This window comes from Methylobacterium ajmalii (assembly GCF_016613415.1).
Taxonomy (GTDB): Bacteria; Pseudomonadota; Alphaproteobacteria; order Rhizobiales; family Beijerinckiaceae; genus Methylobacterium; species Methylobacterium ajmalii.
This window is the reverse complement of sequence record NZ_JACWCT010000186.1, coordinates 1-56680: the sequence shown is the minus strand read 5'-3', so window position 1 is coordinate 56680 and position 56680 is coordinate 1. Positions and strand designations below refer to the sequence as shown.

Annotated in this window: 51 protein-coding genes, 9 pseudogenes and 2 riboswitches (1 of these 62 cut by a window edge); of the genes and pseudogenes, 36 read left to right on the top strand and 24 right to left on the bottom strand. The window is 65.7% G+C overall.

The features are described from left to right. Both HPY23_RS32095 and HPY23_RS32090 read right to left on the bottom strand, forming a co-directional pair. On the bottom strand, positions 1-457 hold the 5' portion of the coding sequence (locus tag HPY23_RS32095; RefSeq protein WP_099954471.1) for a hypothetical protein. Its footprint begins 17 nt before the window's first position; only the first 457 of its 474 coding nucleotides appear in the window; its start codon is at positions 455-457; its stop codon lies beyond the left edge, outside the window. A 204-nt stretch (positions 458-661) separates the two neighbouring features. Further along, positions 662-1573 carry an AraC family transcriptional regulator gene (locus HPY23_RS32090; RefSeq protein WP_099954470.1) on the bottom strand — a complete coding sequence of 304 codons (912 nt, stop codon included), beginning with the start codon at positions 1571-1573 and terminating at the stop codon, positions 662-664. Positions 1574-1668: 95 nt separating this feature from the next. On the opposite strand from HPY23_RS32090, the pseudogene HPY23_RS32085 reads away from it, so the two are divergent. Beyond that, a pseudogene (locus HPY23_RS32085) lies at positions 1669-2420 on the top strand (SDR family oxidoreductase). A gap of 24 nt (positions 2421-2444) precedes the next feature. On the opposite strand, the pseudogene HPY23_RS32080 reads toward HPY23_RS32085, so the two are convergent. Both HPY23_RS32080 and HPY23_RS32075 read right to left on the bottom strand, forming a co-directional pair. Continuing rightward, positions 2445-3100, bottom strand: a pseudogene (locus HPY23_RS32080) (NAD(P)-dependent oxidoreductase). Positions 3101-3329: 229 nt separating this feature from the next. Next, positions 3330-4220 (bottom strand): LysR family transcriptional regulator, encoded by an 891-nt coding sequence (locus HPY23_RS32075; protein ID WP_099954469.1) that lies wholly within the window; start codon positions 4218-4220, stop codon positions 3330-3332. A gap of 102 nt (positions 4221-4322) precedes the next feature. Here HPY23_RS32075 and HPY23_RS32070 point away from each other — a divergent pair, with 102 nt between their 5' ends. Together HPY23_RS32070 and HPY23_RS32065 are read left to right on the top strand one after the other, a co-directional pair. Next, positions 4323-5192 (top strand): SDR family oxidoreductase, encoded by an 870-nt coding sequence (locus HPY23_RS32070; protein WP_099954468.1) that lies wholly within the window; start codon positions 4323-4325, stop codon positions 5190-5192. 39 nt (positions 5193-5231) lie between these two features. Then, positions 5232-5693: an SRPBCC family protein gene (locus HPY23_RS32065; protein WP_099954467.1), complete on the top strand. Its 462-nt coding sequence runs from the start codon at positions 5232-5234 to the stop codon at positions 5691-5693. 123 nt (positions 5694-5816) lie between these two features. On the opposite strand, the gene HPY23_RS32060 is transcribed toward HPY23_RS32065, so the two are convergent. Next, the gene (locus tag HPY23_RS32060; RefSeq protein ID WP_099956666.1) at positions 5817-6707 is read right to left on the bottom strand and encodes an NAD-dependent epimerase/dehydratase family protein; all 891 of its coding nucleotides are present in this window, start codon (positions 6705-6707) and stop codon (positions 5817-5819) included. A gap of 101 nt (positions 6708-6808) precedes the next feature. Next, positions 6809-7717, bottom strand: a complete 909-nt coding sequence (locus HPY23_RS32055; protein WP_099954466.1) for a LysR family transcriptional regulator — start codon at positions 7715-7717, stop codon at positions 6809-6811. Between the two features lie 907 nt (positions 7718-8624). On the opposite strand from HPY23_RS32055, the gene HPY23_RS32050 reads away from it, so the two are divergent. The 12 genes and pseudogenes from HPY23_RS32050 to HPY23_RS32000 all read left to right on the top strand — a co-directional run bounded on the left by HPY23_RS32050 (position 8625) and on the right by HPY23_RS32000 (position 18130). Next, on the top strand, positions 8625-10301 hold the full coding sequence (locus HPY23_RS32050) for an AAA family ATPase (protein ID WP_099954465.1): 1677 nt from the start codon (positions 8625-8627) through the stop codon (positions 10299-10301). Between the two features lie 11 nt (positions 10302-10312). Then, entirely contained in the window at positions 10313-10543 is a 231-nt protein-coding gene (locus HPY23_RS32045) for a hypothetical protein (protein ID WP_099954464.1), read from the top strand. Beyond that, positions 10530-11117, top strand: coding sequence for a hypothetical protein (locus tag HPY23_RS32040; RefSeq protein ID WP_164712392.1), 588 nt, complete (start codon positions 10530-10532; stop codon positions 11115-11117). Before HPY23_RS32045 ends, HPY23_RS32040 begins: the two co-directional genes overlap by 14 nt. Then, positions 11095-11511, top strand: coding sequence for a hypothetical protein (locus HPY23_RS34255; RefSeq protein WP_459564363.1), 417 nt, complete (start codon positions 11095-11097; stop codon positions 11509-11511). Before HPY23_RS32040 ends, HPY23_RS34255 begins: the two co-directional genes overlap by 23 nt. Continuing rightward, complete coding sequence (locus tag HPY23_RS32035) at positions 11438-12259, top strand: metallophosphoesterase family protein (protein ID WP_164712390.1); 822 nt, start codon at positions 11438-11440, stop codon at positions 12257-12259. Before HPY23_RS34255 ends, HPY23_RS32035 begins: the two co-directional genes overlap by 74 nt. A gap of 2 nt (positions 12260-12261) precedes the next feature. Then, a complete protein-coding gene (locus HPY23_RS32030; protein WP_099954461.1) occupies positions 12262-12627 on the top strand; it encodes a hypothetical protein in 366 nt (121 codons plus the stop codon). Between the two features lie 512 nt (positions 12628-13139). Next, the gene (locus HPY23_RS33740) at positions 13140-13262 is read left to right on the top strand and encodes a hypothetical protein (protein ID WP_268926701.1); all 123 of its coding nucleotides are present in this window, start codon (positions 13140-13142) and stop codon (positions 13260-13262) included. 73 nt (positions 13263-13335) lie between these two features. After that, complete coding sequence (locus HPY23_RS32025; protein WP_099954460.1) at positions 13336-13716, top strand: hypothetical protein; 381 nt, start codon at positions 13336-13338, stop codon at positions 13714-13716. Positions 13717-14207: 491 nt separating this feature from the next. Next, positions 14208-15167, top strand: a complete 960-nt coding sequence (locus HPY23_RS32020; protein ID WP_123834348.1) for a hypothetical protein — start codon at positions 14208-14210, stop codon at positions 15165-15167. A gap of 44 nt (positions 15168-15211) precedes the next feature. After that, positions 15212-15867: pseudogene (locus HPY23_RS33455) on the top strand (IS66 family transposase); the annotation flags it as partial. A 65-nt stretch (positions 15868-15932) separates the two neighbouring features. Continuing rightward, the gene (locus HPY23_RS32005) at positions 15933-16949 is read left to right on the top strand and encodes a TonB-dependent siderophore receptor (RefSeq protein WP_244936189.1); all 1017 of its coding nucleotides are present in this window, start codon (positions 15933-15935) and stop codon (positions 16947-16949) included. Next, positions 16949-18130 carry an acetyltransferase domain-containing protein gene (locus tag HPY23_RS32000; protein ID WP_099954457.1) on the top strand — a complete coding sequence of 394 codons (1182 nt, stop codon included), beginning with the start codon at positions 16949-16951 and terminating at the stop codon, positions 18128-18130. Before HPY23_RS32005 ends, HPY23_RS32000 begins: the two co-directional genes overlap by 1 nt. Positions 18131-18252: 122 nt before the next feature. Here the strand turns inward: HPY23_RS32000 and HPY23_RS31995 are convergent, their stop codons facing one another. Then, a complete protein-coding gene (locus HPY23_RS31995) occupies positions 18253-19485 on the bottom strand; it encodes a TadE/TadG family type IV pilus assembly protein (RefSeq protein WP_099954456.1) in 1233 nt (410 codons plus the stop codon). Positions 19486-19924: 439 nt separating this feature from the next. Continuing rightward, positions 19925-20124: riboswitch (cobalamin riboswitch) on the top strand. Positions 20125-20327: 203 nt separating this feature from the next. Here HPY23_RS31995 and HPY23_RS31990 point away from each other — a divergent pair. The 3 genes and pseudogenes from HPY23_RS31990 to HPY23_RS31980 all read left to right on the top strand — a co-directional run. Then, a complete protein-coding gene (locus HPY23_RS31990) occupies positions 20328-22361 on the top strand; it encodes a TonB-dependent receptor (protein ID WP_413231128.1) in 2034 nt (677 codons plus the stop codon). 45 nt (positions 22362-22406) lie between these two features. Beyond that, positions 22407-23453: a HoxN/HupN/NixA family nickel/cobalt transporter gene (locus HPY23_RS31985; RefSeq protein WP_099954455.1), complete on the top strand. Its 1047-nt coding sequence runs from the start codon at positions 22407-22409 to the stop codon at positions 23451-23453. Positions 23454-23580: 127 nt separating this feature from the next. Next, positions 23581-23778: riboswitch (cobalamin riboswitch) on the top strand. A 123-nt stretch (positions 23779-23901) separates the two neighbouring features. Further along, a pseudogene (locus HPY23_RS31980) lies at positions 23902-24919 on the top strand (TonB-dependent receptor); the annotation flags it as partial. Here the strand turns inward: HPY23_RS31980 and HPY23_RS31975 are convergent. Beyond that, positions 24856-25698: pseudogene (locus tag HPY23_RS31975) on the bottom strand (branched-chain amino acid ABC transporter substrate-binding protein). The pseudogenes HPY23_RS31980 and HPY23_RS31975 sit on opposite strands and share 64 nt — an antisense overlap. 116 nt (positions 25699-25814) lie before the next feature. Further along, positions 25815-26240: a reverse transcriptase N-terminal domain-containing protein gene (locus tag HPY23_RS33735; RefSeq protein ID WP_099954454.1), complete on the bottom strand. Its 426-nt coding sequence runs from the start codon at positions 26238-26240 to the stop codon at positions 25815-25817. Between the two features lie 7 nt (positions 26241-26247). Between HPY23_RS33735 and HPY23_RS33450 the strand changes: the two are divergent. Then, a pseudogene (locus HPY23_RS33450) lies at positions 26248-26747 on the top strand (response regulator); the annotation flags it as partial. A 65-nt stretch (positions 26748-26812) separates the two neighbouring features. Here the strand turns inward: HPY23_RS33450 and HPY23_RS31960 are convergent. Next, positions 26813-27307, bottom strand: coding sequence for a Ros/MucR family transcriptional regulator (locus tag HPY23_RS31960; RefSeq protein ID WP_099954452.1), 495 nt, complete (start codon positions 27305-27307; stop codon positions 26813-26815). Between the two features lie 508 nt (positions 27308-27815). Here HPY23_RS31960 and HPY23_RS31955 point away from each other — a divergent pair. Continuing rightward, positions 27816-28079, top strand: a complete 264-nt coding sequence (locus HPY23_RS31955) for a hypothetical protein (RefSeq protein ID WP_174800100.1) — start codon at positions 27816-27818, stop codon at positions 28077-28079. 641 nt (positions 28080-28720) lie between these two features. Here the strand turns inward: HPY23_RS31955 and HPY23_RS31950 are convergent. Next, a pseudogene (locus tag HPY23_RS31950) lies at positions 28721-29257 on the bottom strand (IS66 family transposase); the annotation flags it as partial. A gap of 32 nt (positions 29258-29289) precedes the next feature. Here HPY23_RS31950 and HPY23_RS31945 point away from each other — a divergent pair. The 5 genes and pseudogenes from HPY23_RS31945 to HPY23_RS31925 form a co-directional block, all read left to right on the top strand. After that, positions 29290-30042: pseudogene (locus tag HPY23_RS31945) on the top strand (IS66 family transposase); the annotation flags it as partial. Between the two features lie 290 nt (positions 30043-30332). Then, entirely contained in the window at positions 30333-30626 is a 294-nt protein-coding gene (locus tag HPY23_RS31940; protein WP_099954450.1) for a hypothetical protein, read from the top strand. 411 nt (positions 30627-31037) lie between these two features. Then, positions 31038-31382, top strand: coding sequence for a hypothetical protein (locus HPY23_RS31935; RefSeq protein WP_123834344.1), 345 nt, complete (start codon positions 31038-31040; stop codon positions 31380-31382). A gap of 349 nt (positions 31383-31731) precedes the next feature. Further along, complete coding sequence (locus tag HPY23_RS31930) at positions 31732-31983, top strand: hypothetical protein (RefSeq protein WP_099954449.1); 252 nt, start codon at positions 31732-31734, stop codon at positions 31981-31983. A 186-nt stretch (positions 31984-32169) separates the two neighbouring features. Further along, positions 32170-32511 (top strand): hypothetical protein, encoded by a 342-nt coding sequence (locus tag HPY23_RS31925; RefSeq protein WP_099954448.1) that lies wholly within the window; start codon positions 32170-32172, stop codon positions 32509-32511. A 200-nt stretch (positions 32512-32711) separates the two neighbouring features. Here HPY23_RS31925 and HPY23_RS31920 read toward each other — a convergent pair whose 3' ends face one another. Together HPY23_RS31920 and HPY23_RS31915 are read right to left on the bottom strand one after the other, a co-directional pair. Further along, a complete protein-coding gene (locus tag HPY23_RS31920; protein WP_099954447.1) occupies positions 32712-32930 on the bottom strand; it encodes a hypothetical protein in 219 nt (72 codons plus the stop codon). A 68-nt stretch (positions 32931-32998) separates the two neighbouring features. Next, positions 32999-33409, bottom strand: a complete 411-nt coding sequence (locus tag HPY23_RS31915) for a VOC family protein (protein ID WP_099954446.1) — start codon at positions 33407-33409, stop codon at positions 32999-33001. 655 nt (positions 33410-34064) lie between these two features. Between HPY23_RS31915 and HPY23_RS31910 the strand changes: the two genes are divergently transcribed. The 5 genes from HPY23_RS31910 (at position 34065) to HPY23_RS31890 (ending at position 40413) form a co-directional block, all read left to right on the top strand. Further along, positions 34065-35759, top strand: a complete 1695-nt coding sequence (locus HPY23_RS31910; protein ID WP_099954445.1) for a methyl-accepting chemotaxis protein — start codon at positions 34065-34067, stop codon at positions 35757-35759. Between the two features lie 1022 nt (positions 35760-36781). After that, positions 36782-38047: an IS21-like element ISMex13 family transposase gene (istA, locus tag HPY23_RS31905; RefSeq protein ID WP_200602002.1), complete on the top strand. Its 1266-nt coding sequence runs from the start codon at positions 36782-36784 to the stop codon at positions 38045-38047. Further along, positions 38044-38910: an IS21-like element ISMex13 family helper ATPase IstB gene (gene istB, locus HPY23_RS31900; RefSeq protein WP_099952836.1), complete on the top strand. Its 867-nt coding sequence runs from the start codon at positions 38044-38046 to the stop codon at positions 38908-38910. The genes istA and istB overlap by 4 nt, the downstream gene beginning before the upstream one ends. A gap of 64 nt (positions 38911-38974) precedes the next feature. Then, positions 38975-39862: a transposase gene (locus HPY23_RS33970; protein WP_200602001.1), complete on the top strand. Its 888-nt coding sequence runs from the start codon at positions 38975-38977 to the stop codon at positions 39860-39862. 20 nt (positions 39863-39882) lie between these two features. Continuing rightward, positions 39883-40413, top strand: coding sequence for a response regulator (locus HPY23_RS31890; RefSeq protein ID WP_099954444.1), 531 nt, complete (start codon positions 39883-39885; stop codon positions 40411-40413). 2 nt (positions 40414-40415) lie between these two features. Here HPY23_RS31890 and HPY23_RS31885 read toward each other — a convergent pair. From HPY23_RS31885 to HPY23_RS31870, 5 genes and pseudogenes are all read right to left on the bottom strand, one after another. After that, positions 40416-40836: pseudogene (locus tag HPY23_RS31885) on the bottom strand (Ros/MucR family transcriptional regulator). Positions 40837-41070: 234 nt separating this feature from the next. Next, complete coding sequence (locus HPY23_RS31880; RefSeq protein WP_099954443.1) at positions 41071-41607, bottom strand: Ros/MucR family transcriptional regulator; 537 nt, start codon at positions 41605-41607, stop codon at positions 41071-41073. A gap of 147 nt (positions 41608-41754) precedes the next feature. Then, entirely contained in the window at positions 41755-42471 is a 717-nt protein-coding gene (locus tag HPY23_RS31875; protein WP_276330915.1) for a DUF1612 domain-containing protein, read from the bottom strand. 151 nt (positions 42472-42622) lie between these two features. After that, positions 42623-43024, bottom strand: a complete 402-nt coding sequence (locus HPY23_RS33440) for a hypothetical protein (RefSeq protein ID WP_236012889.1) — start codon at positions 43022-43024, stop codon at positions 42623-42625. A 111-nt stretch (positions 43025-43135) separates the two neighbouring features. Further along, a complete protein-coding gene (locus HPY23_RS31870) occupies positions 43136-43312 on the bottom strand; it encodes a hypothetical protein (protein ID WP_164712386.1) in 177 nt (58 codons plus the stop codon). An 858-nt stretch (positions 43313-44170) separates the two neighbouring features. Between HPY23_RS31870 and HPY23_RS31865 the strand changes: the two genes are divergently transcribed. The 3 genes from HPY23_RS31865 to HPY23_RS31855 all read left to right on the top strand — a co-directional run bounded on the left by HPY23_RS31865 (position 44171) and on the right by HPY23_RS31855 (position 48447). Further along, the gene (locus tag HPY23_RS31865; RefSeq protein ID WP_099954441.1) at positions 44171-45220 is read left to right on the top strand and encodes a GGDEF domain-containing protein; all 1050 of its coding nucleotides are present in this window, start codon (positions 44171-44173) and stop codon (positions 45218-45220) included. A gap of 660 nt (positions 45221-45880) precedes the next feature. Further along, positions 45881-46903 (top strand): DUF418 domain-containing protein, encoded by a 1023-nt coding sequence (locus HPY23_RS31860; protein WP_236012888.1) that lies wholly within the window; start codon positions 45881-45883, stop codon positions 46901-46903. A 182-nt stretch (positions 46904-47085) separates the two neighbouring features. Continuing rightward, positions 47086-48447, top strand: a complete 1362-nt coding sequence (locus tag HPY23_RS31855) for an MFS transporter (protein WP_413231129.1) — start codon at positions 47086-47088, stop codon at positions 48445-48447. Positions 48448-48841: 394 nt separating this feature from the next. Here the strand turns inward: HPY23_RS31855 and HPY23_RS31850 are convergent, their stop codons facing one another. Further along, complete coding sequence (locus HPY23_RS31850; protein ID WP_099954437.1) at positions 48842-49249, bottom strand: hypothetical protein; 408 nt, start codon at positions 49247-49249, stop codon at positions 48842-48844. 730 nt (positions 49250-49979) lie between these two features. On the opposite strand from HPY23_RS31850, the gene HPY23_RS31845 reads away from it, so the two are divergent. Further along, positions 49980-50741, top strand: a complete 762-nt coding sequence (locus tag HPY23_RS31845) for a Crp/Fnr family transcriptional regulator (RefSeq protein WP_099954436.1) — start codon at positions 49980-49982, stop codon at positions 50739-50741. A gap of 51 nt (positions 50742-50792) precedes the next feature. On the opposite strand, the gene HPY23_RS31840 is transcribed toward HPY23_RS31845, so the two are convergent. From HPY23_RS31840 to HPY23_RS31825, 5 genes are read right to left on the bottom strand one after another with little or no spacing between them, the layout of a single operon-like run. Beyond that, positions 50793-51437, bottom strand: a complete 645-nt coding sequence (locus HPY23_RS31840; protein ID WP_099956664.1) for a class I SAM-dependent DNA methyltransferase — start codon at positions 51435-51437, stop codon at positions 50793-50795. Continuing rightward, the gene (locus tag HPY23_RS31835) at positions 51434-52573 is read right to left on the bottom strand and encodes an acyl-CoA dehydrogenase family protein (RefSeq protein WP_099954435.1); all 1140 of its coding nucleotides are present in this window, start codon (positions 52571-52573) and stop codon (positions 51434-51436) included. Before HPY23_RS31835 ends, HPY23_RS31840 begins: the two co-directional genes overlap by 4 nt. A gap of 14 nt (positions 52574-52587) precedes the next feature. Then, the gene (locus HPY23_RS34205; protein WP_413231126.1) at positions 52588-52746 is read right to left on the bottom strand and encodes a hypothetical protein; all 159 of its coding nucleotides are present in this window, start codon (positions 52744-52746) and stop codon (positions 52588-52590) included. Positions 52747-52776: 30 nt separating this feature from the next. After that, entirely contained in the window at positions 52777-53097 is a 321-nt protein-coding gene (locus HPY23_RS34200) for a DNA polymerase ligase N-terminal domain-containing protein (protein WP_413231127.1), read from the bottom strand. After that, positions 53090-54304 (bottom strand): glycosyltransferase family 2 protein, encoded by a 1215-nt coding sequence (locus HPY23_RS31825; RefSeq protein ID WP_244936186.1) that lies wholly within the window; start codon positions 54302-54304, stop codon positions 53090-53092. Before HPY23_RS31825 ends, HPY23_RS34200 begins: the two co-directional genes overlap by 8 nt. A gap of 121 nt (positions 54305-54425) precedes the next feature. Here HPY23_RS31825 and HPY23_RS31820 point away from each other — a divergent pair, with 121 nt between their 5' ends. Next, positions 54426-55634, top strand: a complete 1209-nt coding sequence (locus tag HPY23_RS31820) for an MFS transporter (protein WP_099954434.1) — start codon at positions 54426-54428, stop codon at positions 55632-55634. A gap of 57 nt (positions 55635-55691) precedes the next feature. Further along, positions 55692-56606 carry an MFS transporter gene (locus tag HPY23_RS31815; protein WP_200601999.1) on the top strand — a complete coding sequence of 305 codons (915 nt, stop codon included), beginning with the start codon at positions 55692-55694 and terminating at the stop codon, positions 56604-56606. Positions 56607-56680: the final 74 nt, after the last annotated feature.

The following is a 56680-nucleotide window of genomic DNA, read 5'->3' as shown; positions in this document are numbered from 1 at the left end:
GCCTTTTCGTCTCCGCCGATGCGACCACCAAAGCGGCGAGGCCGACGGCGACGGCGTCCTCGGCAAGGCCCCGGGCTCGTCCTGTAGATGTCCGCGAGTCCCCGCCCCGGGCGCCTCGCCCGAGGAGCGTGCCCGCGACCGCGCCGGCGACGCCGGCCAGTGCGCCGTACTCGGGCGAGGCACGCCGGCCGGCCAGGACCCAGCCACCGACCGCGCCGATGGCGAGCCGGAGCGCGAACGAAGGCGGGATGCGGCGGTCGGGTGCGAACGGCATCTTGTCGCCGGCCATCTCGGCCGCGGCGGCCGTCGTGGCAAGAGCCCGCGCGCCCGGACCGGCGGGGATGAAGTCGCCGCGCGTCCGGCCCTGCGATGCCGCCCACGTCAGCGCGGCGCAGGCGGACATGCTGCGCATCCCCGCCACGAACCCGATGCCGAACGAGGCCCCGTATTCCCGCATGTTCGCCGCCCCTTGCCCGAGATGCCCCGACCGGATGGCAAAGCGGCTGCGTCGGCCGGTGTTCCGCGCGAGCTACGCCGGGGGTCATCAACGACGGAGGCGGGACGCTCTTCGACCGGGCGCGGTCGCAAGCCTGACCCGCGACCGCCGGCCGACGGCTCGTGGCGGTTGGGCGTGTTCCCGGTCCGGTCGCGGCCCGCCTTGTCATGCGACTTCGCGAACGCCTCGCTCCCGCGCATACGCGGCCGGCGGAAGGCCCACATGGCGGGAGAACGCCACGCTGAACGTGCTCGCGGAGCCGTAGCCTACCCGCGCGGCCACCTCGGCGACGCCGCCGCCCTCGCGACGCAGGAGGTCCTTCGCCAGGACCATCCGCCAGTCGAGGAGGTACTCCATCGGCGCGACCCCGACCGCTCGCCTGAACCGCTCGAAGAACACGGAGCGCGAGAGCCCCGCCTCCTGCGCCATGCGCGCGACGGTCCATGACGCGGTCGGTCGCTCGTGCATCCTGCGCAGGGCCGCGGCCAGGCGCTCGTCGCCGAGCCCCCGCACGAGGCCCGGCGACGTCGCGGGACCGTTCATGGAGCGCAGTGCCTCGATCAGCATGACCTCCAGCAGCCGCGTCAGGATGAGGTCGCGCGCGGGCCTGCGCTGGCGCGCCTCCTCGCCGACGAGGTGCACGAGGGAGGCGAGCCTGGTCTGGCCCCGGACCTCGACGAGGCTCGGCAGGAGCGACACCAGCAGCCCAGCATCGGGCGAGCCGAAGGTGCAGTAGCCGACGAGCAGCCGGACGTCCGCCGGCCCATCCTCATGCCCGATCCGGAACTCGCCGGGCCGCATCTCGACCGGCATCGTCTCGGAGCCTTCGGTCGGGGGCGTGGGGCTCGACATCTCGAACGCGTCCGCGGCCGGGACGAGGACAAAGTCCCCCGGCTCCAGGATCACCCTGTCACGCCCCCGGACCGCCAGGCCGCAGGATCCATCAAGGACGGCGCAGTAAAACGGACGACCGTGCTCCGCCCGGCGAACGCGCCACGGGCCCGAGCCGCTCACGGACTTGGAGAACGCGGCGCTCGGCCGGAGGAGGGTGACGACATCGGCGAGCGGATCGGCCATTTCCGGACTGACGCTAATAAGATCGGGACGTGCGATTGTAGCCCGTCCCGCAGGCCGGATCTATCCAACGACGGTCACAACTTGTTGGAGCCGACATGCAAACCGTCCTGATCACCGGCTGCTCGTCCGGGTTCGGTTTGAGACCGCCCGCCTCTTCCTAGACCGGGGGTGGAACGTGGTGGCCACCATGCGCACGCCGCGCGAGGTGAACCTGCCCGCCACCGATCGCCTGCGCGTGCTCGCCCTCGACGTCACCGACGCGGCGAGCATCCGCCAAGCCGTCGAGGCCGCCGGGCCCATCGACGTCCTGGTCAACAACGCCGGCATCGGCTGGCTGAACGCACTTGAAGGCACGCCGATGGACGTCGTGCGCGAGATCTTCGAGACGAACACGTTCGGAACGTTCGCCATGACCCAGGCGGTGCTGCCGCAGTTCCGGGAGCGCAGGGCTGGCGTCGTCGTGAACGTCTCTTCGAGCGTCACCCAGAAGCCCCTGCACCTGCTCTCCGTCTACACGGCGAGCAAGGCCGCGGTGAACGCCTTCACGGAATCCCTGGCCCTGGAGCTGGAGCCGTTCGGCGTGCGGGCGAGGCTCGTCATCCCCGGACGGGCGCCGGAGACGGCCTTCGGGCAGAGCGCACGGTCCCGCATGACGGGGGGCTTCCCCGAGCCCTATGCCGACCTGGTGCAGAAGGTCTTCGCGTCATGGCAGCAGCAGCCCGAGACCGAGGTGACACGCCCCTTCGACGTGGCCGAGGCGGTCTGGCGCGCCGTGACCGACCCGGCCTGCCCGATCAGCCTGCCCGCCGGCGCCGATGCCGTCGTCCTGGCCGGTCGCGCCGCCTGAGGCGGCGTCGGCTCGCATACGCGCTCACCAGGTGATCAAGGGGGTTCGACCGAGCCACGCGTCGGCATCGACTTGGTCGAGCACAAAGCGCGCGACGTCCTCGCGGGTGATGCTCCCGCCATGGAAGCCTGACAGGTCGGTGAGCGCCCGGACGGCGCCACGGCCGGCCTTATCGCTCAGGACGGCGGGACGGACGAGCACCCAGTCGAGGCCGCTCCGCCTGACGATGGCCTCCTGGCGGTCCTTGTCGGCGTAGACGTGGCGTAGGAGCAGCGGGAAGATCAGGCGGTCGAAAGCGAAGCCGCCGTGCCCCCGACTGTCACCCGCACCGATTCCCGTGATCGCGACGAGGCGCGCAACTCCCTCGGCCTTCATGGCGTCGACCAGGGTACGGGTGACCTCGGACAGGAGCGTCACCTGCCGGAACGGGCTTGCCGGCGTGCCTAGCGCGCTCACCACCGCGTCCCGCCCCCTCAGAGCCTCTCGCAGCACCTTCGGGTCGCGGGCGTCGCCCACCGCCAGCCTGGCACCAGGGAGGACGTCTGCCTTCCCAGGTGAGCGCACCAACGCCGTCACGTCGAAGCCGCGTGCCGGGCCTGGGCGACGATCCGCCTGCCCGTCCCGCCGGTGGCGCCGAGAACCAGGATCTTCGGTCGGGGTTCGCTCGATACGGTTTGCATGGCTGCCTCCGGGAAGCTGGCTGCTTCTCACGAGGCCAAAGCTAGCGATCCGTGAATGGGCGAATAGTCGTACGATATAGACGTACCGTTCCACATGCGAGACGGCTGGCGCACGTTGGCTGCCAACCCTGGAAGAGCTTCACGGGCTGATTACGCGAGCGCGAGCCGCTGATCGAGGACGCCCGCCGCACCTTCGATGACGCGCAGGCTTCGGGGCGCCGGCCCGTACTCACGTGCCGATGTAGGACGCCAACTCGTCCGGCGTGCCCTGCGGAAACGCCTGCTTCAGGTGGTCGAGGAACGCCGAGACGCGGGCGCTGAGCAGCCGGCGGGAGGGGTACAGTGTCCAGAGCGCGATGTCGGGCCCCTCGACGTCGCCCCAGTGGACCAGCCTGCCCGCGGCCAGGTCGTGGCTCACGAGCGAGATGGGGAGCGAGGCGGCCCCGACGCCGGCCCGGACCGCGTCGCGGACCATGATCATCGACGACAGCCTGAGGACCGGCTCGAACGGGATGCGCGGCGTCCCGTCCTGCACCTTCACCTTCCAGCTGTCGCCACCGCCCGGACCGCGCACCACGGCCGGAACGGGCCGGTTGCCCCGAGGCTGCCCGAGGGCTGGACTGGCCACGACGACCAGCCGGTCGCGCAGGAAGACGCGGCCGACCAGGCTTTCGTCGGTCTCCGGGTTGACCCGAATCACGAGGTCGTAGCCCTCCTCGACCATGTCGACGGCCCGGTCATCCGTCGTGACCTCCAGCCGGACCTCCGGGTGCTTCACGGCGAACTCGGCCGCGAGCTTTCCCATGGCCACCTGCGAGAACAGGAGTGGCGCGCTCACCCGCAGCCGGCCGCGCGGCTTCGCGCCGCCCGAGGCGATGGCCGCCGCGGTCTCGTCGAGCTCGGCCAGCAGCATCCCAGTCCGTTCGTGGAGGGCCCGCCCCTCCTCGGTGAGCGTCAGCGTGCGGGCGCCGCGTTCGAACAGACGGAGTGCAAGCGCGCCCTCCAGTTCCGAGACCCGGCGCGACAGCGTCGCCTTCGGGCGTCCGGCCGCCCGAGCGGCGCGCCCGAACCCGCCATGGCGGGCAACGAGGTTGAAGTCGGCGAGGGCGAGAAGGTCCATGCGTTCCACCAGCGAGACGGACCGTCCAGATATAGTGTCTGTAAGTACGAACGTGGATCGCTAATTTCCGTCCTGTCAACAGCAGCAACCCGGAGAGATCCCATGACCATTCTCGTCACCGGCGCCACCGGCACCATCGGCCGCCATGTCGTCGACAATCTCGCGAAGCGCGGCGCCGACGTGCGTGCCCTCGTCCGCGATCCGGCCAAGGCGGGACTTCCGGCCGGCGTGGCCCTGGCGCAGGGCGACCTGCTCGACGTCGACGCCCTTCGCGGCGCCTTCCAGGGCGTCTCCACGCTCTTCCTGCTCAACGCCGTGGTGCCCGACGAATTCACCCAGGCGCTGATTGCCCTCAACGTCGCCCGGGAGGCCGGCATCAAGCGGGTCGTCTACCTGTCGGTGATCCACAGCGACGTCTACGTGAACGTGCCCCACTTCGCGGGCAAGTTCGGCGTCGAGCGGATGATCGAGGCGATGGGCTTCGAGGCCACCATCCTGCGCCCCGCCTACTTCATGAGCAACGAGATGACGGTCAAGGACGTCGTCCTCCAGCATGGCGTCTACCCCATGCCCATCGGCGCCAGGGGTTTGGCCATGGTCGACGCGCGCGACCTCGGCGAGGTCGCCGCTCTCGAACTCATCCGCCGGGAGCGGGCTGACGGGCCGCTTCTCCTGGACCGGATCAACGTCGTCGGGCCCGAGACGCTGACGGGCGAGGCCGTGGCCGCGATCTGGTCGGAGGTGCTGGGCCGCCCGGTCGCCTACGGCGGCGACGACACCGCCGGGTTCGAGCAGAACCTCCGGCAGTTCATGCCGGGCTGGATGGCCTACGACATGCGCCTGATGGCCGAGCGCTTCCTGACCGACGGCATGGTCCCGGAGGCCGGCGACGTCGAGCGCCTGACCTCGCTCCTGGGCCGCCCGCTGCGCACCTACCGCAACCTGGCGGCCGAGATCGCGGCCTCGGCCTGACGGACGGCGCTCACGCCACCCCATCGAAGGACCATCGTCATGATCTATTCGACCGCAACCGTCCCGGTGAACCCCGAGGGCGAGGCTCCCCTAACCCGCGCGCAGGCCTGGGCGGGCCTCGTCCTCAAGGCCCGCGACGCCCGCCAGTTCCTGCCGCCGGGGCTCTGCACACGTTGCGAAGTGGTGGAGGAGAGCGCCACGCATATCGTGCGCGAGGCCACCATCGGGGGTGTCGACCTGCGCGAGATCATCGCATTCGAGGCCGGGGCCAAGGTGACCTTCTTCCAGGCCACCGGCCCGCGGGAAGGGGCCATCGTCAACGAGCTGTTCGAGGACGAGGAGGGCGCGCTGCAGCTTCGGTTCTACTGCTACCTCGGCCTGCGCGGGAAGGAACCGGGCGGTCGCGAGGAGCAGGCCGAGCAGGCGCAGTTCGACGGCGGCAAGGGCTACAAGGCTGCGCTGCTGTCGACGCTGAAGCGTACCCGCGAGCTGCTCGCCTAGAGCGCGCTTTAAGGGCGCCGAGGCGGGGCTGCCTCGACACCGGGAAGCTGGCCATCGGTCCGGGCGTCCGTGCATTGCTTCGTTCGGCTTGGCGGCATGAAGCGCGCTTCATGCCGGCCGGCCTCAGTCGGTTGCCGACCGGTAGGAACGGAGTTCATAGACGATGGAGCGGTGCGACGGACGCCAACCGAGTTCGCGCTCCGCCTTCTCCCCCGAGACGACCTGATCGCACGCTATGGCGTCGGCGAACGCCCAAAGCACCGAACGCGCGTACTCGAGCGCCCATGCTTCCACCCGCCCCCCGGCACCGGCCCCCTCGCTCGCCGCTCGCGCGATCTCGATGAGGGGCGTCGCCGCTCCGTGGACGCCGTTGAAGACCGAACCTGCCGGTGCCCGTTCGAGCGCGAGCGCGTAGAGGTCGGCGAGGTCGTCGGCGTGCACCGTCGTCCAGCGGTTCCGCCCGTCGCCGACGTAGCGCGCCACGCCGTGCTCCTCGGCCGCGCCAACCATCATCATCGCGGTGCCGCCCCGGTTGCCATAGACCCAACCCGGCCGGATCACGACCGGGTGAATCCCGTGGTCCGCCGCGCCAAGGATCTCCCGTTCGAGGGCTTCGCGGAAGCGGACGAGTTCGACCGCACTCAGCGGGCTGTCCTCGGTCGCGGGCGTGTCGCCGGTCGACCCATAGACCAAGCAGCCGCTCGTATAAACGAACCGCTTGGACGTTCCGCGGAGCCCGCCGATGATCGCGCGCACCGCCGTCTCATCGTAAGCCGCCGTGTTCAGGTCGCCCGGCGAGGCGGCATGGACGACGGCATCGACCCCGTGGACGGCGTCGGCGACGCTGGCCCCATCGGAGAGATCTCCGTGAACGACCGTGAAGCCCTCGCCTCCCAGCTTGGCCGCACTCCTCTCCGAGCGGGCGAGCCCGACGACTTCGTGGCCGCCCCGTTTCAGGCGTCGTGCCACGGCGCCCCCGATCAACCCCGTCGCCCCTGTCACCAAAACTCGCATGCCCGCCACCACCTTGACTTCGACATGGCCGTTTAAGCGGACCTGGGGACCGGATGGAAATCGTACGTTCTGATGTGACGGTATCGCTCGCGCCGATGGCTTCAGACCGCCGCGGCGACCTCGGCGACGACATCGCGCAGCCACGCGGTGGCCGGGTGCGCGTCAGCTCGCCGGTGCCACATCAACGCGAGCGGCCAATCGGGCAGTATGACCGGCGGCTCGTGCACGGTGATGCCGACCCCGACGTCGGCACACCGCCGGGCGACGCGGGCGGCGAGCGTTGCGACGAGGTCGCTCTCGGCGACGATGAAGGGCGCGACCAGGAATTGCGGCAGGCTCAGCACCACGCGGCGTTTGAGCCCCAACTCGGCGAGCTTGCGGTCGACCAGTCCCGCGCCGTCACCTTCGGGTGAGACCAGGAGGTGCGGCACGGCCACGAAGGCTTCGAGGTCGACGCCGTCCGCGAACGCGGGGTGCCCGCGCCGGGCGACGCAGGCGAAGCCTTCCCGGAGCAGCGGCTGCGTGAGGATGCGCGCCGATGCTTCGACCGGAACGCCGACGGCGAGGTTCGCCTCGCCGCTGTCGAGGAGTTCCACCGCCTCGCCCCGGCCGAACATCCCGCGCACGCGCAGGTCGATGCCCGGCGCCTCGTCGCCGAGGCGCGCCAGCAGCGGCGGCAACAGGACGAACGCGGCGTAGTCGCTCATCGCGAGCGTGAACGCACGCTCGGCGGTTGCGGGCTCGAAGCCGTCGGCCTGCAACGCGCCGCGCACGAGGCGCAGCGCATCCGCCACGGGGCCGGCGAGGTCGTCGGCGCGGGCCGTGGGCCGCATGCCTGACGGGGTCCGCACGAACAACTCGTCGCCCAGCAATTCCCGCAGGCGGGTGAGGGTGCCGCTCATGGCGGATTGGCTGAGACCGATGCGCAGCCCGGCACGCGTCACATGGCGCTCGGCGTAGAGGGCGTCGAACGCCTTCAGCAAGTTCAGGTCGAAGCTGCCTATATCCATACGCGTCCTTGGGTCGTCAGCTCGGCGGCCGCTTCCCCTGTTGGGGGTTCGAAAACGGATTGCCTCGAATCCATCCGTTCCACCCGTAGCTCACTGCCTCACCAGCCAGGCCGCAAGCGGAAGTTCCCGGTTTCTGTACAGGGGCGGGCGCACCCGCTTCATCAGGGGAGCGTGATGGTCGCGATCTTCCTGCTGCCCCAGTCGACGATGCTGCGCCTCTCGCGCGAGGCAGGCTGCAGCGTGACACTGGCTGAGGCCCTGGCGGCGCAGCTTTGACCGGGTACGAGGGCCGAACGCGCGCCCGACCAGGCACCTGTGATGCGCTGCCTGGCGGAACTGGTGATCCTGGTCGGCGTCACCGACTCGACCGTGGCCGAGCGCGTGCCCGCCGCCCGACGGTACCCAGACCCGGTCCACCTCGTTCCACCGGGACCTATCGCGGAACGCGTGGTGGCCACCGCTGATGGCGGCCGCCTGGCCATGGGCTTTCTTCTCGTACTCACCACGAACGGGGACGAGCCGAATATCGCCTCCGCGGGTCCGGGCACCATGCTGCTGACGTGGACCTGCATCACAACAACAAGAAAGGGCCGCTCAAAGACCGAGCGGCCCTCTCTCACTCTAAGTTGCCACGACGCGGAACTTTGGTGTTCGAACGCGGGACACTCGTTCGGCTATCACCTGATTCGGGGTGTCCTGGAGTTTCGGCAATCCGGCCAGGGAAAAGTTCACCAGACCGGAAGAGGCCGCTTGCAGGGGCGCCGGGGACCCGGCAACCTGAGCTCCTCCTTGAACGGGAAGCCCCCGCCATGATTGCCCTCTCGAAACGGAAGAAACCCGCCACCGCCGCCTGAGCCCCTCGCTCGGCGTGCTCACGCGCGTCCCGTTTTCAGAGAGCACTTCCCCGATGACGAACACCGGCTTCACGCAGGCGTCGCAGATCCGCGCCTTGCTCCTCGACCCGTCCCCGATCTGCGGCCCCCGCGAGCCCCGGTCGCCCCTCACGCTGCAGCAGCGTCAGTTCGGCGGCGAAGATCTCATGTGGGACGCCCGGTCCGACCAGCACGCCCGGCTGGATCCGCTCGTCAGGCGCGAGGACCTCCCGCGCGAGTGTCGGCTCGCCATTCAAGCGGCGCTCACGAAGCCGACCGCCGCGACCGCACTGCGGGCCGAGCGGGCGCTGCTCGTCGCCTGCGAGAAGAAGGGGGCGCCCGAGCATCTCGCCACTCCGCTCTACGACGCCGCGCAGATCATGCCCTACTACGCGGCCGCCTTCGGCAGCGCGGAAGCGGCCGCGCGGATCAGCGCCCGGTCGCTCGATGTCGCCTGGCTGCACCTGCGCGGCAATGACCTCGGCCGGGGCTGGCTCGCGCTGCGGGCGGCCCTGCTGTGGGCGAGCGACGCTCAGGAGGATCTCCGCGACGTCGAGTATACGCCCCGGCCTCTGTTCGACCGGCTGACCGCATTCGATTTGCAGGCGCTCTCGTTTGCCCGCGCATTCGCAGTCATCGCCAAGGCCGAGCGGATGATCGCCGACGAGGATGCCATCTTGCGCGGCGGCGCCGGGGCGCAGGGAGGAGCCACGCCCGAGGTCGACGACCTGCCTGGGTTGGAGGAGATGCCTTCGCTGGGCGAGTACCTCGCTGCGGCGAGCGAGCCTGCGCCTCAGGCTCCTCCGCCCACCCGGCCGGCTCTGTCGCGCGTCGTCATCACTTACGTGGATCACCTCCCAAAGCCGTCGAAGTACGCGGTCGAGCGCGGGGATAGCCCTCGGGCCCTGGCCGAGCCGTTCGCGGGAAAGGCGCTTCCACTCGCGCCGCCGCCGAACCCTGCCGCCTTTGCGGCAAGGCTGAACGCGGAGTTCCCGTGGGCGCAAGAGGTCAATGAGCTCTACGCCAACGCGCTCGTCGGCGCGACCTTCGCGGCCCTGCCGCCCCGCATCCTCGTCGGCGGCGCCGGTGGCGGCAAGACCTCGTGGGCCAGGGCGGCCTTCGAGGCGGCCGGGCTGACCTCGACGCTGTACTCCGGCGCCGGCGTCGCGGACGGCGGCACGTTCTCGGGGACGTCCAGGCAGTGGAGCACCTGGCGCTTGGGCGTGTCGCTCCAAGCTTTGCTCCGTGCTCAGGCCGCGAGCGTGGGGATCATCGTCGATGAAGTGGAGAAGGGGACGCATGACAGGCGGCACGGGCGCCTCGACGAGACGCTCCTTGCCTTCCTGGAACGGAGCTCAACGGCTCGCCGCATCTTCGATCCCGCCCTGGAGTGCGAAGTCGACCTCAGCGGAGTCTCCTACATCCTCACGGCGAACGACCTCGCGGGGCTGTCCCGGCCGCTCCTCGACCGGGCCCCGCCGATCCGGTGGCCAATGCCACGGGCCGAGGACCTGCCCATCGTCGCCGGCAGGATCCTCGCGGATCTCCGCCGGGAGCGCGGGCTCGCCGAGGCGTGGTTGCCGGACCTCGATGGCCAGGAGCTCGACCTCCTCTCCGACCGGTGGAAGGGGGGCAGCCTGCGGCCCCTGCGCCGGCTCGTCGAGGCAGTGATCTCGGGCCGCGAGGCCTTCGCCAGGTCGATGCCGAACTGAAGGGGGATGCCATGCACACCGACCTGCACATCATCGCGTCCAGGATCCAGACCGCGTGGGAAGCCCGCCGGATCTGCAGCCTCGTCGGCAGGGGCTGCCGCGCCAGGGTCGTGCGCCTCGGCCGTCTCGCCTCCGCCGGGCGGATCGAGCCCACCCTGGCCCTGCAGCTCGCCCGTGAAGTGGAAGCTCTGGCCTTTTGCTTCCTCCCTCTGCCTGCGGAGGACCAAGATGATCGTGGATGAGTTCTACAGGATTGGGGCAGACGCCATCCATGAGCATGACTTCAACAGGAGCTTTACTGTCACAAGCGTCGTTCCTTCTTGGAGCGGCCCCGTCGTGCAGTGGCGCCCTATCAAGGGCAAGCGGCTCGCGCCGGATCCCGAATTCGATCACCTCCGGCCGGCGGCCGTCCTCGATGCCCTCGCCCGGACGCTCGCGCACCGCTGGGCGAGCGGGCGGCCGCTGTGCCCCCTGGACTGGAAGCAGCGGCTGACGTCCGGAATGCCGCAGCTGTTCCCCTTCGAGCCCGAAGTCGGCAACGGCTGGATCTGGCTAATCGCATCGGCCGCGAACCACCTCTCCGCCGTGAACACCTGCAACGACATGCGGACACATGATCTGAAGGACAAGTACGGCACTTTGAGGTGGGATATTGCCTCTGTGGAATTTCATCAAGAAGTGGAGGAATACACGAGTTGCGTTGATAGATTGTCAGGATATATCTGCGAGGATTGCGGCGCTCCAGGAGCGATACAGTCTCTCAGGGGGTGGGATCGGTGCGTGTGCAGTCGACATGCCGTCCCCTCGATCCGTTGAGATCTACCGGAACCGGGTGCGGCGCTGCTGGTCGGTGCGGGTCGGCGGGCGGGTCGTGGGGCACGTCCAGGAGATCACGCTGGCCGGCGTGACGCTCAGGGCGTCGGAGGCGGGGCGGCTGCGCTGCCTCCGGACCGGGGCCCGCGACGTCCATGCGTGGGCCAGCGGCGAGGTGGCGGAGGGGGCCCGGCCGCCGGGCGCGGTGCGGCTCCGGTACCAGCTGGATGAGCCCGGGTTCCGGGCGGGAGGGAGGGTCGTCACCGCCGCGGCGGCGGTCTGGTTCGAGGCGGATGGGTTGGCGTGGATCGAGGGAGGCGGCTGTGAAGATCTGGATTTTCAGCGACCTGCACACGGACGCGACGCCCTGGACGCCGCCCGAGGGGCTGGCATGTGACCTGGCGATCTGTGCCGGCGACGTCGCCGATGGCCTGACGAAGCGATCCATCCCATGGCTGCGAGAGCACGTCGTCCCGAGGGCGCGGGAGGTCGTCTACGTCCCGGGCAATCATGACTTCTGGCGGACCCGATACCCGGATGAGATCGCGGCCGCGCGCGAAGCCTCGATCATCGCAGGTATTCGCATGCTCGACTGCGGACAATCCTTTAATTTTGAGGGAACTAAGATCATCGGGGCGACCTTGTGGACTGACTACCGGATAACGGGTCACCTGGCCATGGCGCGTTCTATTGCTGGAGATCGCCAGGCCGGGATGCGAGATCACAGGCTGATCCAGACAAGGGATGCCCGCGGGGTCCCGGCGCCGTTCCGGCCGGCCGCGGCTGAGGAGCTCCACCGGCAGCACCGCGCAAGGGTCGAGCGCGCCCTGGCCGAGCCATGGGACGGGACCCGGGTCGTCGTCTCGCATCACGCGCCTCACGCTAGGTCGCTCCTCCATGGCGAGGTCAGGGAGATGATCGATGCGGCGTATGGCTCAGATCTGAGCTCGATCCTGGAAAGGCCGCACGCGCCGGATCTCTGGGTCCACGGGCATATCCACGCCTCGCGCGACTACCAGATCGGCCGGACGCGGGTCATCGCGAACCCCCGCGGGCACGACACGTCGCACCGCAAGCGCGACGGAACGTGGGTCTCCGAGCTGGAGAACCCATCCTTCGATCCAGCTCTCATCCTGGAGATCTGAAGATGCGCCATCTCATCCTTGCGGCCGCCCTCCTCGCCGGGGCGGCCGTCCCCGTCGAGGCCGCCTTCACGACCAAGCTCTCCGACAACCAAGGCCGGACGGCGAGCCTGCGGTGGGAGCCCGGGCCAGGGGGCGTGCGGTGGAGCCTGGCGTGCCTTGACGGGAGTGACCCGCGGCGGCCGGTCGAGCTCTTCACGTACCGGGGCGTCGCGCCGGTCGAGGACGGCTTCGTCGAGGGGCGGTTCGCGGATCCGGCGCTGCCCGGCAGGTTCGTCCTCGCGACGAGGGGCCTCTCGCCCTACTTCCAGATCTGGCTTGAGGGCTGCCCGGCGAACGGCCGGGCCGTCCTGATCCGCCGGGTGCCCTAGGCGGCCGGGGGCTCCTGCTGCGCGAGGACCCACTCGATCCGGGCGACCTGGCGCTGCGCCGCGAGCTCGGCCTGCCCCCTTGAGCCGTACATCGCCTGCCCCCAGGGTGGCGATCGCCTCGGCTCCGGAGGATGGCAGCTTGGGACCCTCGTTGTAATTGCTCATGAATTACGCCTGATGCAACCGAACACGGCTTCGGTATCGTTTCGATGCAGGGCGGGCCCGGCGTTGATCCGGCCCCGCGGGGGAGGCTCAGATCCCGTCGAGCCAGGGCTCGCTGTCATCCCCGGCCCCGGCACGGCCCTGGGCGGCGGCTCACACGATGAAGCCCGGCGGAGGGCCTTGAGCCCGAGGGGCGTCATAAGAGCCTGATGGCGCCGCTGGATCGAGCCGTCCGAGCGCGGGATGGGGCCACGGGGTCCCGGCCTGGATGGGCATCACGAACCCCGGGAAATCATCCGGGCCAAGAAGGACTTCGCGCAGACCGCCAGCTCATCGGGCCGGTGGCGCCGGTGGCCGTCGCCGAGGCGGCCAGCGAGCGTGCCAACGGCGTCGTGCGTCAGACTGTGATGTCGATCCCGGGCCGCATCTTCCGCGGAATGGCGGGCTTCTCCGACTACAAGGTCCGCCGGTAGTACGAGCCGGCGACCCGCACCTGCAGGGCTGCCCTGGGGGAGGCGCAGAAGGCCGAGGCCAAGTTCATCCGCGATGCATCATAGGGACGTCTTTGACGACAACGACCTCGACGTCCTGAAGGACCTCACCGCGCCCGGCATCGAGGTCCTGTTCGACGGGATAAAGCGGGCGACGCAGGCGCTCGTCCCGAACGAGCCGGCGCCGATCGCCGACTGGATCGAGGGCAACCTAGTCAACCCGAACGGGCCCTGGCCGCGACCGGTCGAGCTCGACGTCGTCCAGCGCGCCGTCGCCTCCGCCTTCCAGGGGGAAGGGGCTTGGCGCATCAACTGGCTCAAGCCGCCCCACGCCGGGTCGAGCACGCTGCTCGCCCTCATCCACATCTACTTCGGCGCGCACGAGGGCCACGACACCATCTTCTACGAGCGGTCGGACGGCGACGCCCAGAAGTAGCACGATGACCGCCTCTACCCGATCCTGACGTCCTCGACCGCCCTCGTCGGAGTCTTGCTGTGGATCAACACCCAATCGTTACCCCAGGCTGGATCAGGGGCAAGCCCTTGAAGCTAAATTGGAAATACTAATTCAAGTGGGGTCCCGATCGGCGCCGATCGCGACACCACTTGGAGCCAGTTATTTAATGCACCATCAATGTTTTGGGTAAAAATCATTGTAGGGGTTCGCTTCGTGCTGATACACAAACAAGCGATTCATGCTGCAAAAATTAACTACCGAAACAATTTACGTCAAAATATAGCTAATTGTGTTACGCAATATCCGGAATTACATCACATGATTGCTTGAAGTTGTACGATTTTAGCGGTGCTTCAATGACCGTAACATGGTTGGATTGGTTCGCATGGACACGATGCGAACTGCAACGTAAAATTTACCGGACTGCTAATTTGCGGCTCCCCAACGATCTGAAGACACCGGAGGGTGCCATGCGCGTCCTCACATCCCGATGCGCTATGAAGGCAGTAGAAGCACAGCGCACCGGCGAAATTTTACCTGAAGTGGAACGCTTCCTCTCGGTGCTGTGCTCTTATTTTGTAGTTGATAACAGCGATACAAATGCAATATCAACTCGTAATTTGAGATTGGAACGTCATTTAGTACCGCATCTAGTGAAATTGGCGCTAGAAGAACCCGAGATCGCTGAATGGTTAGAGCTTTGTCGCGAATTTCCAATTCTATATATCGATTTTCCGATGAATTCCTGGATGATTTCACAATCTGTGCAGGTGGGAGCGATATTCGTAGATAACGGGGTTGCTGAAATGCACGATCTCGCGGTTGGATTTGGCGATCTACGTCATCCCACCATCTCGGTTGTGCTGGCACCAAAGGACACGAGGTGCAAGCGCCGCCTCGTTTGGGAAATGGGAACGGAGAATGTTCACGATGAGTTGTTGGGCGGCGCTTTAGATGATCTTGCCGGTCAAATACCATCAACTCGAGATTTGATCGCGGCAAGCGGCTTGGCATTGTCTGATTTTTGCCGCTTGATGGAGAAAATGGTCGGAGCAGTACTTTTCCAAGAAAATTCACTTCAGGCAGCAGCAGCACCAGCAATGTGGGCCAACCAACTGCCGTCTGATCGTGTACGGCGTGCCGCGTGCTTACGAGAGGGCGCCAATCGCAATAATAGTGATGAGGTTCGCTCTCTGTTTAGGATCGTAAGAATTGGCCTTGTGCCAGATACCGCACGGAGAGGCCTCCCGAAGGCCGCGACTATTTCTCAGCATAGTCCGCTGCTCTGCCCGGTTTGGGTGCGTGGACATTGGCGCAATCAACGACATGGGTCAGGCCTATCCGAGACTCGCCGAATTTGGATCGATCCTCATCATAAAGGCCCAAGAGACGGACTCGCGAGGCAGCTAATGAACCTGATTGAGTCTTGATTTCAAAGTGTATCGCCAAGACGAGATCTGCGCGCGACGGCGTTGTGCTGGCAACCTCGACGCGCTCGGGCTGGCTTAGCGCAATTGCAGCCACGCTGCAGCCGCTGACGGAGCTTCTACGCCGGGAAGTGATCGGCGGCTGCGACGTCCTGCACGGCGATGACACGTCGATCCTAGTGCTGGCCCTGGCACGGGCAAGGCGAGCACCGGACAGCTGTGGACCTATGTGCGAAACGAACGCCCCCACGACGGCGTTCGTCCGCCAGCAGCTATGTTCTTTGCCTCGCCCGACCGTCGGGGCGAGCGCCCGCTCGCCCACCTAGCGGCCTTCTGCGGCGTGTTGGTGGCCGACGGCTATGCCGGCTTCAACGGGCTGTACGAGGCTACCCGTGCCGGCGGCGCCCTGACCGAGGCGAGATGCTGGGCGCATGTGCGCCGCAAGATCATCGACGTGCACGCCGCGACGGGCTCGGTCCTCGCAGTGGAGGCGCTGGAGCGGATCGGGGCGCTCTCCGGGGTCTAGTGCGACATGCACGGCAAGCCGCCCGATGCGCGCACTCGCGAGCGACAAACCCGCTCGAAGCCGCTGGCCGAGGCGCTGAAGGCGTTTGCCGAGACGAGCCTGGCCCAGGTCCCGAGCCAGTCCGACCTGGCCAAGGCGTTGCGCTACATGCTGGCGCGCTGGCCGGCGCTCATGCGCGCCTTCGATGACGGGCGTCTCGCCCTCGACAACAACGCGGCCGAGCGGGCGCTGCACTGCGCTGCGTGGCGGTCGGGCGCAAGAACTACCTGTTCGCGGGATCCGAGCCGGGCACCGAGAACCTGCTGCGCTCGACCCCGCGGCTGGACCCGTTCGCTCTCGACCTGTTCAACCCGGTGTACGGCCAGCCCAAGCCGCCCTTCACGCGCCGCTACAGCGCCAGCGAGAACGTCGGCAATACCGCCGTCTACGCGCAGGACCAGATCGCCCTGAGCCCGGAGTGGAAGCTCCTGCTCGGCAACCGCACCGACTTCTACAACCAGACCTTCCGCGACAAGGTCGGCGGGGAACGCACAGAGCAGGACCGCACCGGCTTCTCGCCGCGCGCCGGGTTCGTCAACCAGCCACTCTCCTTCCTCTCGCTCTACGGCAACGTGGCTGCCTCCTTCCGTCCGAACACCGGCTTCGACAGCGCGACGAGGCCCTTCGCCCCGGAGACGGGCTTCGGCTACGAAGTCGGAGCCAAGCTCGACCTCTTCACGGGCTTGAGCGTGACGGCCGCGGCCTTCCACATCGAGAAGGAGAACGTCCTCACCACCGATCCCGAGGATTTCTTCTTCCAGATCGCGGCCGGTGCCGTTCGCAGCCAGGGCTTCGATCTGAGCTTCGTCGGGCAGGTGACGCCCGAGTTCCGAGTGATCGGCGGCTACGCTTTCATCGACGCGGCGGTGACGCGCGACGAGGTCCTGCGGGTCGGCTCGCCACTCCTCAACATCCCGCGCCACTCGGGCAGCCTGCTCGGCGTGTATGAGGTCCAGGGCGGCGACTGGAAGGGCTTCGGGATCGGTGGCGGCGTCCGGGCCGTGGGCTCGCGCCTCGGCGACAGCGGCAACGAGCGGTTCCGGCTGCCGGGCTACGTGCTTGCCGACGCCCTCGTCTACTACCGGTACGAGAACCTGCGCTTTGGGCTGAACGTCGACAATATCTTCGACGCAACCTACTACGAGCGCTCCTACAACTCGTTCTGGGTCGGCGTCGGCGAGCCTCGGCGCGTGACCGTCAGCATGACGGCCCGCTTCTGATGGGCGTGCATCGAGTGACGCTTCCAGCGTCGACAGGTGCACCGCTCACGTCTGAACGCATCGGCTCCGTCGATGCGCTCCGCGGGCTGGTGATGGTGCTGATGCTCCTCGATCACCTGCGCGAGACGTGGTTCCTGCACGTGCCCGTCGCTGATCCGATTGACGCCAGGACTGCCCTGCCAGCCCTGTATCTGGCCCGCCTCGCGGTCAGCCTGTGCGCGCCCGTCTTCGTCGCGCTGACGGGCGTGGCCGCATTCCTCTTCAGCACCCGGCACACGCGGGCGGCGACACGCGCCTATCTGGTGAAGCGCGGTCTCGTGCTGATGGCCCTGGAAATCCTCTACCTCTCCGAACTGTACTGGGGCGTGGCCAGTCCGACCCTCTGGCTTCAGGTGATCTGGTGCATCGGCGTGTGCATGATCGTCCTCGCGACGCTGATCGGCCTGCCGCGCTCGGCCCTCCTCGCGATCGGGCTCCTGATCGCCTACGGTCACAACCTTCTCGACCCGATCCAACTCCAGCCCGATCAGCCCTTGTTCCCCGTCTGGGCCATGCTGCACCACCGCGACACAATCGCGCTGCCGTTCGGACTGGTCGCGAAGACGACCTATCCGGTGCTTGCATGGATCGGCGTCATCGCGCTCGGCTACGCGATCGGCCCGTGGTTCCTGCCCGGGGTCGAGGTCCGCACGCGCGAGCGGCGTCTTGTGGGGCTCGGCTGCATGATGCTGATCGCCTTCGGGTTGCTGCGCCTCGCGAACAGCTACGGCGAGAAGCCCTGGTTCGTTGTCGACGGCAGCGCCCTGCGGACGGCGATGAGCTTCTTCGCGCTGACGAAGTACCCGCCCTCGCTGCTGTTCCTGTTGCTGACGCTTGGGATCGGTGCGCTGCTCCTCGTCGCCCTGGAGCGGGCGCGCGCTGCTCCAGCCGTCACGGCGTTGGCGGTGTTCGGCGGTGCCCCGATGTTCTTCTACCTGCTCAACCTGACGGTGCTGCGGGCGCTGTATCACGCCGCCCACGCGATTTGGGGCTCGACGCAGAGCTTGCTATCCGGTGTAGCGAACTACGCCTGGGTGTTATTGTGGTATGTTGGGCTGATCGTGCCCCTCTACCTGCCGACAGCGTGGTTCTCGTGCTTCAAGGCGTCACGGCGCGAAATCGCTTGGCTGAAGTACCTCTAGGGCCGAACCCAGCAGCTTGACCGTGCGAAGGGTGACCTCCGATCCCATCCAGACCACGGTGGTAGCGTCTCGGATGTCCGCTTGGATCAGAAAGTGATCCCTTACTACCGGACACAAAGATCTTATTCCGCCAGCCGTGTGCCGGCCGTCTTGGTGCTTGGCCCGACGCCTTGAGGGACCGGCACTGATGCGCCCGCGTAGTTGCTGTTGATGTAGAGCGTGGCCTTGTCCGTGACCTGTAACTTCTTGGCGATGACCACCGTCCACGGCGATTGATCGGATACCTTGTTGCCGTTGCCGCCAATCAAAAGTGTTGCGTTCGGAAGATAAACCGTACCGTACATTTTACGGATGTTCTTCGCGGTGAGTTCAATCGTTCCTGAAAAGCTACGATCGGTCATCAATGCAAATCCGGCAAAAATCCCTCCCTTGCGCCCTTCCAGAGACAGACCGGCATTGCCGTTGAGATTGATCGACGCGAAATCTTTTAGAAACACCACAGCATCGGTTCCGACGATCTGTGCGTTGCCGCTCATCGTCAACGATCCGCCCGTAAAGTAATGCTCCCCGGCCGACAGCGTAATGGTTTCATTGCCGGACAACTCGATGTCGCCACAGTGAAGCCCTGGGTTCAGATAGGTTGTGCTGGTGATACTCGTCGTATCGCACCCGGTCGGGAACGCGATGTTCAACGCGGCAAAAGGGTCCGGCATGACGCGTGTGCCGGTGAGGGGGTTGGGACTGATCGCGCCGAACGCACCGCCTGCGGCACGCGCATCACCCGCAGTCACCAATGCGCCCCCCGTTGCAGCGAGGTCGCTGTTGCTCTGCACGAGGCATCCGGCCGCGTTCAAGGCTCCGCTGCTATCGAGACCGACAACCGTGCCGCCGCTGCTCTGGATGCCTAGCACGCATAAGGGACCGCTGGCGTAGCGGATGGCTTTGGCCGTGACGTGCAGGTTCCAGCCGCCGGGGGGAAGGAGGCTGCGGAAGAACGACGGACGATTTGCGCCTTGACTGACCGTCATCGCAGAAGCTTTGAGATCCAACACTGCGGACGAGGTGACAGCCCAGCGCAAGCGCATGGGGTCGGCCAAGTTGTCTGCAAACACTCTGGTCCGCTCGGTGGTAGCGGTAGAGAGATCAACGCCCAACTCGGCCGCGCCTTTCAGGGCGGCTGTGTCCACGATGGTTTGTAGCTTTGTACGAGTGAAGAAGACCTCGGCCACCTCCACGGCTCCAAGTGTGGCCATTGCAAGGACCGGCAGCGCCGTAGCGAGGATGATGATGACCGCGCCGCTCTGGTCTCGCTGAAATGCCCGCGCCCGGGCAAGCGCACACGTTCCCGCGGCCACGTTCAATTTCGTTAACACTTGTTTACGCCAGCTCGCACCGGACAAGATATCGTCCGCCGTATGATACTCTCTCCAACTAGGGGTAGCGCAACGTAAGTAAAAATATCATAAATTATGCGCTGAACGCTCATAATCAATTTCAGCCTTAAGTTGCAACTTCATTGCAGGAAAGTGCCGTAGGTAATTATTACTTCTTCATAAATATCTAACTATTTTTGGCTTGCGACCTCCGCGGTCCACAATGCGGATGTGCGTTTCGCAGTGAGAAAACGAGCGTTTTCCACCACCATCTGCGTTTCGCGCGGTCAAGTCGAAAGAGTTTTGACCATAATGTGGATTGTGTGAGCGGATCTGTCGGGCGCTGGCCCGTCGCCAGCGCCCCGGCACGAAGGCCGCAGGACTCCTGCCTCCGATCTCGTTGACTCGACTCAGGACCCTGAAATACCAATGGCTCGACGGTTCCCTTCGGGGATCAAAAGGGAACGCGGTGAGGTGCTGCAAGCACCGAGACCGTGGCTGCCCCCGCAACTGTAAGCGGTGAGCCTTCCGCCACCATGTCACTGGGCAGCCTCGCTCGGGAAGACGGTGAGAGGGCAGCGACCCGCGAGCCAGGAGACCTGCCGTCAGTCGTGGTCACGCGCGAAGCGCGTCGGGCGGGGTGTCCTGGCGGGTGTCGGCACGGGTCTTCGGGATCCGGGCGGCCTTGTTCGCGGTGACGTGCCACTGCCGTTACCCAGGTCTCGACCGTGTCCCCTTCCCGCCTGTCGCTCGCTTCAACGTTCTTCACCTGCGTCGCCACTTTCGTGGCTCCTCCTGCCGACGCCCAGGAGGCTGCGGGCGAGATCCGCCTCGACGAGATCGAGGTCGCGGCCCCTACGCCCGTGCCGTCCGGCGCCGCGTCCGCCAGCGCCGGCTATGTCGGCGGTGTCACGGGCATCGGTGGCGCCCTCATGACCGTCAATTCCGCCAGCGCCGGGATCATCTCGGGCGCGCAGCTCAACAGCCGCCCGGTCACCCGCCCGGGCGAAGTGCTGGAGGAGGTGCCGGGCCTGATCGTCACCCAGCATTCCGGCGAGGGCAAAGCCAACCAGTTCTTCCTCCGCGGCTTCAACCTCGACCACGGCACCGACATCGCCATCCACGTCGACGGCATGCCGGTTAACATGCGCACGCACGCCCACGGCCAGGGCTACGCCGACCTCAACTTCCTCATTCCGGAACTCGTTGGGGCGGTCGAGTTCCACAAGGGCCCGTACTTCGTCCGCGACGGCGACTTTGCCTCGGCAGGGTCGGTGCGGATCGACTACCTCGACAAGCTCGACCGCAACATCGCGCTGACCACGCTGGGCAGCTTCGGCTTCAAGCGCGGGCTCTCCGCCGCCTCCGTGCCGCTCGGTACGGGCAACCTCCTGGTGGCGGGCGAGGCGCAGACCTATGACGGGCCGTGGGTCGTGCCCGATGCCCTGCGCAAGCTCAACGGCGTCGCCCGCTACAGCCAGGGCACCGCGACCGACGGGTTCGCAGTCACCGGCATGGCCTACTGGTCTAAGTGGAACGCCACAAACCAGATCCCCGAGCGGGCGGTGGCGGAGGGCATCATCGGCCGCTACGGCACGCTGGATCCCACCGACGGCGGCGATACCGGGCGCTTCTCGCTCTCCGGGCGCTGGAGCCAGTCGGGCGCGGGCGGCATCACCCGGGCCTCGGCCTACGTGATCCGCTACCAGATGAACCTCTGGAACAACTTCACCTACTTCCTCAACGACCCCGTCAACGGTGACCAGTTCCGCCAGCGTGATGCCCGGGTGCTCGGCGGCGGTGAGATCTCCAGGGTCTTCCAAGGCGACCTGTTCGGGTTGCCGATGGAGAACGAGATCGGCGTCCAGACCCGCACCGACGACATCCGGGTCGGCCTGTTCAACACCACCGCCCGGCAGTACCGCTCGACGGTGCTCGACGACCGAGTGCTGGAAGCGAGCGCCGCCTTCTACTACGAGAACCGGGTGCGCTGGACCGACTGGTTGCGCACCAGCGTCGGCTTCCGGGCCGACGGGTACTACGCCGATGTCCGCTCCGACACCGCGGCAAATTCGGGCCGGGCTCGCGACGGCATCGTCAACCCGAAGCTCGGGGTGGTGTTCGGGCCGTGGGCGGATACGGAGATTTACCTGAACTACGGCGGTGGTTTCCACTCGAACGACGCCCGCGGCGTCACCGCGACGGTCGATCCGGCAAGCCCGCTGTTCAACATCAGCCGCTCGCCCTTCCTGGTCCCCTCGACCGGCTACGAGGTTGGGATCCGCAACCGCTCCATCGCCGGACTGGAGACGAGCCTCGCCCTGTTCCGGCTCGATTTCGCATCCGAGAACCTTTTCCAGGGCGACACCGGCACCACCGAGCCGAGCCGGCCGACCCGCCGTTTCGGCATCGAGTGGAGCAACCACTACGCGCTCACCCCTTGGCTGCGGTTGGAGGGCGACCTGACGATCACCAACGCGCGCTTCTCCGACCGCGACCCCGTCGGCCAGCGCGTGCCGGAGGCACCGACCACCATCGCCTCGGCGGGCGTCACCTTCGGCAAGGGCCAGGGTTGGTTCGGTAGCTTGCGCTTCCGGTACTTCGGTCCCCGGCCCCTGATCGAGGACAACTCGGTGCGCTCGAAGCCGACCGCCCTGCTCAACGGCCGGATCGGCTACGCCTTCGACAACGGCGTGAGCCTCGCCCTCGATGTGCTCAACCTGACGAACGCCCGGGCCGACCAGATCACCTACTACTACGAGTCCCGTCTGCCCGGAGAAGCGGCCGCCGTTGCCGACCGACACTTCCACCCGGTCGAGCCGACCGCCGTACGCCTGACCCTGGCGGGGCGGTTCTGACGGGCATTCCTGGCTGAGACGAGCCCTACCATCTGGAGCGGACCCTTGCTGCCCAACCCCTTCGACGATCAGCCTGCCCGTCTCAGGGTCAAGGTCGGGCTCGTCTACGCCGTCCTGATCGCCGCCAACATCGCGGCCTGGGCAGCGGCCTTCGCGACCTTCGCTCATCAGCCCGTCCTGCTCTCGACCGCTTTCCTCGCCTACAGCTTCGGACTGCGCCACGCCTTCGACGCAGACCACATCGCGGCCATCGACAACGTGGTGCGCAAGCTCATGCAGGAGGGTCGGAAGCCCCACTCGGTCGGCTTCTTCTTCTCTCTCGGCCACTCCACCATCGTCATCCTGGCCTCGGGCCTGATCGCCGTGACGGCCGCGGCGATGAAGGACAGCTTCGACCAGTTCCACGACCTCGGCGGCGTGATCGGTACCGCGGTCTCGGCGACGTTCCTGCTCGTCGTCGGCATCGCCAACCTGTTCATCCTGCGAGGCGTCTGGGCTGCGTTCTCCCGGGTGCGGCGAGGCGGCAAGATCGTAGACGAAGACCTGAACACCCTCCTGTCCGGACGGGGGCTGCTGGCGCGCCTGTTCCGCCGGGTCTTCGGGGTGGTCTCGCGCTCATGGCACATGTACCCGATCGGCTTCCTCTTCGGGTTGGGCTTCGACACCGCGACCGAGGTCGCCCTGCTCGGGATCTCGGCGACGCAGGCCACGCAGGGCCTGTCGTTCTGGGCGATCCTGATCTTCCCGGCGCTGTTCACCGCGGGCATGACGCTCCTGGACACGACCGACAGCGTGCTGATGACCGGCGCCTACGGTTGGGCGCTGGCGAACCCGGTTCGCAAGCTCTGGTACAACCTGACTATCACGGCGGCCTCCGCGACGGTCGCGCTGTTCATCGGCGGCCTGGAGGCCCTCGGCCTGATCGGCGACAAGCTCGGGCTCACAGGCGGACTGTGGCAAGCGGTGAGCACGCTCAACGACAATTTGGGCGAGGCCGGCTTCGCCGTCGTCGGCATCTTCGTCGTGGCGTGGATCGCCTCGGTCATCATCTACCGCGCCAAGGGGTACGACCGGCTCGAACCCGCTCGGTGAGGGCGCTGTTGCGAGACGGCGCCCCTCTCGACTGTCGGGCCACGCTCTCCGCGTGGAACAGCCGTGTACTGGCCTCGCGAATATTTCGAAGCGTTGCAGCGAAGCGATTGACCGTGCGTCTCCGCGTCGCTTAGCTGGCCGTGACGGCGCCCCTTGGGGATCAAAAGGGAACGCGGTGAGGGTGATGAACCCGATGCCGTGGCTGCCCCCGCAACTGTAAGCGGCGAGCCTTCCGCCACCATGTCACTGGGCAGCCTCGCCCGGGAAGACGGTGAGAGGGCAGCGACCCGCGAGCCAGGAGACCTGCCGTCAGTCGTGGTCACACGCGAAACGCGCTGGGCGGGGTGTCCTGGCGGGTGTCGAAGGTCCGCCAATCCTGCGTGGAGGCGGTGACCCGAGGCCTCGTTCGCGGTGACGTGCCACTGCCGTTGCCCGAGGCTTATCTCCCGTGCCCCATTCCCTTCACCGCGCTCGCCTGAGCGCGCTGGCGCTCTCCTGCGCCGGTCAGGCACTGCTTGCGGCGCCAGCAGCACACGCCCAGCAGGTCGCCGCCCCATTTGCGGACGCGTCACGAGGCGGGGAGGCTGTCATCCCGCTCGCCGAGATCTCGGTGTCGGCCACCGGCGTGCCCACGCCGGTCACACAGACCGGGTCGAGCGTCACCGTACTCACCTCCGACCTGCTTCAGGCCCAGTAGGTTCGCACCGCGCCAGACGCTCTCCGGCAAGTGGCGGGCCTCAACGTCGTCCAGACCGGCGGCGCAGGCGGCCAAACCTCGGTGTTCATCCGCGGTACCAACTCCAACCACGTCAAGGTCCTGATCGACGGCATCGACGTCAACGACCCCTCAACGCCAAACCGCTCCTTCGATTTCAGCCAGCTTCAGACCGAGGATCTCTCCCGACTGCAGGTGCGGCGCGGCCTCCAGAGCGGCCTCTACGGGGCCGACGCCATCGGCGGCGTCATCTCGCTCGTGACAAAGCGCGGCGAGGGCCCAGCCCGGGCAACTGCCTTCGTCGAGGGCGGCTCCTACGGCACCGGTAACCAGGGCGGCCGCATCTCCGGCTCCGAGGGCATCTTCGATTATTCGTTCTCCGTGCAGCACCTGCGCCAAGCCGCGCTGCCGGTGACACCGTTCGAGCTCCTGCCGGTCGGCGTGCCGCTGCGCACCGCCTTCAGACATCAAGACGGTTTCGACCAAGCTCGGCGCGCAGCTCACCGATACCTTTCGCCTGAACTACGTGCTGCGCTTCTCCGACAGCGCCTATCTCGACCAAGCCGATGGCGGCTTTCCCTACCGGCTGACGCCCTACCGCAACCTCAACGACCAGCAGCAGTTGCTGATACGCGGTGAGGCCGAGTGGACGCCGCTGCCGGGTTTCCACAACGTGTTCGGGGCCAATTACGCGAAGTTTGACCGCCTGTTCGCCGGACCGCTCGACCCGCTCGCGCCACCGACGCCCTCGCCAGCCGGCCCGGCGATCGAGGCGAACTCGCTCGCATACATTGCGTCGCCGCCGATCATCGGAGTGTTAATCGCTTGATCGCGCATCTGACGCAGGATCAGACCGCCCTCGGTGTAGACGCCGCCGAAGTAGACTACGTCGGCGCCGAGGCTCTTGATCTTCGAGGCGAGCGCCGAATAGTCCTTCTCGCCGACGTTGATGCCCTCGAACGCGACCTCGCGCAGGCCGCCCTTATTGATCGCCTTCTTCACCTCATCGGCAAGGCCCCGCCCGTACGGCGTCTTATCGTGGACGATGAAGACCTTCTTGCCAGTGAAGTTCTTCACGAGGTAGTTGCCCGCGACCGTGCCCTGTTGGTCGTCGCGCCGTCAGATGCGGAACGTGTTCCAGAGACCGCGGTCCGTGAACTCGGGGTTGGTCGAGGCCGGCGTGACCTGGAGCGCGACTGACTCGGCGTAGACTTCAGAGGCTGGGATTGAGGCGCCTGAGTTCTGGTGGCCGATCACGAACTTGATGCGGTCGGTCATCAAGCGGTTGGCAACGGAGACAGCCTGCTTCGGATCACCCGCGTCGTCCTCGAACTGCACGGCGATCTTCTCGCCGAGGATGCCGCCCGCCGCGTTGAGGTCATCTACAGCTTGTTGCACACCATTGCGGTTCTGAACGCCGACGGCGGCGCTACCGCCGGTGAGCGGCCCTGCCCAGCCGAGCTTGAACTCGGCGTGCGCCGGCTGCGCCAACGCCGCCACGGCGACCGCCGCGAAGATCCATGACCTCATCATTCGCCCTCTCCCTCTTCAAACGGCGTTAGGCCAGCGGCAGCCGGTGGCGCACGATGGTGACGTGGAAGTCCGCCCCGTAAGGCAGCGCGGCATCGTTGAAGTCGTAAGTCGGGTTAGCCCCTCTGGCCGAGGCCGTGATCGGCCAACCTCATCCGGCTCTCGGGCGTCCTGCACACCACGCCGTCGATGCCGGGCGTTTCACGGCCCGCGTTCTGCTGGGTCACCCGGCGGACCGCGAGCCGTTTTGCGGATGTGGAGCGAACCAGGAGCTTCTGCAGGTTCTTGACCTGCCGAGCCTTCCCGGCTGCCGCGGCACGGAAGATGCGGCCCTGCAATCGCTTCACGGCGTCCTCCGTCGCGGCCCAATCGATCTCGGGCCAAGTCGTCTGTCCGCGTTCACCGGTCAGTTCGGCTGTAACCGTCCAACGTCCCCGGAAAGTCCAAGCGATCCAAAGCGTCTCGACCGTTGAGACCCTGGCGGAAGTCAGCACCCTTGCGGGTCGGGTATCTCCTCGTCGCCGAGGCCCTGTCCGCCCCATAACAGGGCAGTCGGGTGGGCAGGTGCGCATCTACTCCGAAGTCAGACGAGGCACGATGGTGTGCATCTACATGCCCCGGCATCTCGGCGAGGATGTCGACGATCAGGAGATGGTGCCTCCCCTTCCAGAATGCCCCGAGGGCGGCCAGACCGTTCTCATCGTCGATGACGAGCCTAGGTCCGCATGCTGGTGTCGGAGGTCCTGAGCGAGCTTGGCTATCATGCGCTCGAGGACCAGGACGATCCCTCGGCCCTCAAGCTTGTTCAGTCGAAAGTCCGCATCGACCTGCTGGTCACTGGTGTCGGCCTGCCGGGCGGGATGGACATGCGGCAGATCGCTGACGCCGCCCGTGAGCTGCGAGCCGGCATGAAGGTGCTGTTCATTATCCGGTACGCCGAGAACGCCGCCATCAACCGCGGCCATCTCGACCCCGGCATGGCCGTGATGACCAAGCCGTTCGCCGTCGCTGCGCTCGCCAACCGGATCAAGGAGCTGATCTCGGAGTAAGTCTCAACGGAGATGAGCTGAGCGTCAAAAGCCCGCTGACGTTTAGCGGGCTGTCTCAACCGCTTTCAGGCAGCTTTCGTCCGCTTGCCTGCCCCAATTTTCCCCGGCACTGGCGCACTGTCAGTCTCAGCGTCGGAGGCGTCGGAGGGTTCCGGCTTGCGACCTAGACCGTTCTGCCTGGCGAGAGCCGAGCGCGTTTCGGAGTAGCTCACAGAAACCATGGGATAGTCGTGCGGTAGGCCGTAGCGTTCGCGGTACGATTGGGGATTGAGACCATGCCCGGCAATATGGCGCTTGAGCGTCTTGTAGATCTTGCCATCGATAAAGCTCGTTAGCCCGTCACGCGTGATCGATTTTCTGATCTGGGCAGGTGTGGCCTTGTCAGGACCCTGCTCCGGCTTCGCTTCAGGCAGGCCGATATTGCCGAGGGCGGCATGCACGGACTCGATCAGGGCCGTCAGATTGCCGGAGTGAACGTGATTGTTCGCCACGTAGGCCGAAACAATAGCGACTGTGCGATCGATCTGCCGCGTGCCTGACAGGGCGTTCTGACCGGTCATGGATACTCCCTAGAAAAATTAGCTATCAGTCACGGTTTCGTGATGGCTGACGGCGGCCGCTTTGGCAATTGGGAGACGTAAATTCTCCGACCCCGATTGTGGCGCGGAGAGCCGTCGAAATCACCGCGGCTTCCCGTCGCGTTATGAAAGTCGAGAGAAACATATAACGGGCCTGGATCTCCTGGAGGACGGTAATGATGCAATGATTTTGACAATGTCGAGCGATGGTTCAGGATTGGCAGTCGCTCTGTATTGATATAATAATTTTTGTTTACCCTCCAAGATTGTCGTGACTGCAATCTAATCGTCTTCAGTGGAACGGCTTCAGCCGGTTGGGCCCGATGTAATAATCAAGCTAGATGTTCCGACGTTCGCACCCTCATTTGCGAGAGCCGGCTTTCGCCGGCAGTCCACTCCTGGCTATCTTCCGAATCAGATTGGAATTGTTAAAAATTACAGCGAAGTGGGCATAGTTGTTCGACCAAGTATCCTGTGCTAAAGGGCGCGCATGGCCCGCCGCGTAACCTATGACATCCTCGATGCTCCGGACGGACGTTTCACCGTCATCGCGACAATCGAGCCGGACAAGAGATTTTTTCGAACCGAACTCGCGACTCATGCAGAGGCCCAGGAATGGGTCGAAGGCTTGCGCGACATCATGGCGTCCCTGGGCGCGCCCGTGAGCCTTGCCTTGCCTGAGCAGCCTGGTCCGCTCCCGGTGAGCGCGATCCTCTCCTACCTGCGTAAAACAGAGTCGGAGACGGACCCGTAGACCCCCGGAAAGCAATCGTGCGTCAGGCCTGCCACAGCCGGGCCCCCGGGCATGACAATCGTCACGAAATTGTCTGCGCACGGCCGGCATCCCGAGGCAAAGAAGATCACGAAAACGACCTTGCACCAGTCACAAGGAAGGCTTGAAATCCAGCCCGTCTGTTCCAGCCATCGCGGGCGCAGTGGTAGGCTTCGCCGTCGGCGACGACATCTCCAATAGAGGTGCTGCCGCGATCTGAGGCCTCCACTCTTAAGCGGGGGTTGTTCTCCCAACCGCCTTCGTCCCCGTCATTTGTCAGCGGGAATGCCTTGCCCAGCGCATCGGGCAGGGAAAGATCGTCTCGAAGGATGCGACCTTGACCATACGGTCGACCGGCATGGCCTGGCCGCGCGTGGTCACTGTGTAGTCTGAACTGATCTTCTGAAATATCTAGACAGATTTCATATCCGTATTCTTCACATTCTTAAATAAATAGAGACATCAAATTCGTTACCCACAGATCGATGCAGCGCCGCTGCGGCCTGTATAAGTTTCTTCGACATGATTTTGCGTTCCTGCAACTGGTGGCGTAATTACCCATGGGGTATTTTTCGACACGCGGGTTCGTCTGCTCCTCCTATCTGGGCTGGCGGTGGGGGTGATCAGGCAGTGATGGTGGCGAGGAGGGTAGCGAAGGGCGTCGCCTTGGTCCTGAGGGCGGCGGTGGCGACGACGGTGCGCACGTCCGCCTCGCCCCTTGTCGCCCACATCGCACGGTAGCCGTTCGTCACCTTGCGCTGGATCACCGCCGGCCGCAGGTCGCGCTCGCAGGCGTTGTTGGTCACGTCCACCTGCCCTGGGAAGGCTACGAAGGTCAGGAGCTGGTCGCGTGCCCGGCGCATCCGGGCTTGGAGCGCCTGTGCCAGATCGCACGTCGCGGGGGCCTTCAGGATAGCGTCGAGATCCTGCTCCAGTTCGCGCCGCTTGCGCGCCAGGGTCGAGGCGGCCAACTCGGTCAGCCCCCGGGCGAGCCCGAAGGCCTCGTCGAGCCACCACTGGAGCTGCATGGCAATCAGATCGTCGCCGGCTTCCACCGCGTAAGCCACGTCGCGAGCGAGATGCGCCAGGCAGGTCTGCTGGCGTTCGCAATGACCCTGCTGAGCCGAGTAGCGGTCGGAGATCCAAACCGCCGGCCTATGTCGGAACGCGGTTTGGCTGATTCGTTATCGGGATGAGCCGCAGCGATCTGGAGCGCCTGAGCAGGGAGGAGCTGATCGAGCTGGTGCTGAAGCTGCACCGGCCGGAGAAGACGTCGCGCACCTCGTCCAAGCCGCCGGCGAGCGACCGCAAGGAGCGGCGCGAGAAGGCCCGGCCGGGCGGGGCCAAGCCCGGGCATGAGGGCCACAAGCGGGCGCTGACCACCGATCCGGATCAGGTCATGGAGCATCGGCCGGCCTCATGTTCGGCCTGCGGCGCGCCACTGCCCACCGATCTGCCGGCCGAGGTGATCAGCGTGCACGAGCGGATCGACCTGCCGCTCGTTCGCCCTCTGGTCGAGCAGCACCGGCGTCTGTGCGTGACCTGCCCGGCCTGCCGGACCCGGGTCGCCGCCCCACGACCGACGGGAGCCGACGCGACGCCGTTCGGGCCGCGGCTGCACGCGGTGACGACCTACCTGAAGACGTTCCAGGCGCTGTCCTACGAGCGGCTGCAGGCCGCGCTGTCGGACCTGTTCGGGCTGAGGCTGAGCCAGGGCGGGCTGATGAACGTGCTGCGACGCGCTCAGCACTGTTTTGCCGAGGGCCGGGATGCGGCGCTGGCGCGTCTGCGGCAGGCCCCTGTTGGGGCCTCGGACGAGACCGGGGTGCGCACCGAGGGCGCCAACAGCTTTCACTAGGTGTTCCGCTGCGAGGACGCAGTGGTGCATCATGCCGCCTCGAGCCGGTCTGCTGCTGTCGTCGGCGAGGTGATGGCCGGGCATAGGGGCGACCCCTCGCGACCGAGCCCCGCCGTGCCGACACCCCCCCTCGGTAATTACCTGGTGGCGGCCTGCCAGATCCAGGCGCAGCTTCTGACGCCATGACGCCCAAGAAATCAGTCGGAGCGGCATCGGGATTTTCCTGCTTCAAGGCCCGGTAGATGAAGGTCGTGGACCTGAAGCAGTTCAGAATACCAGGCTCGATCTGCGCGAAGGCGGCACGGGCCAAGGTTGTGCTGCGCAGGCCTTCAGCTACCAGCTGTTCCCGCCGTTGATGCATTGACGGAGCGCACGTCATGGCGCCATCTTTCGTCAACGACGAGGAAACCAATGCCAGGTATGGCACGCGCTATCCGACACCCGAGATCTACTGCGTGCCGGGCGTTTACCGCAGTCGCCTGGCCGAACTCAACAAGTTCTATCTGGAAATCAAATGCACCTGTAAGAACAGGTACAATGTGCCGATCAGCGCCCTGGTCCGCAACGATGGCGGGGCGACGCGCACGCTGCACGATCTCCCGATACGCCTGCAATGCGGGCGGTGCGCGACGCCGCCCTCCTCCGTGCCGCTCAACGAGTGCGCGATCTAACACTTCGCTTGCGGCCCGATCTGTGGCTGGTCCGTCCAAGTCTAGCCCATCTTACCTGCAGAGAGCGCAACCGGAGCCGCCCAGCCACTTAAGGTGTGACTGACTGTCCATCCGGACGATGCGCTGAACCGCACCGCTATGCCTCAGGGTGGGCGAGGCAAGGCGACCTGCAGAGGTCAAGATGCGCGTGGGGACATCCGGAACCTGGACATGTCGGACGACTGCACGCGAGGCGCCAATATGATCCTGGCGCGGTTCGGCGCGGTGCACGCCGGCGCCGGCATGTTGGTTGGGGCGCTTCTGGGGTGATGGTTCGGCAGCAGCCTGACATCGTTTCTGGCGTCGCGGGGTCTAGCGCAGTCATCTCAGGCAGGACGGCCGGCTGCCGCAGTCGCGCAGCGCAATGTCGACATGCAGGATTCTCTGCTGCGCATCTATTATAGAGAGGAAAATAACGATCCTGTGCGAGCCCACGACGAATTGTTTCCGAAAGCGATTTGGTCTGCGGCGAAAATAACGGGAAACCGGGCTCTTTATGCCAAGCCCGTCGGTACCATAACCACTTCTATTATGGACGGATCCTGCGTTGTCGTCATCGATGGGGCGATACCGAACGGCAGCTTCCCACGCGGTATGAAAGTCATCTATCGGACCGCAAGCGGTTGGGACCACGGTTACATGAAAGTCGAGGGCTTCGCCGATGTCCCCCTCAGCGCTGATTGTCAGGCCCGGGTTTACGAAGCCGAGAAGCGATGAGACAGGTGGACCGGCATGGCTAGTGATGCGGCGTAGGGTCTGCGGATCCTGATTGAGGCCGAGGCGCGCGGCCCCTGCCTGGCCGGCTACGAGGGCGGGGAAGGGGAAACGCTGACAGCATTGCGCCTGAAAAAAACCGTCAGCGCCCCGCCAAGATGTTGGACTCGGTCAGCCTGGGGGTGAGCTACCATTGTTTTCTTTTTTATTCGCGCCAGTCTATTCGTGCTCGATGCTGCGATTAATCGGGTTGTCTTCCTTTCGCAAACATGCAGCAACACGCGCATGAATTCGGCGGAGTTTTGTCTTATGTTATCGTCGATCCGCTCGGGCGTCGGCAAACGGGCGGCCTATGACCTTTATCGATTTCCGTCCTATCGTCGTCGACACGGGCACTTCGGACCGTGAGGGCTGCCTTGCCCTCGTGAACGGCCAGCTGGTGGCCGTCCTGACGCGCCTCGATCCGGGAATCCATTCGGAGCCGGGCCATGCCGGCCAGTGGCACGTTGAAGTGGCCTTTCCCAGTCATGTGAAGCCGCCCAGGGATACGCTGTTCGCCGACCTCGACCAGTGCCGAACCTGGCTGGCGGCGCGCTACGGCTAAAGAGCCTCTGGATGTCTGAGCCGGTCCTGGCATGATCCTGTCCAGTCGGGGCAGGATCCGGCCATAGCGGAAGACGGCAGGGGCATTGCTCACCTGGCCCTGGCGAAGTTCGGGGCAGCTTGCGCCGGCGCCGGCTTCTGCCTCGGGGCCGTTCTTGTCTTATACATGATGTGGGAGCCCAGGCCTATGCGGTCCAGGTTCGCCTTCAGCACGCCGTACACCGGCAAGATTTTGCAAAGCGCGGCGGCCGATTTCTTGAAATACAGCCCGGCCTATCAGGCCGGCTTCATCAAAGGGATGGTCAGCACACTAGAAACCTGCGGCCATCTTGAAGCCGATTGCCTAGTTCATTACTTCAACGGCCACGACCAGCATGGCAGGCAGGATTATCTGGTAAGCCTCGAACTGAACGCGCCGAACTACATGGAAACGCATAAGGCGCCGGTCTATCTCATCAGCGGCGCCCATAATTACTGCGTCTATCCCGGCAATGCAGAGGACATGCAAGCGGCCTCGACGGGTTGCTAAACGGCTTCTGACGTGGTCGGCGCCTAACATGGGTCATTGCCAGAGGAGCGGTGCCGGATATCCCGTACGGGTGGCCGGACCGAGGAAGCCGACAGGCTTGGGTCGATCCGCGCAAGCCGCTGCTTCAACCGCGAAAACCCGGCAGCGGACCACAGCAAGGCCGAAGCCGCCGCCATGGAGGGCGGGGTCCTCTCGCTCATTTAAGTGGGTGGCACCCCTTCACGCGCTTCGAGACGGGCGAGGTGCTCCAGATGCCGGCGCTGAATGTCCTCGAACAGGATCAGCAGCGCCTCCGCCTCGTCGGCCGGCAGACCGCGCCGTCGCAGGCGCACGATCAGGGCGAGCTGCCTGGCGAGGCACCGGGCGCCGATCGCGACATGCTGCCTGACCATTTCGAGTTCAATCGAATTTTCGCGCATACATGGATCACAGCAGGCTGTCCGGGCTCGGGGCGTGTGCCGTCCACCGGATCGAGGCATTGAGGGGCCTAACCCTGGTCCGCCATGGCGGCCATATCTATCCACATCGCGCCCAGAGCGTGGCCGTCCGGGTCGGTGAGGTCGCGGGTGTACATGAAACCGTGATCTGCCATCGGGTTGATGTCGACCGTGCCGCCATGGGCCGTGGCCGCGTCGCACAGGGCGTCGACTGCCTCGCGGCTGTCGCAGGACAGGGACAGCATGACCTCGCTCGATGTCACCGGCGGGATGGGACGACATGTGAAGCTGCGCCATTTCTCGTGGGTAAGCAGCATGAAGCTGATCGTGTCGCTCCACACCAGGCAGGCGGCGATATCGTCGGCGAACCGGGTATTGTTCTCGAAGCCTATAGCTTCGTAGAAGGCGATCGATGCCTTTAGATCCGTCACCGGCAGGCTGATGAATATCGATCTGTTCATGTTTGCTCTGTCCTGTCGGCTCTTCAGATTTCGGAAATATCTCAAGTAAGAACGGTTCGCAGGGTCTGTCTAGGGACCAATCTCTTAAAGCGAGGTGAAATCCTTGTGCCTCAAATATCCTACCGGGTGAATGACGGCGCCAGCTGGCAGTGGGGCGGCAATGAGCCCCTGCACTACCAGATGCCGTAAGGGACCAGTGTTGTCGAATCCCTGGCGTATGATTTGTCATGCGCTGCGGAGGCGATGCCATCATGGTGGATGCCGCCGGCCTGGAAGTCAGGCATGGCAGAGCAGTCGAACGACATCCCCTCATGGACCGGAATTGCAGACCGGCATACAAACCAGGGCGGGGCCGAACAGACGCGTCCACAGAGCCAGAGAATATCGTGCGCTAACTATTCTCCGCAGATTAGGTTGACCGCTAGCTTTAACATTGAATTAATAACTCAGTTGGCAGCCGCATGGCTCATACGCACTCTATAACTTTGATATTCCAACGAATGAGCCGAGGTGGATTCAGATAATAAGGCATGATTTAACTTGTAGTTGTTTACGTTATATTCGGAGCTGGCGGCTATGCTGCCAATCTAGATCCGGCGCCTGTCCGGACGCCCGCGGGCCCGCAGTGTACGCGCCCAACATAAAGGCATACGCCATGCTCTTCGGCCGTTCTCCGTTGGCCAGGCTCGACGTCCTCTACCGATCCCACGCTGTGGTCGAGTATAGTCCTGATGGGACGATCCTGAGCGCCAATCGAAACTTCCTCGACTCACTCAGCTACACGCTTACTCAAGTCAAAGGTCGCAAGCACGCCATGCTCGTTGAGCCCGGCGAAGCGAGCGGTCCGGCCTATGACGCCTTCTGGCAGGCGCTGAGACAGGGTCGCTGTCAGCAAGGCGAGTTCAAGCGAGTTGCAAGGGACGGCCGCGAGGTCTGGCTGCAGGCCACCTACGCACCCCTTCTCGACCGTCGTGGACGTCCGGTCCGCGTGATCGCGTGCGCCGCCGACATCACCGCCCGAAAGCTCAGGAGCATTGCCAGCGAGGCCAAGGTTGCGGCGATCCTGCGCTCCCAGGCTATGATCGAGTTCACGATCGACGGCACGATCGTCGAGGCCAACGAAAACTTCCTCGCCGCCGTGGGCTACGGCATCGATGACATCCGTGGTCAGCATCACCGCATCTTCGTTGAGCGGGCCGAACAAGCCGACCCCGCTTATCAGGAGTTCTGGGCTGCGCTCGCCCGGGGCGAATACAGGAGCGGCGAGTACAAGCGTCTTGGCAAAGACGGCCGCGAAATCTGGCTGGAGGCCACCTACAATCCCGTGTTTGACTCCCATGGCAGACCGGCTGGAGTCATGAAATTCGCCATGGACGTCACCGCCTCGAAGCGCTTGACTCTCGATCTTACAGGCCAGATTACCGCGATCGACAGGAGCCAGGGCGTCATCCAGTTCGCGCCCGACGGCACCATTCTTGAAGCCAACGAGAATTTTCTCGCGGCCGTAGGCTACCGTGCGCACGAGATCAAAGGCCGGCATCACCGGATCTTCGTGGAACCTGACCACGCCTCGTCGGCCGAGTACCTCCAGTTCTGGGAACAGCTGCGGGCCGGGCAATACCGCACCGCCATCTTCAAGCGCCTGGGCAAAGGCGGGCGCGAAATCTGGCTGCAGGCTACCTACAACCCGGTGCTTGGCGCTGACGGACGGCCGGCGAAGGTGGTGAAGCACTGCACCGATATCACGGCCGGTGTGACGGCGCGGTTGCTTGCGGCCACGGCTTCGAGCCGGGTCGCGCAGGGCGTGCAGGCTTCGGCGGCAGCGGCGGAGGAGCTGAGCGCATCGGCAGCCGAGATCGCGCAGTCCGCCGCTCGCTCGCGTGCGCTGATAGACGAGGTCAATGGTCAGGCCAAAGCTGGCGGCCGCTCGACGGGCGATCTTGAACAGGCGGCATCCTCGATGGGGGGGATCGTTCAGATGATCCAGGGCGTGGGCGAGCAGATCAATCTGCTGGCCTTGAACGCAACGATCGAGGCGGCCCGGGCGGGCGCGGCAGGGCGAGGCTTTTCGGTCGTGGCGGGCGAAGTGAAAAACCTGGCCGGGCAGGTGACGCAGGCGACCAACCGGATCGTTCAGGACATCGAGGCAATGCAGGCGGTGGCGGGCATCGTGGCGACGAGCTTGCGGAGCATCGAACGGTCGGTCGCCGAAGCGCAAAGCATGGTGAACGGCATCGCGTCCGCGGCAGAGGAGCAGAGCGCCGTCACTCAGGAGATCTCGTCGGCCATGCAGTGTGCGTCCCGGGGTCTGACTGAAGTCAATCAGAGCCTCGTTTCCCTATCGATGTGAGAGGGCCCGTCACGGAGAGAAGAACAGTCCCTCCGAATGCAAACGAGCACCAGAGCGTCGCCGGGCTATCGGCCGGCTGCGCTCTACTCGGCAGACACCTCCCGGAGCCCGTAGTCTCCGCCCATACGGGTGACGATCTCTGACGCGAGAGAAAGCAAGCGGGGCTGGCGCCTCATCCTGTCGATGAATGGACAGCTGTCGCCCGCGGGCGCCGGTGTTCCCGGCCTCTAGGAAAAACTACAGGCCGGGTGATCCCTCCTCCTGGGCTTCAGGCCATGACAGTCTTCCCCTGCCCACTGCCGCTGAGGACGGCAGATTTTGTGAGACAAAACTTTTAGAAACAGAAGAAAGAAAGATGATCGTACACCATTAGACTAAATCAATTTCGTTGAACAAACTGGTTTTGTGGGAGGGGAACCCGCGGAGGACGGTGGTAGACACCGGTATCAACGAGCGGGTGGCGCCGACCAAGACGCACGTACTTCTAAATCCGGTGACAGTCGGCGCGCATTTCAGAAAGAAGCATCACGTGATCGCGGGCGCAGGCGGTTGCGGGCGCTGAACGCACTGGCGCAGGCCAGGAAGCTGCCGAAGAACCGTGTCAACGCCGATTGAAGTCTGACCCACCTTTGGGTTCTCCCGCGTTTGTGGTGCAGCCGGATGGCGAGTCACGGAGCCGCACGGATCGTGAACATCAGGACCGGCCTGCACATCTGATCTGGTGCCCAAACGCCTGCTGCCCCTCATCCCCGCCGGTCTCGTCGTCGATCAGGTCGACCTCGAGCCTGACCAGATCATCATCAGTACCCATCCCCGCGCCACGACCGCTGGCTGCCCGGGGTGTGGGGAGTTCTCGGCTCAGTCTCACTTGTCAGCGGGCGTTGAATACTCCCTGATTGTGGGCATCGAAAATTCCCTGGTCGGTGCCCTGGCCCGTAGGGTCGCGACGCCCCGCGCCCTCTCGGGCTTTTCCATCCTCAGCCACCATGCCTGCCGATACCGATCGGCTGGGAGCGACGAGGATGGTTCTGCTGGGAGAACTCGTCATGATCTTGGACCTGCACCGACAGGGCCTGTCCGTCTCCGCCATCGCCCGCCGGACCGGCCGCGATCCGAAGACGATCCGCAAGTACATCGAGCGCGGCCTCGAGCCGCCGGCCTACGGCCCGCGTCAGCCCGGCCGCCCGAGCAAGCTCGCGCCCTATCTCGATTATCTGCGCGAGCGGATCACCGCCTTCCCCGACCTGAGTGCCGTGCGCCTGACCCGCGAGTTGCGCGAGCGCGGCTACACCGGTGCCTACACCGCGGTGAAGCGGTTCGCCGCCGCGATCCGGCCGCCCGAGGCCAAGCCCTACGAGGTCCGCTTCGAGACCCCGGCCGGCCAGCAGGCGCAGGTCGACTTCGCCCGCTTCCTCGTCACCTTCACGGATGCGCCGGACACGACCTGCATCGTCTGGCTGTTCTCGCTGGTGCTCGGCCATTCCCGGCACATCGAGGCGCGCTTCGTCCTGCATCAGGACCTGCAAACGCTGCTGCGCTGTCACATGCAGGCCTTCACCGCGATCGGCGGCGTGCCGATCGAGATCCTCTACGATCGCATGAAGACGGCGGTCACCGGCGAGGATGCGGACGGCCACATCGTCTACAACCGATCCCTGCTGGCACTCGCCCAGCACTACGGATTCCTGCCGCGCGCCTGCCGCCCGTACCGGGCCAAGACCAAGGGGAAGGTCGAGCGACCGTTCTCCTACATCCGCCAGGACTTCTTCCTCGCACGTTCCTTCCGCGACCTCGACGACCTCAACCGCCAGCTTCGGAGCTGGCTCGATACCGTCGCCAACGTCCGCTTGCACGGCACCACGCAGCGGATCGTCTCGGAAGCCTTCGCCGCCGAGCGGCCCGAGTTGCAGCCCTTGCCGGCTCTGCCCTTCGACGCTCTGCTCACGCTGGAGCGGCGCGTCAGCCACGATGGCCTCGTCTCGATCGGTGGCAACTATTACAGCGTACCGGATCGGACCCGGCGCGTCGTCGAGGTGCATCAGTTGCCCGACACGATCCGCATCCTCGATGGTGGCCGGCTCGTCGCGAGCCATCCGATCCTGGAGGGACGACGGCAGTACCGCATCGACCCCGACCATCGGCAAGGCACGGCCGCTCGGGCCATGCGCCACGGCCATCCCGACAGTCTGCCGATCGGCCGCCATGGCGATCACGTCGCCCGGCGCTCGCTGGCTGTCTACCAGGCAGTCGGCGAACGGCTCGCCGGCGGGATCGGAGGCCAGCGATGAGCCGCACCGCATCCTGTGCCATCACGACCCTCGACAGCATCAAGCGCAGCTTGGTCGGCCTGCGCATGCCGCGCGCCCTGGAGGTGCTCGACGCGACGGTCCGGCGCATCGAGCAGGGCGAGATCGACGGCTTGGCCGCCCTCGACGTGATCCTGACCGAGGAACTGACGCTGCGCGAGAACCGCCGCGTGAAGACCGCCCTGCTGGTCGCGCGCCTGACCACGATCAAGACGCTGTCCGGGTTCGACTTTGCCTTCCAGCCCTCGCTCGACCGCGAGCGCGTCCTGGCGCTGGCGGAACTGACCTTCATCGACCGGGCCGAGGTCGTCCATCTGCTCGGACCACCCGGCACCGGCAAGAGCCATCTGGCGATCGCGCTCGCCGTCGAGGCGGTCAAGGCCGGGCGCAGCGTCGTGTTCTCGACGCTGGCCGACCTCGTGACCTCGCTGGCCAAGGCCGAGCGCGACGGCTCCCTGCGCGAGCGCATCCGCTATCTCTGCCGGGCCTCGCTGCTGGTCGTGGACGAGATCGGCTACCTCCCCGTCGTCCCCGGTGGCGGCAACCTGTTCTTCCAACTCGTCAACGCGCGCTACGAGCGCGGGGCGATGATCCTGACTTCGAACCGCGGCTTCGCCGAGTGGGGCGAGGTGTTCGGTGATCCGGTCGTGGCGACAGCCCTGCTCGACCGACTCCTCCACCATGCCGTGGTGATCCAGATCGAGGGGGCGAGCTACCGCCTGCGCCAGCACGCCGACCTCGTCCCCGAGCACGTCCGCTCCAAGGCCCTGATCGTTCCGCCGCCCGCACCCAGGCGTCGCGGTCGTCCACCCGGAAAGGCTGCCTCCGATCACACGGCCGGCTGATCACCGATCCGCACCGAACCCGCCGGCCAGGGAATTTTGAAAGCCCACAATTGCGGAGACTTCGGTGCCCGTTGACAGCTCGCAAGCGCTGGTGCAGGTGCTCGATCGGCACCGCGGCGAGTTCTCCCGTGTCGCGCGAACCATCGTGAGCCAAGCCGCAGCGGAAGCGCCGCCGGTCGAACCCCGTCCGGCGACCAAGGCGCAGCAGCGACAGCAGCAGGGTCAGGCGGACCGGGAGGCCCGCTTCCAGCATGTTGCAGCCCTGGCTCGGGACGGCCAGGGCATCCGCGCCATCGTGCGCGAGACCGGGCTGTCGCGGAACACGGTGCGGCACTGGCTGCGGGCCGGCACGGCGCCGACGTGGTGCAAGGTCGAACGGGCGCGGATCACCGATCCCTTCGTGCCCTACCTCGTGCGGCGGCTCGACGAAGGCGAGCGCAACGCGACGCGGCTGTGGCGCGAGTTGCAGGCCTCGGGCTTCCGGGGTGGCGTGATGAGCGTCCGGCTCTGCGTTGCTGCTCTCAGGGGCGGCCCGCCGCGGATGCGACCTGCCCCCGGTCCAGTCTGGCGGCGCCCGTCGCCGCGGCGGACGGCGCGGCTTCTCCTGACCGGCGGCGAGCGTGGCGAGAGGGATGGGCGCTTCCTCGATGCCCTGGTGGCCGCTGTCCCCGAGATCGAGCGTGCGATCGCGGAGGTAAAGGCCTTCACGGTGATCGTGCGGGAGCAGGATCAGGCGGCGTTTGGGGCGTGGCTGGATCGCTGTCGCGATGGCCCGCTGAGCGGCCTGGCGGAGGGGTTGAGGCGGGATCGGGCCGCCGTGGAAGCCGCGCTCACGCTGCCCTGGAGCACGAGCCCGGTGGAGGGGCAGATCAACCGCGTGAAGACGCTGAAGCGGACGATGTATGGCCGTGCCAAGCTCGACCTGCTGCGCGCCCGCGTGCTGGCGGCGTGACCGCTACGCCTGCACCAAAAATGCGGGAGAGCCAGTTTCACACCGGCGGCTACAACCGGGCCGTGCCCTTGGTCGTGGCACCGGATGCCGATCACACCAAACTCTCCTTGGTCGAGAATTTGGTGCGGGTGGCGATGCATCCTGCCGACCAATTCGAAGCGTGGAAGGCTCTGGCCGATCACGGGCATGAGACGGACGGGATCGGCCAGGGGACAACAGTGCGGCTCTGGCTACCGCAGTCGGAGCGACGGCCTGATGCTCTCCTGAGCAAAATCGGAGAGGAGACAAGCCTGGACCAAGTCGGCCATTCGACGGGCTACCTGATGAACCTGCTGGTTGATGACGACGCATTGGTGCGGAGCGGCACTGCCGAGATGCTGGAGGAGCTCGGCCATACAGTAGTCGAGGCGGAGGCGGGCTTCGAAGCTTTGGAGCAGCTTCGGGCGCGTGAAGGCAGGGTCGACCTCTTGATTACCGACCACGCCGTGCCAGCCACGACCCCTACCGACCGGCTATGGCTGATGCTGGTCGACAGGGATGATTTGGAATAACCTTAGGCTGACTTCCGAGGCCGGCCCAAACCACTGTTCTTGGCGATCTCGGAGCGCTGGGGGCGTAGGGGCCGCGAGCATCCGATAGTCGTGTGGCAGACTCCACTTGCGGCGGTACTCCTCTGGGGTGAGCCCGCGGATTGGGAGGTGGCGCTTGAGCGACTTATACTGCTTCCCATCCTCCAAGCTGATCAGGTAGTCCGGGGTTACCGTCTTCCTGATCGGCACGGGTGGCGTCAGGTACTCCGGTTGCTCGACAACCGCCTGCCCGAGGTTCGTCAGCGAGGTGTGGACCGACGCGATTAGGTTCGGCAGCTCCGCCACCGGAATGGAGTTCTTGGACACGTAGACCGACACGATATCGGCGGCGAGTTCAACGAGAGAGGCCAAGGAGCTTTGTTCTTGTTGTGACCTGGAAAGCATTCCCACTCCACGACTCAGTTCATAACCGAGTTGTGGCAATCTATCGAGTATTCCGCAGATACGCACAACCCTGAAAGGCAGCGCGCCTACCTGATCAAGGGAGCGACGACATCTTCGAGGGCAAAATAGATGCCGACCATGGCCACCATGAAACCTCCCGCAACCAGGAGCACGCCCGAGAGTGACAGCGTGCGTCGGGCACGCTGTCGTCGCCACGGGTTCGCCGGATCCACGTCACTCGGCCGCGTTAGCTTCAGCCTTCTTCGGCCGGCCGCGACGTGCAGGCTTAGCATCTAACGGAGCGGTAACGATGGGATCGGGTGTGGTCCGCTTCTCAGCCGCCTTTTTGGCCGCAGCCCGATCACGGCGGAGTTGGCCGAGGCCGAGGCTTTTGGCGAGTTCGGAGCGCTGGGCGGCGTAGTTGGCTGCCACCATCGGGTAATCGCGCGGCAGACCGTATTTCTGGCGGTACTCGTCGGGGGTCAAGCCGTTCGAGGTCAGGTGCCGCTTGAGCGACTTGTACGACTTGCCATCGATGAAGCTGGTGATGGCATCCGGGGTGACGGACTTGCGGACCTGAGCCGATGTGACCTTGTGATCCTCGGCGGGTGTGGCGGCAGGCTGGCCAAGGCCGCTCAGCGAGGCATGCACCGAAGCGATTAGGTTCGGGAGCTCGGCGATTGGAACATTATTCCTGCTCACGTATGCCGATACGATATCGGCCACGAGATCGATGAACTCAGGCTCTTGGGCTTGGGTCTCGTCCGACACGTCAGTTCTTCCTGATACGAGGATCCATTCAGATCCGAACACGTAAAGCTCTACGAAGGTTCACGCGCGTCAAGCAAGTGCCTGTCGGTAGCCAATCCCCAGCCATCAACGGAACAAGCTGGCTCATCAGCAATCTGGCGCACGCAGTCACCATCTTGCAGAACCCATTTTTGGGCTCAGCGCTCCCATGATTTCAGATCCACTGAGGGCGAGCAGCTTACAAGATCCCCCAAGCGCGGAAGCGTTCTCGACCGGCGAGTTCGCGCAGGCCGAGCTCGGCCACGAGGGTCTGGGAGGCGCGCGGGGTGACACACCCAGCTCCTCCGCGATGATGGTGGCCGAGACCAGGGGCCGGGCGAGCACGATCTCGATGAGGCGGGGCAGGCTGGAACTCCCCCTTTTCCCCGCACTTTGAGCAGCAGCCTCTCGCGCGCGAGCATCCCTGCACCGGGTAGGTGGCGACCGTGTTCTCGGACGCAGCAGCCTCTCTCGCGCGAGCATCCCTCGGTCGTGATCCCTCATGCCCTGCTCGGCACCCAGGGCGACGGCACCGAGGACCTCTAGCCAGCGGGTCAGCGGATCGCGCACGAGCCAGCGGTCGCCGGGCACGCGGCGCAGGCTGCTGGCGAGGGCGGGCAGGTGGTATTGGGCCTTGTCACGGGCGCGCAGGAGTTCGGCGGCGAGCAGCGGCCCGAGCCATGCGCGGTGCTGGAGCGGCTCGAGGGCGGTCCAAGCATCGACCGCGATGGTGGCGTCGAGGACCGGCGGCAGGATGCGGGTGTCGGTGACAGTTTGGCGCCAGGCGGCGAGGCGGTCGCTCTCGCCCCAGGCCGGATCGTAGACGAGCGAGGACTTCTCCCTCACCGACCCGGTGTCGGCGAGGATGCGGCTGAATCGGGCGATCAGGGCATCGATGTCGGCGAGCTCGGCGGAGAAGGCGTCGTCAACCTCCGGGAGATCCCCTTCCCCCCTCTGCGGTGTCGATGGATGGCACGGCGGGTGCTGAGGTCGCGTCCTAGCCCCCTGCCCCATCCGGATCATCGGACAGGGCGGCGAGGCGCGTAGGGCTTGTGGCCCAGCCCGGCTCGGCGGCGATGCGGCGGCGGCTACGCAGGATGGCGTGAGCGCGGGTGAGCTCTTGCGAGTGGGCGTGCCGGTCGCGGTCGGCGTCGTGAAGGACGAGATCCTCGAAGAGGATGAGGTCGCCTTGCAGGGCGAGGCTGGCGCAGGCGTCGGCGAAATCGGTGCGGGCGCACCAGCCGTTGCGAATGGGGCTGGTGGCAAGGTGTTGGTCGAGGCGGGCCAGCGCGTCTTCGGCGACGGCCAGCGGCAGGGCAACAGCGGCCCAAGGGAGCGGCTCAGGCAGGGGATAACGCCTTGCGCTTGTTGTACTGGTCCGTTGTCTCGGGAGCGACAAGACCTTTCGATTCGCGCACCGGTATCACCGCACGAACGACCATCTGACTATTGATAGCTCTCTCTTATCGATGGTGATGAACGCACGGACAGAAATCGGTTCCAATGCGGCTCAGACCCTCTCAGTGCCCGCGTCGTCTGCCATGCCCGACCCACCCCCGCCCTCCTCCCGGATCCGACCCTCGCCCGCGAGCGCGACTTGGATGCGCTGGCAGGCCTCCTGCCGTTCGACGCCCGCGAGCGGCTGGCCGTCCTCCTCACCGACGAGGACGCCGCTACCCTCAAGCACCTCGCCCGCTCCGGCATGCCAACCCGCAGATGCTGGCCGGCCGGACCAACCGGCATCCCGGAAGCCCGCCCAGGCCAGGGAGCGCGTCGTAGTCCGCCAGTGCTCCATCCGCGGGTTCAATGACGAGGCGTGCGTGACGGATGGCGGTGCCCGGCTACGACCGCGCCATAGGGAAGGGCGGCCCGGGACGGGGCCTCAGAGGGCGGGGTATCCGGTTTGGGGCCGGACGACCGGCTCGTGTCAAGCCCACTCCTAGCGGCGGAGCCCGAGCAGCCCGCTCGTCAGGATCATGGCCGCTAGGACCAGGGGCGCGAGGATCTTAGTGCGGGTGTCGATAGATGTCCTCCTCACGCTCAGCTGGGTGGCCAGCCCTGCCGCGCATGAAAACCTTTGTGCCTGACGTTATCTACCTTAAATTGTATGTGTTGCTTGAGGAGGCGAGTATGATCGAATTTTCGCGCACCCAACTTTTCAGCTTGATCTGGGTTGACCCAACTAGCTGGTTTTGTAATATTCTGTTTAGAGCATCTACCCAGATAAGGAGCAGTTCATGCGGCTAGGTAAGAGCGATCAAGCCATCTGAAAGGCGTGGAGCGCTCAGCGAGACACTGCGCCTTCACCAGTAATCGCGCGCGGATCGTTTCACGATTGATTTTAACTTCGGCTTTTTCACTGCTCTCCACCGCACTTCGGGCTACAAAAGCTACGCCGAAATCGGCTGATCCGGCATGATCGTGCAGACCTCAGCCAACATAGCCGATTGAAGCTATGCGTTACACCTCTAGATGCGGTTAGTCCGCTTGGTACGCCGCATTTCCCACCTGCAAATAGAGTCCTTCTTGTCTGGGTTGTCACCCCATGCTGCCCAACTCCACCTCGTCATCTTCGCCAACGACTGTTATAAACACCATCAATGGGCTGGAAGACTTAGCTGCTTCGACATTGAAGACAATTCGGACCCACGGTCTACCCGCAACCCCGCACATCTTCCAACGCCTCTTCCGGCACTTCAGCGCGCCGCAAGCCGATCTTCCGCTGAGCGAGCTGTTGGCTCTCCTAGCGGCACAAGACGCGACGGCCGCCGGTGCGCTTGCAGCCGATGCGGAGGTAGTACAGGAGGGAGCACTCGCCCTGCGGGACGAGGCCGGCCGGCTTGTCACAGCACTGGCCGGCACGGAGGCCGTCCTCGCGCGCTACGGAGCCGTACTCGACGGCTGTGCTAGCACGCTCGGCCCGAAGAACTCGGAGGGCTTACTGGTGCAATCTGTCGCCCTGTTGGCACAGGAGACTGCACGGATGAGCGCCCAGAACAATTTACTAGTGGGTGAGCTGCGCGCGTCGACTGCACGAGTGGGCCAGTTGCGGCAGAGCTTGGCAGTTGTCCGGCAAGAAGCGTCGGTGGATGGGCTGACTGGCATCGCCAACCGCCGAGCATTCGATGCACGGCTGCGACGCCAGTTGGGGCAGGCGAAGAGGAACGAGGCAGCACCGTTCTGCCTGGTTCTGCTGGATGTCGACCACTTCAAGCGCTTCAACGACACGCACGGACACCGCACGGGTGACCGCGTGCTGCGCCTAGTTGCACAGATGCTCACTGCAAACGTGAAGGGCAAAGACTTCGTAGCACGCTACGGAGGGGAGGAGTTTGCGATTCTGCTGGGAGACGTTGACGAAGAAACAGCGGCGGCGATCGCGCGCCAGATCTGCTCTCGCTTAGCTGCGAAGAAGATCGTGAAGCGTGAGACGGGGGAGGAGATTGGGGCGATCACCTTGTCGGCTGGGGTATCTCTGGTTCGATTAAACGATACGCAGGGTAGTTTGGTCGAGCGCGCAGATCAAGCCCTCTACGAAGCGAAGCACGAGGGCCGAAACCGAGTTTACGTGGCCCGCTACCATTCTGAATTATAGTTTTTTAATGTAAATCTGAGATCGACAAACATTTTATTCACTTGCTAATAAAAACCCGGCCTTAATGAAATGTCAGGAACTGCTTATATTGTATATTAAGCAAGAAATTGCATAATTTTTATTTTGATTAAGTCGATTTATACTTTTCGTGAATTATCCCTAGGCTTGTTTTTACACGCCATGTTTACTCAAATGCGCACGAGGACTGTAGAGGCTCCGGCGAAATTTGAAAGTCCGATATTGGGCGAGGAGCGTCTCTTCGGACGAGCCTGATCAGAGGTCCGCAACTGGCGCGAAGCCGTACAAGCGGTATGCGAATATCTGGATCACACGCGGACCTTCAAACCTCCGCCACCGAAGGGCATCGTAGGGTGGCTAGCAGCCATTGGCGCCATCGTGTACAGCGGCGGTTGAAATGACCTGCTTGCGCGGGAAATGCCTGTGCCGGTTACGTAATCCATGACTAAAGCTGGCCGCGAACTATCTCATCAATCGCCTACAGCTCCTCAGGCGAGAGTTGGCTCACTCGACGCGCTTCGAGGCTTGGCTCTATTCGGCGTGCTCGCCGTAAACTTAGAAACCGAATTCCGCGTCTCAATCTTTCAACAATTCGTATCCGGTCCACCAGAGCGGGCTGTCGACCGCTGGATTGACGCTATTTTGCTGACCTTCGTCGACATGAAAGCCTTCGCACTGTTCTCGCTGCTGTTCGGTATCGGCTTGGCGATCCAGTTCGAGCGCTTGGTGTCCACGCCACGAAGGGCGGCGCTCCTGGTGCGTCGCCTCCTCGTCCTCCTCGGCCTCGGGCTGATCCATCTCGTCCTGATCTGGAACGGTGACATCCTGACGGAGTACGCCGTCGCCGGCCTGATCGTGCTGCCGTTCCTGTTCGGGCGGGCTTGGCTGCCGGCCCTCGGATGCGCCCTGTTCCTGGGGCTCTACCTAGTCCAACCATTCCTGCCGCCGCTGGTTACGTTTCCAAGCCGGACTTGGCTGCTGCATTACGTAGCTGCCGCCGACCGGGTCTATTCCACCGGCGGCTTCCTGGAAATTCTGAGGTTTCGGGTCGAGGAAACCGCCGGGATCCTGCCCTTGCACGCCTTCGTTCTGCCCCGCACCCTGGGGCTGTTCCTGCTCGGAGTAGTCGCTTGGCGGAGCGGCCTTGTTCAGCGGGCCGGGAACCGTCAGCGTACGCTGGGATCAGCTGCCTTTCTCGCGACGGGCGCCGGGACAGCGCTGACGCTCGCCACGGCGACGCGGAACTACTCCGGTTGGCCCTCGCTCGGATGGGTACAGACCGTCGCCGCGCCGGTCGGCACAATCCTGCTCGCTCTAGGCTACGCCATCGCCGTTCTCGCGACTGGGAGCACCCTGTCAGGGCGACGCCGGCTCGCCTGGGCGGAGCCGGTCGGGCGCATGGCTTTCACCAACTATGTCGTGCAGTCGCTCGTGCTCGGCCTCATCTTCTACGGCTACGGGCTCGGGCTATTGGGCAAGCTTAGCCTTGCAGAAGGGTTTGGGCTCGTGCTGGCCGTCTATTTTACCCAGGTCTACGGGAGTCACCTGTGGTTACGTCGCTATCGGTTCGGTCCGCTTGAGTGGCTATGGCGAACGCTCATGTACGGCCAAGTACCATCCGGTTCACTTCGGTCACGGGATTGCGCCATTTCGAATGATTGTTGAGAGTGGATTGCAGACTATCAACCGTTAACCTCAGTTGAGCCTCTTGCTCCTCTGTGAATCTGGTCGAATAGCTCTCGCCAGTCCGCTGTTGCCCTACGCTTGGATAGCCGTCTAAGCGTTCATCAGAACGTCGAGGGTCGGACACGGCCCTTAATGATGGGAGAAACGCTATGACCCAAGGCATTGGAAGCGCGGGGACCGTGGACATCCGCGCGCTGATCGACGAGGGCCGCTTCTCGGGGCTACAGCGAATCACTTTCGCTCTATGTTTCGCCATCGTCTTGCTCGATGGTTTCGACACCGCCGCGATCGGCTACATCGCACCTTCGCTGATCACCGAGTGGGGGGGGGTGACCCGACCCGCGCTTGCACCGGTGCTCAGCGCCGCCCTGTTCGGCCTCGCCTTTGGTGCCCTGTCGGCAGGCCCGTTAGCCGACAGATTCGGGCGCAAGGCAGTGCTCGTCGCCTCGGTAGTCGAGCTTAGCCTCGCTTGCCTTGTTTCGGCGTTCACGGGCGACCTGACGCAACTCGTGATCCTGCGCTTCCTCACCGGGCTCGGCCTAGGCGCTGCAATGCCCAACGCCGTGACCCTGACCAGCGAGTACTGCCCCGCGTCCCGTCGCGCTTTCTTGACCAACATGATGTTCTCAGGGTTTCCCCTCGGGGCGGCGTTCGGCGGGTTCTTGGCTGCCTGGATGATCCCGCTGTTCGGCTGGCGCAGCGTGCTGGTGTTCGGCGGGGTCGTGCCCCTCGTACTTGCCTTGACGCTCGTAGTCGCCTTGCCGGAGTCACTGCGCTACCTCGTCGCGAAAGGTGCACCGGCTGAGCGCATTCGAAAGATCGTCCGGCACCTAGCGCCCGAGGCTGCGGGGGCTGCAGTCTTCACTCTTGGTGAGCCGCAGGCCGCGCCCGGCGCGGTTCAAGAGAAAAGCGGGCTGGCTTTGGTGCTGTCGCCAGCCTACCGGGTTGGGTCGGTGATGCTGTGGGTCACCTACTTCTGCGGCCTCGTGATCTTCTACGCGCTGATTAACTGGATGCCGATACTCTTCCGCGACGCAGGTGTGGACCCGCGCAACGCAGCGCTCGCTGCCGCCCTGTTCCCGCTAGGAGGCGTTGGTGCGATCGTGCTTGGCCTGCTGATGGACCGCTTCAATCCCAACGTCATGGTAGCGGCAGGCTTCCTTGCCACGGCAGCGGCTGTGGCCCTGATCGGGCAAGCCGGTGGGCATCTCGGGCTTCTGATGGTCACGGTGTTCGTAGCGGGCACGCTGATGAACACCGCGCAATCCTCACTGCCAGCCCTGGCAGCCGGGTTCTACCCAACACAGGGGCGCGCGACCGGCGTTTCCTGGATGCTTGGCCTTGGCCGGTTCGGCGGCATCGCCGGTTCCTTTATGGTAGCGCAACTCGCAGGCCTGAGTTTGCCGACGATCTTCTCCGTGGTGGCCATTCCGGCTCTGGTCGCAGCGGCGGCTCTGGTAGTGAAATTCGTTGCACACCCACATACCGCCCAGCCAGCCGTTACGTTGGAACCAGTCCATTAGGTCGATCCTGCTAGCATGGGGTCACTTACGATCTCACAGCATTTGTGATAGCGAACGGCCCTGCACTTCAGCAGGACCGTTCTCCTATGGTAATGTTACGTTAAGTTCTAGAGTTCTGAGATGCCCGTCTTCGCGGGTTATCTACGACGGGTCGAGGGCAGTGATTTAGCACCAACAAACCCCACATCGGTTCGTGGCGCGCAGCTAAACAGGCGGAATGCGACCATTTACACCTTGCAGATCTTTGAGCCTGCTAGCTAAGACATCTACATCTGTAAAAATAACTAGACATTTGCACGGTCAATTTATCACCAAATTAGGGCATATTAGCGACATACTGCGAGATGATCGGGTTTGTTGAACGCATTACGGTGAGATGACCGCGCAACGGACGCTACTGAGTCGGTATGGCCGGGTCGTCCAAGACATCGAGTATGGATGGCTCGCCACTGAGCATGGTCAGGCTTCCGTCATGCGTCGAACGGAGCCTCTCGACCCCCACCTCGTGCTTCACCAGCAGCTCGGTCACGATGGGGCCGTGAAGCCGCTGGGCTTCCGCGAGTCCCTCTCGGGATAGCGCGTAGAGAGCGTTCGTGCCGGTGTTCGGCAGCCCCTCTACCAAGCCGACCATACGCAGGTCGTCCATCGCCGCGTGCGAGAAGGACTTGCGGTATTCCTCCGCCGTGGACTGTGCCATGAGGTACGCCTCGCCTTCGTGGATATTGACCTTCCAGGGCATCAGGTAGAAGGCATCGGGGTAGATGCTGGCCCGGTCAACGACTGCCTTGAGGGCGTAGCTCACGTGCAATCCCTTCAGGATGCGAGCCGAAGTCGTTCGCCTGGTTGCCTCCTTCGATGCCTCCAAGCCAGCGGGCGCGGGGCCATGCTTCCAGGCTAGGGACGAATGACGAAAGCGACCTCCTGAACCGAGGCGCCGTCTCGCGGGTCATGGCAGTGCCACGTTGACAGGGTCCCAGAACGACCACTCGGATGACCCGCTGCGCCTTGCGGCGCCCGCCATATTTCGGGTCCGTGCCCGACGCGGGTACGTCCTCCGGCAGCAGGAACGTCGGGTATCTCCAAGAACTTGTGAAACCGCCGTCGCGTTGTCGCATTCCTTGGACCGACAGGAAGCAGGTCCCGGGCGCAGGTGTTCCTCGTGATCCGAAGCTTGGCAAGTTCCCCGAGTTGCCGTGTGTGGGAACGGACGGATGGGTCGACGTTCTGGTGACGATGCCGTCTGGGACGATGCATCGTAGAGTCGGCTTCGAGTCACATGCGGAAGCAAAGGCTGGCATCGACGAGTTAAGGGGGGTCGTGGCTGCCCTTTGGCCTCTCCCTGCATGTCGGGCAGACACCCTCGCCCGCGTCGCACAGCTCGACCAAGTAGGCGCGCACGTTCCCATTGGGTTGAACACGGACCCGGAGAGGTCCGCGCCCCTTCTCGTCTGACCGGGGGGCATGCGCCGATGCCGAAAACCCCAAACGCGCTAGCTTCGCCGCGAGACGAACGCACCACGTGGCCCACTCCGATGCCCGACGACCATCCCTTGCTGCGCAAGCTCGACGCGCTGTCACCATTATCCGATGAGGACCGACGCTTCCTGGCACAGGTCGTCGCCCACCCCATGGCGGTCCCGGCCCGAACGGACCTGATCCGTGAGGGCGACCGGCCGCATGGCGTCTTCGTCATTGTCGAAGGCATCGCCTGCCGATACAAGATCCTCCCCGACGGGGGCCGCCAGGTGCTCGCCTTCCTCGTTCCAGGCGACTTCAGCGACCTGGACGTCGACCTGCTCGAAGTGATGGACCATGCCGTCGGCACCCTCACGCCATGCCGCATGGTTCACGTCCCGGCCCGGACCGTACGCGACCTGCTCGACGCCCATCTTGGCATCGCCCGGGCCATGCGCCTCGCAGCCCTCGGCGAGGCGGCCACGTCGCGGCAGTGGCTCGTGAACCTCGGGCGCCGTTCCTGCGAGCAGCGCCTCGCGCACGTCCTTTGCGAGATGCTGGTACGGCTCCGGTCCGTAGGACTGGCATCGGAAACGGGGTACCACTTTCCCTTGACCCAGGTCGACCTCGCCGACGCGACCGGCATGACGCCCGTCCACGTGAACAGGTCGTTCAAAGCCTTGCGGGAACGCTCGCTTATCGAGGGCTGGGGCCGCAGCATCGTCATCCGGGACGTGGCGGCCCTGGAGGGGGTGGCGGCCTTCGACCGGGCCTACCTGCACCGGACCGGATCGACGGGGTCGTGCAGCCGCAGCGCCCCTGCCGGACTTCGAGCATGATGGCGAGCGGCATACGTCGACACCAGCGAGGAAACGCGCCCGCTCCCCGGCCTAAAGGCCAGGGTTTCCAAGTGAACCCGAAGAGCCCGCCGGTCGGCATGACGGCCGTCCGTCGTCACGCACCAGCACGTCGAGCCGGTACTTGTCGGTCCTGACTTGGTCATGGACGCGCAGGAACGCGGCCGTGTTGGCGATGAAGCGTGCCGCGGCCTCGTCGCCGGTCAACGGGTAGTGCGTCTCGCCCGTCCAGTGCACCAGTACGACGTCGCCGCCCGGCCGCAAGCAGCTCCGCACCCGCTCGGCCAGGCGCTGCACGTCCGGCTCGTCGAGGTAGTAGACGACCTCGGACAGCAGGATCAGGTCGAAGGTGCCTTCCGGCCACTGCCCGGGCACCTGGGCACGCTCAAAGCGGACGTGGGGCAGATCTTTGCACCGTTCCCGGGCCTGGATGAGCGCCAGTTCGGTCAGGTCGAGGCTGACGAGGGGGTCGCAGCGCCGGGCCAGCAACTCGGTCAACACCCCGATGGAGGAGCCGACCTCCAGGGCCGAAGCGTACCGGGCCCTCGACAGGGCATCGAGCGTGGCCCCGTATTTCACCCGCTCGTAGTCGCTCGTGGCAAAGCGCCAAGGGTCCGGGTCGCGGCCGTAGCGTTCGTCGAAGTAGCTCGGCGGGAGCGAGGTCTCGTATCGGCTCACCGCCCGTCCCCCGTCCACAACCCCCAGGCCTGCCCGCCCGCCTTCAGGATTTCCTCCGCCGCAGTGGTAAGCGCCCGGTCCGGCGCGGGCTGGCGCAGGTAGGTGGCGAGGTCGCGCGAGAGCCGCTCAAGCGGATGCTCGCGCAGGAAGCCCTGCAGGCCGACGGAACGCTGCGCGAGCCGCAGCACGTCCAGACCGGCCCGCTCGACGGCGAGCCGCGCAAGGTTGACGAAGGCGACGATGCGCTCGGGAGGGAGGGCGTCGTCGAAGACGGTTCGGGCCGCGCGCTCGACCCAGGACCGCGCGCCCTCCAGCGCGATGGCGCCCTCGCCGAGGCGGGCGAGCTGGTGCGGGTCGCCGCCGCGACCGGTTCCGGCAAGGTGGCTCCGCCAAGCGTCGAATACCGCCTCGATGCCCCCGAGCTGCACCGCCGCGAAGCGCCACGCCCCGCCCGAGAAGACCGGCTGGCGATGGTAGTCGTCCCACCCGCCCAGGATCTCGTCCCCGGTGACTGCGATGCCCTCGAAGTCGACGGTGCCAGTCGCGGACGCCCGCATGCCGTGGGCGCGCCAGCCGCCGAGGTCGGCGCGGCAGCCGGGCTCCAGCCGCACGACCAGCATCAGCGGCGACGAACCCGGCTCGCGCTTGACCGTGACGAGGGCGCGGGTGACGAAGCCTGCACCGGAGGCGAAGGTCTTCACGCCATGAAGGCGGCGGTCATCCCCCAGCTTAAGGCAATCGCCTGGCGGATCGGTGTTCCAGACGCCGAACAAGTGTCCGGCACGAGCCTCCGCGAACAGGCGCGCCCGCTGCGCGGGCGTGCCGTAGCGGGCAATGAGCTGCAAGGCGTTGACGTGGCCCTCGTAGATGCGCCCGAGCGCGAGGCTGCCGTAACCGACGAGGCGAAGGACCTCGGCGAGCTTCGTGGCGCCCGGCTCCTCGCCGAGCCCGGCGCCACCTTCGTCGAACGGTATCAGGGCGGTGAGCAAACCGAGGCGGGCGAGGTCGGCGACGTCCTCGGCCGGAAAGCCGTCGTCGCGGTCCTGTTCTCCCGCGCGAGCCGAGGCGGCGACGGCCACCTGTCGGGCGGCCGCAACGGCATCGTATGCCAGGTCGAGCGGGGTTCTCTGGTCCATGCACCTCCCTCCCGTCAGGCCGCCGCGGCGGCGATGTCCTCGACCGTGCGGCCGGTCACGACCGAGAGCGGTTTCTCTTCCAGGATGTCCGCCTCGCCAGTCCGACGCGCGGCGGCGTCATGGGACTTGATGAGCAGCCAGGAGACATGCCGCTCATGGGGCCGCGGTCTCATGCGCGTCAGGCGCCACCGGCCGGACAGCTTCTACCCGTGAAGGATAAAGGCGAGCGACCCCGACGCGAGCGCCGTGGCTGGGTCGCCGTCCGGCTCCCAGGTGCCCCGGTCCCACAGCAGCACGACGCCGGCACCGTAGCTGCCCGGCGCGATCACACCCTCGTAGTCGGCGTAGTCCAGGCCATGGTCCTCGACGGCAACCGCGAGACGACGCTCTCCCGCCACGAGGCTCGGGCCGCGCGTCACCGCCCAGCTCTTTAGGACGTCGCCGAGTTGCAGCCGGAAGTCGTAGTGCAGACGGCGCGCGGCATGCTTCTGCACGCGGTAGAGCAAGGCACCGCCCTCAGGCATCGCCGGTCGTCTCCAAGGACGTTCCATCCAGGCCTGCCGCCGCAGGTCTGCCTCCCGTGGCGCGGGTCCACTGGCCGAGGCGTCTTGCACCGCGCATCAGGAGGACGACCGCGTTCGCCAAGCGCGTATGCCCCGGAAGCTCACGTGGACGAAGCGGGTGATAGTCGAGCCAAGGGCTCGCTGCCTCGACGGCTGCAAGGATAGCTCCGTGGGTCTGCAGTCTGGCGATGGCCCTTGCATCGCCGACCCGGACACCGAGCCATGGTGCCCAGAGCCCGGTGCGGGCGAGCCGCCCGGATGTGTGGAGCCGCCGTAGCCGTCGGCGCCAGAAGAACCGGAACAAGGCCCGCGAGAGCGGCTCCAGGCGCAGGTCGCAGGGGCTCTCGGGCACCTCGCAGCGCAGCTTCATCGTGTCGGCGGCCCCGCCAGGCGCGCGCCCGTCGAGCCGCCCCGAGGTGATGACGACGATGTCCGGCTCGTGACGGACGAGGGCATCGCTCGTCAGGAGCGAGGAGACGAAGGCGCGGTCCTCGCCGACCGCCAGCGGCGGCATGCCACCGGCCTTCCGGTAGGCCGCGAGCCGCACCGCGAGTGTCGCGCCCGACGTCGTCCAGTGCCGCGGCCAGGGGTCGTGCGGGAGCGGGTCGATGAACGCCTCCAGCTCGACGAGCAGCGCCTCGTAGGCACCCTCCAGCCGTCCCCGGGCGTGCAGGGCCGCCGGCAGACGCGCCGCGTCATTCTCGTCGAGGGCGATTCGCCCCGCGACCGCATCCACTCCCCGAGCGATGGGGCCGATGTTGCCCGCCACCCAGTCCGGTGGCACCCGGCTGTCGGCGTCGGTGGTGAGGATCACGCCGTCTTCGGCACCCTCTTCCTCAAGCCAAGCGGCCGCCGCCTCCATCGCCTCGCGGCGGGCCCAACCCGCGTTGGCACCGGCGAACACGCGCTCGATCACCCGGACGACGAGGCGCCGTGGCCGCGGGAGGGCTGCGACCACGTGTGCGGTGCCGTCCGTGCAGTTGTTGAGGAACAGCACCACGCCGATTTCGCTTGCCCCGAGACTCTCCTGAACGTCGAGCGCACGCAGGCACTCCCCGATGCGTTCGGCCTCGTTCCGGACAGGGATGGCAACCACCGCCCGCAAGGGCTTGGACAGTGCCGCCTCACCGCCGAGGTCTGAAGAGGACGGGTCGATCTCGGACGGCACGGCAATCTCCGGTCGGTCGCATCGCAACCGTCGGCGACCAGAATTTCACATAGGGCAACGTCGCGCCCCGGCCGTGGGCTGCGACACTTCCTTCGCAAGCTGAGGTCGGAGAACGAGCACGATGCAGCCGGCCATGAGCCTCCTTGCCCTGAACTTCGCCCTCGCCGGTGCCCGCGAGGGCTTCGGTCCCTTCCTGGGCGTGTACCTGCAGCAGCGCGGCTTCGACCCGGCCGCGACGGGCTTCGCCATGGGTCTGGCCGGACTGGCTGGCCTCCTTGCCACGACACCGGTGGGGGCGCTGATCGACCGCACGGCGTACAAGCGCGCCGCGCTGGCCATGGCCGTCCTGGGCATCGCGGCGGGAGCAGTCGCCCTAGTCTCGACGGACAGCCTGTGGCTGATCGGCCTGTCGCAACTCGTCATCGGCGTCGCCGACACCAGCATCGCCCCGCTGGTCGCTGCCGTCACGCTCGGGATCGTCGGGCGGGAGGCCTACGGTGCTCAGGTGTCGCGCAACGAAGCGCTCAACCACGCCGGCAACGCCGCTAACGCCGCCTTGTCCGGCGTGCTCGGCTACGCGCTCGGGCTCGGCTACGTCTCGATCGCCATCGTGGTCATGGCGGTCGCCTCCTGCGGCGTCCTGCTCGGCATCGACAAGGGCAGCATCGACCATGGTACTGCCCGCGGCGGCGAGCAGGACGAGCGCTCGACCGCTAGCGTGCTGTTCGGGACCAAACCGCTCCTGGTCCTAGCCGGTACCGTGTTCGCCTACCAGACCGCGAACGGTGCCATGCTGCCGTTCCTGGCACAAGCGCGCACGGCCGGGGGCGCCGACCCGAGCCTGACAACCGGCGTCATGACTGTGGTCTCGCAGGCCACGATGGTCGGGGCTGCCCTGCTCGCCGCCCGTGTCGCCCGTGGCCGCGGGCACGCCGGCGTGCTCTCCATCGCGCTCGGACTGGTCGTGATCCGCGGCATCCTCGCGGCCTTCGCGACGTCGTGGTGGCTGGTCGTTCCAGTCCAGGTTCTCGAAGGCTTGGCGATGGGTATGGGCGGGGTTGCCATCCCGGCGCTCGTTGCCAAGATCATGGACGGCACCGGCCACGCCACCGCCGGGCTCTCAGGCGTCATGACCGCCTACGGCGCGGGCGCGACCGTAAGCCCTTTGCTGGCAGGCCTCGTTGCGCAGTATCTCGGCTTCGCGGCCTCGTTCGTCGCCCTGGCCGCAGTCGCCGCCGGCGGCCTCGTGGTGTGGATGTTCGGCCGTCGAGCTCTGGGCATGCACGGTTCGACAAGTCAGACTGACGGGGTGTCCGCCGAGCCGGCGTGACGGCCGGAGGCGGGCGGCATGGATGCGCGGACAGGAGCGCGGCAGTCTTGGACCGCCGTGCTGACGAGCTCCTTCCCCGCCTTCGTCCTGCTCCAGGGCGCGCTTTATGCCGCATACGGCACCGAGTCCCCCTTTCTCCCGAGCTTCCTCGGCGAGCGCGGCCTGAGCCCGAGCGAGATCGGCCTCGTGCTCGCGGCCGGTACGCTGATGCGCCTCGCGGCGGGACCGGTGGCCGGGCACCTCGCCGACCGACACGACGCGACCCGGGCCGTGCTCGGCGTCGCGGCCGCCGCGTCCGGGCTGATCGCCTTCGCCTACCTCGCCGGGTACGGCTTCTGGCCGCTCCTGGCCGTGAGCGTGCTGCACGCCGGCGCCATAGCGGCCCTGGCGCCGCTCGCCGACGCGCTCGCGCTCGCCGCCGCAAAGAGGGAGGGCACCTTCTCCTACGGCTGGGTCCGGGGCGCCGGCTCGACGGCCTTCGTGCTCGGGACGCTGGTCTCGGGGCTGCTCGTTGCTCATGCAGGCTTGGCGAGCATCATCGTGTCGAGCGGCCTCCTGTTCCTCGTCATGGCGGTGGCGACGGCGCGCGTCCCTCCTGCCCCGGCGCGGGAGGGACGGCCGAGCCTTGGCCTGGGCGGCATCCGTGAGATCCTATCTCTCGGGACGTTCCGGCGGATGGTCCTTGTCGCAGCCCTCGTCATCGGCAGCCACGCCCTGAACGACGGCTTCGCGGTGATCCGCTGGCGCGAGGCCGGCATTGGCCCGGGCGCGATCAGCCTGCTCTGGTCGGAGGCGGTCGCGTCGGAGGTGCTCGTCTTCGTCCTCGCCGGCCCCTGGCTGCTGACGCGCTTAGGGACGGCCAAGGCTGCGATGCTGGCGGCCGGTCTCGGCGTGGTGCGCTGGTCGGTCATGGCGACGACGGCCTCGGTGCCGGTGCTAGCCTGTCAAACGGCATCGGAACGGGACCCCTGATCGGCGTCCAATCGGGCCCCCTTGTTGAGCATGCGCGACGCCCCTGCTCAGCCCGGCGAAGCGGGTCGGGGTGG

Excerpts from the sequence above, each read along its gene's own strand:
- HPY23_RS32090 (WP_099954470.1), bottom strand. The coding sequence starts at position 1,573 with ATGGCCGATCCGCTCGCCGATGTCGTCACCCTCCTCCGGCCGAGCGCC.
- HPY23_RS32075 (WP_099954469.1), bottom strand. The coding sequence starts at position 4,220 with ATGGACCTTCTCGCCCTCGCCGACTTCAACCTCGTTGCCCGCCATGGC.
- HPY23_RS32070 (WP_099954468.1), top strand. The coding sequence starts at position 4,323 with ATGACCATTCTCGTCACCGGCGCCACCGGCACCATCGGCCGCCATGTC.
- HPY23_RS32065 (WP_099954467.1), top strand. The coding sequence starts at position 5,232 with ATGATCTATTCGACCGCAACCGTCCCGGTGAACCCCGAGGGCGAGGCT.
- HPY23_RS32060 (WP_099956666.1), bottom strand. The coding sequence starts at position 6,707 with ATGCGAGTTTTGGTGACAGGGGCGACGGGGTTGATCGGGGGCGCCGTG.
- HPY23_RS32055 (WP_099954466.1), bottom strand. The coding sequence starts at position 7,717 with ATGGATATAGGCAGCTTCGACCTGAACTTGCTGAAGGCGTTCGACGCC.
- HPY23_RS32050 (WP_099954465.1), top strand. The coding sequence starts at position 8,625 with ATGACGAACACCGGCTTCACGCAGGCGTCGCAGATCCGCGCCTTGCTC.
- HPY23_RS32045 (WP_099954464.1), top strand. The coding sequence starts at position 10,313 with ATGCACACCGACCTGCACATCATCGCGTCCAGGATCCAGACCGCGTGG.
- HPY23_RS32040 (WP_164712392.1), top strand. The coding sequence starts at position 10,530 with ATGATCGTGGATGAGTTCTACAGGATTGGGGCAGACGCCATCCATGAG.
- HPY23_RS34255 (WP_459564363.1), top strand. The coding sequence starts at position 11,095 with ATGCCGTCCCCTCGATCCGTTGAGATCTACCGGAACCGGGTGCGGCGC.
- HPY23_RS32030 (WP_099954461.1), top strand. The coding sequence starts at position 12,262 with ATGCGCCATCTCATCCTTGCGGCCGCCCTCCTCGCCGGGGCGGCCGTC.
- HPY23_RS32025 (WP_099954460.1), top strand. The coding sequence starts at position 13,336 with ATGCATCATAGGGACGTCTTTGACGACAACGACCTCGACGTCCTGAAG.
- HPY23_RS32020 (WP_123834348.1), top strand. The coding sequence starts at position 14,208 with ATGCGCGTCCTCACATCCCGATGCGCTATGAAGGCAGTAGAAGCACAG.
- HPY23_RS32000 (WP_099954457.1), top strand. The coding sequence starts at position 16,949 with ATGGGCGTGCATCGAGTGACGCTTCCAGCGTCGACAGGTGCACCGCTC.
- HPY23_RS33735 (WP_099954454.1), bottom strand. The coding sequence starts at position 26,240 with ATGGGGCGGACAGGGCCTCGGCGACGAGGAGATACCCGACCCGCAAGG.
- HPY23_RS31960 (WP_099954452.1), bottom strand. The coding sequence starts at position 27,307 with ATGACCGGTCAGAACGCCCTGTCAGGCACGCGGCAGATCGATCGCACA.
- HPY23_RS31955 (WP_174800100.1), top strand. The coding sequence starts at position 27,816 with ATGGCCCGCCGCGTAACCTATGACATCCTCGATGCTCCGGACGGACGT.
- HPY23_RS31940 (WP_099954450.1), top strand. The coding sequence starts at position 30,333 with ATGGCGCCATCTTTCGTCAACGACGAGGAAACCAATGCCAGGTATGGC.
- HPY23_RS31935 (WP_123834344.1), top strand. The coding sequence starts at position 31,038 with ATGCAGGATTCTCTGCTGCGCATCTATTATAGAGAGGAAAATAACGAT.
- HPY23_RS31930 (WP_099954449.1), top strand. The coding sequence starts at position 31,732 with ATGACCTTTATCGATTTCCGTCCTATCGTCGTCGACACGGGCACTTCG.
- HPY23_RS31925 (WP_099954448.1), top strand. The coding sequence starts at position 32,170 with ATGCGGTCCAGGTTCGCCTTCAGCACGCCGTACACCGGCAAGATTTTG.
- HPY23_RS31920 (WP_099954447.1), bottom strand. The coding sequence starts at position 32,930 with ATGCGCGAAAATTCGATTGAACTCGAAATGGTCAGGCAGCATGTCGCG.
- HPY23_RS31915 (WP_099954446.1), bottom strand. The coding sequence starts at position 33,409 with ATGAACAGATCGATATTCATCAGCCTGCCGGTGACGGATCTAAAGGCA.
- HPY23_RS31910 (WP_099954445.1), top strand. The coding sequence starts at position 34,065 with ATGCTCTTCGGCCGTTCTCCGTTGGCCAGGCTCGACGTCCTCTACCGA.
- istA (WP_200602002.1), top strand. The coding sequence starts at position 36,782 with ATGGTTCTGCTGGGAGAACTCGTCATGATCTTGGACCTGCACCGACAG.
- istB (WP_099952836.1), top strand. The coding sequence starts at position 38,044 with ATGAGCCGCACCGCATCCTGTGCCATCACGACCCTCGACAGCATCAAG.
- HPY23_RS31890 (WP_099954444.1), top strand. The coding sequence starts at position 39,883 with ATGCGGGAGAGCCAGTTTCACACCGGCGGCTACAACCGGGCCGTGCCC.
- HPY23_RS31865 (WP_099954441.1), top strand. The coding sequence starts at position 44,171 with ATGCTGCCCAACTCCACCTCGTCATCTTCGCCAACGACTGTTATAAAC.
- HPY23_RS31845 (WP_099954436.1), top strand. The coding sequence starts at position 49,980 with ATGCCCGACGACCATCCCTTGCTGCGCAAGCTCGACGCGCTGTCACCA.
- HPY23_RS31835 (WP_099954435.1), bottom strand. The coding sequence starts at position 52,573 with ATGGACCAGAGAACCCCGCTCGACCTGGCATACGATGCCGTTGCGGCC.
- HPY23_RS34205 (WP_413231126.1), bottom strand. The coding sequence starts at position 52,746 with ATGAGACCGCGGCCCCATGAGCGGCATGTCTCCTGGCTGCTCATCAAG.
- HPY23_RS34200 (WP_413231127.1), bottom strand. The coding sequence starts at position 53,097 with ATGCCTGAGGGCGGTGCCTTGCTCTACCGCGTGCAGAAGCATGCCGCG.
- HPY23_RS31820 (WP_099954434.1), top strand. The coding sequence starts at position 54,426 with ATGCAGCCGGCCATGAGCCTCCTTGCCCTGAACTTCGCCCTCGCCGGT.